This is a genomic window from Rariglobus hedericola (genome assembly GCF_007559335.1).
Lineage (GTDB): Bacteria > Verrucomicrobiota > Verrucomicrobiia > Opitutales > Opitutaceae > Rariglobus > Rariglobus hedericola.
The window spans coordinates 113805-171475 of the sequence record NZ_VMBG01000002.1 but is presented as its reverse complement, the minus strand read 5'-3'; the positions used below and the strand labels follow the sequence as shown (position 1 = coordinate 171475).

General features: G+C 60.8%; 48 protein-coding genes (2 of these 48 cut by a window edge). 37 read left to right on the top strand and 11 right to left on the bottom strand.

From position 1 onward, the window contains the following. The 7 genes in view from FPL22_RS11100 to FPL22_RS11070 are tightly spaced (at most 38 nt apart) and all read left to right on the top strand, a layout consistent with a single transcriptional unit that may run on beyond the window. Nucleotides 1-1909 carry the 3' portion of a glycosyltransferase gene (locus FPL22_RS11100; protein ID WP_162525274.1) on the top strand. The gene continues 1481 nt to the left of window position 1, outside the view, so only the last 1909 of its 3390 coding nucleotides appear in the window; its start codon lies beyond the left edge, outside the window; it ends in the stop codon at nucleotides 1907-1909. 1 nt (nucleotide 1910) lies between these two features. Further along, nucleotides 1911-2813 (top strand): glycosyltransferase, encoded by a 903-nt coding sequence (locus FPL22_RS11095; protein WP_144230422.1) that lies wholly within the window; start codon nucleotides 1911-1913, stop codon nucleotides 2811-2813. Between the two features lie 22 nt (nucleotides 2814-2835). Beyond that, a complete protein-coding gene (locus FPL22_RS11090) occupies nucleotides 2836-3978 on the top strand; it encodes a DUF4915 domain-containing protein (protein ID WP_144230421.1) in 1143 nt (380 codons plus the stop codon). A 2-nt stretch (nucleotides 3979-3980) separates the two neighbouring features. Then, nucleotides 3981-6017, top strand: a complete 2037-nt coding sequence (locus FPL22_RS11085; RefSeq protein ID WP_203235147.1) for a glycosyltransferase family 2 protein — start codon at nucleotides 3981-3983, stop codon at nucleotides 6015-6017. After that, the gene (locus FPL22_RS11080; RefSeq protein ID WP_144230420.1) at nucleotides 6014-7309 is read left to right on the top strand and encodes a glycosyltransferase domain-containing protein; all 1296 of its coding nucleotides are present in this window, start codon (nucleotides 6014-6016) and stop codon (nucleotides 7307-7309) included. The genes FPL22_RS11085 and FPL22_RS11080 overlap by 4 nt, the downstream gene beginning before the upstream one ends. Continuing rightward, a complete protein-coding gene (locus FPL22_RS11075) occupies nucleotides 7306-8421 on the top strand; it encodes a hypothetical protein (protein WP_144230419.1) in 1116 nt (371 codons plus the stop codon). Before FPL22_RS11080 ends, FPL22_RS11075 begins: the two co-directional genes overlap by 4 nt. 38 nt (nucleotides 8422-8459) lie before the next feature. Continuing rightward, complete coding sequence (locus FPL22_RS11070; protein ID WP_144230418.1) at nucleotides 8460-9683, top strand: glycosyltransferase family 4 protein; 1224 nt, start codon at nucleotides 8460-8462, stop codon at nucleotides 9681-9683. Here FPL22_RS11070 and FPL22_RS11065 read toward each other — a convergent pair. After that, nucleotides 9676-10659: a hypothetical protein gene (locus FPL22_RS11065; protein WP_144230417.1), complete on the bottom strand. Its 984-nt coding sequence runs from the start codon at nucleotides 10657-10659 to the stop codon at nucleotides 9676-9678. The two genes, FPL22_RS11070 and FPL22_RS11065, sit on opposite strands and share 8 nt — an antisense overlap. 243 nt (nucleotides 10660-10902) lie before the next feature. Between FPL22_RS11065 and FPL22_RS11060 the strand changes: the two genes are divergently transcribed. The 5 genes from FPL22_RS11060 to FPL22_RS11040 all read left to right on the top strand — a co-directional run bounded on the left by FPL22_RS11060 (nucleotide 10903) and on the right by FPL22_RS11040 (nucleotide 17076). After that, entirely contained in the window at nucleotides 10903-12768 is a 1866-nt protein-coding gene (locus FPL22_RS11060; RefSeq protein WP_144230416.1) for a hypothetical protein, read from the top strand. Between the two features lie 98 nt (nucleotides 12769-12866). Continuing rightward, entirely contained in the window at nucleotides 12867-13928 is a 1062-nt protein-coding gene (locus FPL22_RS11055; protein ID WP_144230415.1) for an NAD-dependent epimerase/dehydratase family protein, read from the top strand. A 41-nt stretch (nucleotides 13929-13969) separates the two neighbouring features. Further along, nucleotides 13970-15049, top strand: a complete 1080-nt coding sequence (locus tag FPL22_RS11050; RefSeq protein ID WP_144230414.1) for an NAD-dependent epimerase/dehydratase family protein — start codon at nucleotides 13970-13972, stop codon at nucleotides 15047-15049. 9 nt (nucleotides 15050-15058) lie between these two features. Next, on the top strand, nucleotides 15059-15835 hold the full coding sequence (locus FPL22_RS11045) for a glycosyltransferase family 2 protein (protein WP_144230413.1): 777 nt from the start codon (nucleotides 15059-15061) through the stop codon (nucleotides 15833-15835). A gap of 41 nt (nucleotides 15836-15876) precedes the next feature. Further along, nucleotides 15877-17076: an aminotransferase class I/II-fold pyridoxal phosphate-dependent enzyme gene (locus FPL22_RS11040; protein WP_144230412.1), complete on the top strand. Its 1200-nt coding sequence runs from the start codon at nucleotides 15877-15879 to the stop codon at nucleotides 17074-17076. On the opposite strand, the gene FPL22_RS11035 is transcribed toward FPL22_RS11040, so the two are convergent. The 4 genes from FPL22_RS11035 to FPL22_RS18000 form a co-directional block, all read right to left on the bottom strand. Beyond that, entirely contained in the window at nucleotides 17073-17954 is an 882-nt protein-coding gene (locus FPL22_RS11035) for a glycosyltransferase family 2 protein (RefSeq protein WP_144230411.1), read from the bottom strand. The two genes, FPL22_RS11040 and FPL22_RS11035, sit on opposite strands and share 4 nt — an antisense overlap. Continuing rightward, nucleotides 17951-19171 (bottom strand): glycosyltransferase family 4 protein, encoded by a 1221-nt coding sequence (locus tag FPL22_RS11030; protein WP_238991395.1) that lies wholly within the window; start codon nucleotides 19169-19171, stop codon nucleotides 17951-17953. The genes FPL22_RS11035 and FPL22_RS11030 overlap by 4 nt, the downstream gene beginning before the upstream one ends. A gap of 106 nt (nucleotides 19172-19277) precedes the next feature. Further along, a complete protein-coding gene (locus tag FPL22_RS11025) occupies nucleotides 19278-20540 on the bottom strand; it encodes a beta-ketoacyl-[acyl-carrier-protein] synthase family protein (RefSeq protein WP_144230409.1) in 1263 nt (420 codons plus the stop codon). A gap of 71 nt (nucleotides 20541-20611) precedes the next feature. Continuing rightward, nucleotides 20612-21514: an ApeI family dehydratase gene (locus tag FPL22_RS18000; protein ID WP_144230408.1), complete on the bottom strand. Its 903-nt coding sequence runs from the start codon at nucleotides 21512-21514 to the stop codon at nucleotides 20612-20614. Nucleotides 21515-21661: 147 nt separating this feature from the next. On the opposite strand from FPL22_RS18000, the gene FPL22_RS11015 reads away from it, so the two are divergent. The 4 genes from FPL22_RS11015 to FPL22_RS11000 are packed head-to-tail and all read left to right on the top strand — an operon-like array spanning nucleotide 21662 to nucleotide 26164. Then, nucleotides 21662-22837: a glycosyltransferase family 4 protein gene (locus FPL22_RS11015; protein WP_144230407.1), complete on the top strand. Its 1176-nt coding sequence runs from the start codon at nucleotides 21662-21664 to the stop codon at nucleotides 22835-22837. Beyond that, the gene (locus FPL22_RS11010; RefSeq protein WP_144230406.1) at nucleotides 22834-23916 is read left to right on the top strand and encodes a glycosyltransferase; all 1083 of its coding nucleotides are present in this window, start codon (nucleotides 22834-22836) and stop codon (nucleotides 23914-23916) included. Before FPL22_RS11015 ends, FPL22_RS11010 begins: the two co-directional genes overlap by 4 nt. 36 nt (nucleotides 23917-23952) lie before the next feature. Next, nucleotides 23953-24891 (top strand): NAD-dependent epimerase/dehydratase family protein, encoded by a 939-nt coding sequence (locus tag FPL22_RS11005; protein ID WP_144230405.1) that lies wholly within the window; start codon nucleotides 23953-23955, stop codon nucleotides 24889-24891. A 25-nt stretch (nucleotides 24892-24916) separates the two neighbouring features. Further along, on the top strand, nucleotides 24917-26164 hold the full coding sequence (locus FPL22_RS11000) for an MFS transporter (protein ID WP_144230404.1): 1248 nt from the start codon (nucleotides 24917-24919) through the stop codon (nucleotides 26162-26164). 40 nt (nucleotides 26165-26204) lie between these two features. Here the strand turns inward: FPL22_RS11000 and FPL22_RS10995 are convergent, their stop codons facing one another. Further along, nucleotides 26205-27968, bottom strand: coding sequence for a cation:proton antiporter domain-containing protein (locus FPL22_RS10995; RefSeq protein WP_144230403.1), 1764 nt, complete (start codon nucleotides 27966-27968; stop codon nucleotides 26205-26207). Between the two features lie 236 nt (nucleotides 27969-28204). On the opposite strand from FPL22_RS10995, the gene FPL22_RS10990 reads away from it, so the two are divergent. The 3 genes from FPL22_RS10990 to FPL22_RS10980 all read left to right on the top strand — a co-directional run bounded on the left by FPL22_RS10990 (nucleotide 28205) and on the right by FPL22_RS10980 (nucleotide 30976). Beyond that, nucleotides 28205-29638: a PQQ-dependent sugar dehydrogenase gene (locus FPL22_RS10990; protein WP_144230402.1), complete on the top strand. Its 1434-nt coding sequence runs from the start codon at nucleotides 28205-28207 to the stop codon at nucleotides 29636-29638. Between the two features lie 83 nt (nucleotides 29639-29721). Beyond that, nucleotides 29722-30507 carry a class I SAM-dependent DNA methyltransferase gene (locus FPL22_RS10985; RefSeq protein ID WP_238991394.1) on the top strand — a complete coding sequence of 262 codons (786 nt, stop codon included), beginning with the start codon at nucleotides 29722-29724 and terminating at the stop codon, nucleotides 30505-30507. 1 nt (nucleotide 30508) lies between these two features. Beyond that, nucleotides 30509-30976: a GNAT family N-acetyltransferase gene (locus FPL22_RS10980; RefSeq protein WP_162525273.1), complete on the top strand. Its 468-nt coding sequence runs from the start codon at nucleotides 30509-30511 to the stop codon at nucleotides 30974-30976. 29 nt (nucleotides 30977-31005) lie between these two features. On the opposite strand, the gene FPL22_RS10975 is transcribed toward FPL22_RS10980, so the two are convergent. The 3 genes from FPL22_RS10975 to FPL22_RS10965 all read right to left on the bottom strand — a co-directional run bounded on the left by FPL22_RS10975 (nucleotide 31006) and on the right by FPL22_RS10965 (nucleotide 34272). Further along, nucleotides 31006-31719, bottom strand: a complete 714-nt coding sequence (locus FPL22_RS10975) for a platelet-activating factor acetylhydrolase IB subunit (RefSeq protein WP_238991393.1) — start codon at nucleotides 31717-31719, stop codon at nucleotides 31006-31008. 64 nt (nucleotides 31720-31783) lie between these two features. Next, the gene (locus FPL22_RS10970) at nucleotides 31784-33538 is read right to left on the bottom strand and encodes a serine/threonine-protein kinase (RefSeq protein ID WP_144230400.1); all 1755 of its coding nucleotides are present in this window, start codon (nucleotides 33536-33538) and stop codon (nucleotides 31784-31786) included. Further along, nucleotides 33535-34272: an RNA polymerase sigma factor gene (locus tag FPL22_RS10965; RefSeq protein ID WP_144230399.1), complete on the bottom strand. Its 738-nt coding sequence runs from the start codon at nucleotides 34270-34272 to the stop codon at nucleotides 33535-33537. Before FPL22_RS10965 ends, FPL22_RS10970 begins: the two co-directional genes overlap by 4 nt. A 125-nt stretch (nucleotides 34273-34397) precedes the next feature. On the opposite strand from FPL22_RS10965, the gene FPL22_RS10960 reads away from it, so the two are divergent. Next, the gene (locus FPL22_RS10960) at nucleotides 34398-35351 is read left to right on the top strand and encodes a Vgb family protein (RefSeq protein WP_162525272.1); all 954 of its coding nucleotides are present in this window, start codon (nucleotides 34398-34400) and stop codon (nucleotides 35349-35351) included. A gap of 14 nt (nucleotides 35352-35365) precedes the next feature. After that, a complete protein-coding gene (locus tag FPL22_RS10955; RefSeq protein WP_144230398.1) occupies nucleotides 35366-36106 on the top strand; it encodes a hypothetical protein in 741 nt (246 codons plus the stop codon). Nucleotides 36107-36174: 68 nt separating this feature from the next. On the opposite strand, the gene gltB is transcribed toward FPL22_RS10955, so the two are convergent. Together gltB and FPL22_RS10945 are read right to left on the bottom strand one after the other, a co-directional pair. After that, nucleotides 36175-40728: a glutamate synthase large subunit gene (gene gltB, locus FPL22_RS10950; protein ID WP_144230397.1), complete on the bottom strand. Its 4554-nt coding sequence runs from the start codon at nucleotides 40726-40728 to the stop codon at nucleotides 36175-36177. Nucleotides 40729-40871: 143 nt separating this feature from the next. Then, nucleotides 40872-41207, bottom strand: a complete 336-nt coding sequence (locus FPL22_RS10945; RefSeq protein ID WP_144230396.1) for a glutaredoxin family protein — start codon at nucleotides 41205-41207, stop codon at nucleotides 40872-40874. A gap of 188 nt (nucleotides 41208-41395) precedes the next feature. On the opposite strand from FPL22_RS10945, the gene FPL22_RS10940 reads away from it, so the two are divergent. The 16 genes from FPL22_RS10940 to atpD form a co-directional block, all read left to right on the top strand. Next, nucleotides 41396-41779, top strand: a complete 384-nt coding sequence (locus FPL22_RS10940; protein WP_144230395.1) for a DMT family protein — start codon at nucleotides 41396-41398, stop codon at nucleotides 41777-41779. Nucleotides 41780-41928: 149 nt separating this feature from the next. Next, nucleotides 41929-43005, top strand: coding sequence for a recombinase RecA (gene recA / locus FPL22_RS10935; protein WP_144230394.1), 1077 nt, complete (start codon nucleotides 41929-41931; stop codon nucleotides 43003-43005). A 153-nt stretch (nucleotides 43006-43158) separates the two neighbouring features. Further along, complete coding sequence (locus FPL22_RS10930) at nucleotides 43159-44916, top strand: hypothetical protein (RefSeq protein WP_144230393.1); 1758 nt, start codon at nucleotides 43159-43161, stop codon at nucleotides 44914-44916. 154 nt (nucleotides 44917-45070) lie between these two features. After that, nucleotides 45071-46018: a hypothetical protein gene (locus FPL22_RS10925; protein ID WP_144230392.1), complete on the top strand. Its 948-nt coding sequence runs from the start codon at nucleotides 45071-45073 to the stop codon at nucleotides 46016-46018. A gap of 99 nt (nucleotides 46019-46117) precedes the next feature. After that, nucleotides 46118-47473 carry a tRNA uridine-5-carboxymethylaminomethyl(34) synthesis GTPase MnmE gene (gene mnmE / locus FPL22_RS10920; protein ID WP_144230391.1) on the top strand — a complete coding sequence of 452 codons (1356 nt, stop codon included), beginning with the start codon at nucleotides 46118-46120 and terminating at the stop codon, nucleotides 47471-47473. Next, the gene (gene mnmG / locus FPL22_RS10915) at nucleotides 47470-49356 is read left to right on the top strand and encodes a tRNA uridine-5-carboxymethylaminomethyl(34) synthesis enzyme MnmG (RefSeq protein WP_144230390.1); all 1887 of its coding nucleotides are present in this window, start codon (nucleotides 47470-47472) and stop codon (nucleotides 49354-49356) included. Before mnmE ends, mnmG begins: the two co-directional genes overlap by 4 nt. A 114-nt stretch (nucleotides 49357-49470) precedes the next feature. After that, nucleotides 49471-50184 (top strand): response regulator, encoded by a 714-nt coding sequence (locus tag FPL22_RS10910; RefSeq protein ID WP_144230389.1) that lies wholly within the window; start codon nucleotides 49471-49473, stop codon nucleotides 50182-50184. A gap of 66 nt (nucleotides 50185-50250) precedes the next feature. Further along, nucleotides 50251-51534 (top strand): sensor histidine kinase, encoded by a 1284-nt coding sequence (locus FPL22_RS10905; protein ID WP_144230388.1) that lies wholly within the window; start codon nucleotides 50251-50253, stop codon nucleotides 51532-51534. 97 nt (nucleotides 51535-51631) lie between these two features. Further along, on the top strand, nucleotides 51632-52237 hold the full coding sequence (gene trmB, locus FPL22_RS10900; RefSeq protein ID WP_144230387.1) for a tRNA (guanine(46)-N(7))-methyltransferase TrmB: 606 nt from the start codon (nucleotides 51632-51634) through the stop codon (nucleotides 52235-52237). A gap of 157 nt (nucleotides 52238-52394) precedes the next feature. Beyond that, complete coding sequence (locus FPL22_RS10895) at nucleotides 52395-53285, top strand: F0F1 ATP synthase subunit A (protein ID WP_144230386.1); 891 nt, start codon at nucleotides 52395-52397, stop codon at nucleotides 53283-53285. Nucleotides 53286-53378: 93 nt separating this feature from the next. Further along, the gene (locus FPL22_RS10890; RefSeq protein WP_144230385.1) at nucleotides 53379-53582 is read left to right on the top strand and encodes an ATP synthase F0 subunit C; all 204 of its coding nucleotides are present in this window, start codon (nucleotides 53379-53381) and stop codon (nucleotides 53580-53582) included. 79 nt (nucleotides 53583-53661) lie between these two features. Then, on the top strand, nucleotides 53662-54252 hold the full coding sequence (atpF, locus tag FPL22_RS10885) for a F0F1 ATP synthase subunit B (RefSeq protein ID WP_144230384.1): 591 nt from the start codon (nucleotides 53662-53664) through the stop codon (nucleotides 54250-54252). A 9-nt stretch (nucleotides 54253-54261) separates the two neighbouring features. Then, nucleotides 54262-54657, top strand: a complete 396-nt coding sequence (locus tag FPL22_RS10880) for a F0F1 ATP synthase subunit delta (RefSeq protein ID WP_144230383.1) — start codon at nucleotides 54262-54264, stop codon at nucleotides 54655-54657. Nucleotides 54658-54693: 36 nt separating this feature from the next. Then, complete coding sequence (atpA, locus tag FPL22_RS10875) at nucleotides 54694-56220, top strand: F0F1 ATP synthase subunit alpha (protein ID WP_144230382.1); 1527 nt, start codon at nucleotides 54694-54696, stop codon at nucleotides 56218-56220. 46 nt (nucleotides 56221-56266) lie between these two features. Continuing rightward, on the top strand, nucleotides 56267-57136 hold the full coding sequence (atpG, locus tag FPL22_RS10870; RefSeq protein WP_144230381.1) for an ATP synthase F1 subunit gamma: 870 nt from the start codon (nucleotides 56267-56269) through the stop codon (nucleotides 57134-57136). Nucleotides 57137-57176: 40 nt separating this feature from the next. Further along, nucleotides 57177-57671 carry the 5' end (the start) of a F0F1 ATP synthase subunit beta gene (gene atpD, locus FPL22_RS10865; RefSeq protein ID WP_144230380.1) on the top strand. Its footprint extends 927 nt past the window's final position, so 495 of the gene's 1422 nt are visible here — the first part of the coding sequence; its start codon is at nucleotides 57177-57179; its stop codon lies beyond the right edge, outside the window.

Genomic DNA, 57671 nt, shown 5'->3' with positions numbered 1-57671 from the left:
CGATGATCACCTCGATATCGAGCGCTGCTTTCACTATGCGCAAACGCTAGCCGAAACCGATCGCCTCGATGTGCTGATTCCTGCGATGAGGCACTTCGGCCGCGAAACCCACGCGTCACTCCCGTTGCCCAAATCCCGGGTCACGGTGCTGTTCGAGTGCTACTTTCACTGCGGATTGATCGCGAGAAAAACCAGCCTGCTGGACGGGCTCGAAGATGCCTGTCGGGCAACCTATAATGTGGCCCATAGCGAAGACTGGATGCTGGGCATATCGCTGCTGTTCACCGGTGCGCGTATCAGTGCGGTGCTGGACTGTGCGTATTTCTATAATCGCACACGCCCCAATACCCGCTCGCTCGAAAACCTGTTCATGGAGTGGCAATCCACCGCCATCCGGCATCGCCACTTCGATCAGGCGATCGCGCGCGCCCTCACCAGCGACAACTTGCCGATCTCCGATCTTAAACTGCTGCGATTGGTCGCCCTCGGCGTGGAACCGCCCTCGGCCACCCCGCCGGTCGAGGTTCGGAACAGCAACTACGTCGCCTGGCACACCCACCTCTATCGCACGGTAAAATCGTTAACCGGCGATCCCAACTACCGGCCTCTTAAAAAATCCTCCGCCAACATTGCTCCGGCCATCCCGGTTTTCCGCTCAAACCTGCCCTCGGGAACCAAGCCACGACTGCTTTTCATCACCCGGGTTTTGCCAAACGCCGAAGGCACCGGCCCTGCCCGCCGCGCCTACTCCGTGATCAGCGCAATGGCGAAGACCCATGATGTTTCCTTGTTGTGGATCACGCCTCCCGCGCACGATCAGACGACGCCCGTAAACCTGCCGGAGGGCTGTGTTGAATGGCGTCGCCTGCCGTCGCATGCAGGCGATGACCGGGAGCTCCGCCGGCGGCGCGAGCTGGCGGGGAAACACCCAAGGGGGTTCAGTTTCTTGTTCCGCCAGCCCGTGGACTGGAGGGACCACACCCGCGGACGTCTGCGTCTCGCCGCAGACCTGCTGGGCGGCGAACGCTTTGATGTCATCCACGCCTTCCGCATGGTCATGGCTCCCTATGCCCTGGCCATCCATCGCGCAAACCCAGCGCGTAGTATTCAATTGGATACAGACGATATCGAATCATCCACCCTTGGCCGCATCGGCGCTCTTTATCAAAAAAACGCCGATCCCGTGCGCGCCGCCGAATCCTATTCCAGCGCCCGCATTAACGCGCGCCTGGAACGGGACCTGTTCCCGCGATTCCACCACGTCTTCGTCTGCTCCCAGTCCGACGCCAGCCGGCTCGCACCGCGGCATAAAAACATCCGGGTGTTGCCCAACATAATGCCGGTGCCCGCCCAGCGGCCGCTCGCACCGGCGGCCACAAAGACCTTTCGTTTTCTCTTCCTGGGAACACTCGATTATTATCCCAACACGGACGCGTTGTTGTGGTTGTGCCGCGAGATTCTTCCTCGTCTGCGCTCCACCTGCGATTGCGAGCTCGTGGTCGCGGGTCTGAATGCACCGGCGAGCTTGATCCAGTTTCTCCAACAGCAGGACGGCGTCCGGTTTATTGGTGCGGTCGCCCACTCGGCCACTGCTTTTGCAGCAGCCGATGCACTGCTGGTTCCCTTGCGCGCCGGCGGCGGCACGCGATTGAAAATAATCGAGGCGTTCACGCAGGGCATCCCCGTTGTCAGCACTACCCTGGGCATTGAAGGAATCGAGGCGCAGCCCGAGGAACATTTCCTGGTCGCCGACACACCTGAAATCTTCGCCCGCGCCGCCTGCCGGCTGACCGGGGACGCCGCACTCCGTGATCGCCTGGCGAAGAACGCGTTTGATTTGGTGTCGCGGGAATATTCGCCCGCCGCCCTCGCCCGCGCGCTGGAAAAAACCTCCGTCGATCTTTCCTGAAATGTCACGTATCCCCCGTCACTTTCACTTCATCTTCGGGCTGCGGAAACAAACCGAACCGTTTCACATCGCGCATTACCTTTGTCTCGAATCATGCCTGCGCGTGAATCGTCCGGACCGGCTCACACTTTACTACCATTACGAGCCCTACGGGCCCTATTGGAAACTGATCAAAAACAAAATCGAGCTCGTGCGGGTGCCGCTCAACGATCAGGTGGCAGGGAAAAACTATGACTGCGCGTTGATCGGCCAACAGCTGCGTTATGCGCATCACGCCGATTTCATACGCTTGGAAAAACTTCTGCAGCACGGCGGGGTTTATGCTGACATGGACACGCTGTTCCTCCGTCCCATGCCCGATGCCTTCTTCGAAAAACCGTTCGTGCTGGGTCGTGAAAACCCCGTCATTAACCAGCAAACCGGCGCGATGGAAACCTCGCTATGCAACGCACTGATGCTTGCCGAACCGGGCTCCGCGTTCGCCCGCATCTGGCTTGAGCAAATGCCGGCGGCGTTTGATGGCAGTTGGAGCAACCACTCCTGCCAGCTGGCGGATCGACTCCACGCACAACACCCATCCCTAGCCCATGTGGAGCCCTCGCAGTCTTTTTATCCGTTCATGTGGACGGTCGAAGATCTCAAAGGTCTTCTTGAAGAGTGCCGCCCAGATTGGCGCGGCGCCTACAGCGTGCATCTCTGGGCCCATCTGTGGTGGTCCGCCGAGCGCACGGATTTCAGCCCGTTCAGCGGCGCCCTGCTCACCGAAGACTTTATCCGGAAAACGGATACCACCTATACCCTCGCCGCCCGTCCGTTTCTGCCTCCAGCCGGCCGCCTGAAAAAGCGTCTTCTGATCTGGCGGATTTTTTTCACGCACCGGCTCTTCAAAGCAAAAGTCGCCTGAGCCTTCCGGCTAAATTCATACCATGAAATTTAATCGCCCTTTGGAAACGTCCGCCACCGGCATCGCGCACACCCTGCTCTTATCGTGCCCGAACGAAGGCGGCTTGATCGCACTGCACAACGGCCGGGCCATGATCATCGATCATGTGGACACCACGGGAATTCATGCTTCGCCAGAAATGGTTATTCGCGGACACCAAACCGCCGACCACGCATTCATCGATATTTTCACCAAAGACACAGTCCGCTCCATGGTGCTAAAGGAGGTCAACGACCTGCATGACATCCTCGTGATTGGTGAGCGGATGCATGTTGTTTCCACCGGAACGAACGAGGTTTTGGTTTACGATTTGTCGGGACGGCTGCTTGAGCGGATTCCTTATCCCGGACAAAGCGACTCATGGCATCTCAACTGCCTGGCTCGGAGTCCCGATGGACGTCTGGCCATAACCGCATTCGGTAAATTCTCCGAGTTCAGGGAATGGAAAGGGCGCTCGGCCGGGCAAGGGTTCATCGGCTTTTTGGGCGACACCACCGGCAGTCAAAATATCCTGGAAGGCCTGAACAAGCCGCACACTCCCCGCTTTCATCAAGGGGACATCTATTGTTGCGACTCCGACAACAACTCCCTTGTCCGCATCCGGAACGGCCGCAAGGAATCCCTGCCCATCGATCACCGGTTCACGCGTGGCCTCGCGCTTTGCGGCGATATTGCCTACGTGGGCCTCAGCGGCTGGCGCAGCCTCGCCAAAGGCCCCAGCACGGGAGGTATCGCCGTGGTGAATCTCAAACAATTCCGCGTAGAAACTATCTTCGATATTCCGCTCAACGAGGTTTACGACGTGATGGCGATTTCGGAGGCCCAGCTCGAGTCGATCAGCCTGCATTATCTTAACTCGAAAATCTCGCGACACTCACACGAGTTGTATGCGTTAAAGCTGCCCTCGAAGATTTCCGCTCCTGAAATATCCGCCTCCGCCAACGAGGAATCCGTTTTGCTCGCCAAGCAATTGGGCCAACTCCAACAACGCTACAACGCGACCCTCCTTCAATTGGACATCCTTCATGACCGCCTCACCCGTCAGACGCGGTCATTCAGTTGGAAAGCCACCGCACCACTTCGCTGGGCGCGACGTCACATGAACTCATTTTTGTTACGGAAGTGATTATGAAAGATTTCCCGAAAAAGCTCCTGAGCAAGCTGCAGTTTACGCGAAGCCCCGTCGTCGTAACCAGTCAGTTTTCGAATGATCAGGGCAACCGTCCTCGCAATGTGCGCATACGGCTTGGGTCACGGCTCATCCATTGCCTGCTCAAAAATGAAGCGGGCGCGTTCCATTTTGTTTTCAGAACCAAACCGGGTCTAAAACATCTGGTCATCGAGGCAGAGTTTGCCGAAGGCACTTGGGTGAAAACCGACCAACAACTCGTTGTAGTTTATGGCCGCGAATGCGCGTCACGTGATTACAAGTTATGGTTGCAGGCCGAACCGGTGGTAAATTTACCCGGTCCGATTTCACCTGATGGCCCGCTCATTTCAGTGCTGATGCCGGTGTATAATACACCCGCCCGCTGGCTCACGCGTGCCATCGACAGTGTGCGCGCGCAGACCTATCCGTATTGGGAACTTTGCATCGCCGACGACGCCTCCACCCAGCCGCACGTTGCCAAGCTGCTGGCCGATTATGCGGCTCAAGATCCGCGCATCAAAATCGTCCGCCGCTTGTCCAACGGACATATTTCCGCGGCATCCAATTCGGCGCTCGAACTCGTCACCGGAAAATTCACCGCGCTTCTCGATCACGATGACGAACTCTCTCCCCGCGCCCTCGCCGCGATAGCCGCTGCGATCAGCAGCCATCCCACCGCACGCATTCTTTATAGTGACGAAGATAAAATAGACCGCCACGGCCGGCGCTTTTCAGCCAACTTCAAGCCGGACTGGAATCCAGACCTGCTGCTCGCGCAAAACTACCTCTGTCACCTGGCCGTATACCGGACCGATTTGCTTCGGGAACTAGGCGGCTTCCGCATAGGCTACGAAGGAGCGCAAGACTGGGATCTGGCGCTCCGGGCCAGCGAACGTGTTGCCGCCGGTGACATCGTCCACGTGCCACACGTGCTCTATCACTGGCGCGCGATCCCCGGCTCCACCGCACTCAAGCAGAGCGAAAAATCCTACGCGGGCACGGCTGCGCATCGCGCCCTCGCCGATTACCTTGGGCGCAACCACATCGATGGCGAAATCCTACCGGTGCGCGGAGGCCACTGGCGCGTGCGTCGCCGGTTGCCTGCATCACCCCCGAAGGTTTCCCTCATCATCCCCACGCGGAACCGCGTCGGGCTTTTAAGGACCTGCGTAGAATCAATTCTCGCCGCAACCCGGTATCCTAATTTTGAAATCCTGATCATCGACAATGCTTCGGATGATCCCGCCACGCTGGATTATTTTAAAGATCTCGCCGGGCGCGGCGTGAAAATCCTCCGCGACGAAGGCCCGTTCAACTATTCGGCGCTCAACAACCGCGCTGTCGCCCACGCCACCGGAGACGTGCTGGGGTTCCTCAACAACGACCTGGAATTAATCACGCCCGACTGGCTCGACGAAATGGTCTCCCAGGCCATCAGGCCCGAAGTCGGCGCGGTCGGAGCGATGCTGTATTTTCCCGATGATCGCGTGCAACACGCCGGCGTCGTGCTGGGACTCGCCGGCCCCCGCCAAAACGGCGGAGTCGCCGGCCACGCCTTCAAATATTTCCCCCGCGGACACAAGGGCGCCGCCAACCGCATGCGCGTGCTCCAGAACTACAGTGCCGTAACCGCGGCCTGTTTGCTCGTGCGCCGGGAAGTCTTCCTCCAAGCCGGCGGCTTCGACGAAAAGAACCTTGCGGTAGCCTACAACGACGTGGACTTCTGCCTGCGCCTCGGCGCCGCCGGCTATCTCAACGTCTGGACGCCCTTCGCTGAATTTTATCATTACGAATCCGCTTCACGCGGAGCCGACGATACGCCCGAGAAGAAGGCGATTTACGAACGCGAATTCGCCTACATGCGCCAGACGTGGGGTGCGCTGCTGGACCGTGATCCGGCCTATAACCCCAACCTTACGCTCATCTTCGAGGACTTCTCGCCCGCTTGGCCGCCACGCATCTCCTCCGTAGAGATCGAAAGTATCCACCCTCGCGTTAAACCGATTCTACCATGAGCGCGCCGAAAATTTTCCGGCGATTTCTCACGCGTAATTCCGAGCGCTCGCGAAAGAATTTTTCTGCGACCGAAACCCTGATCAACCCTGATGAACTTCTTTTAAAGGAGGCTTTTCATTCCGCGTATTATCTCAAACAGCTCCCGTTACTCGAACGATTCTCCGCCCGTCGCGCACCGTTGAATCACTATCTCACAATCGGTCGATTCAAAGGCGTTAACCCACATCCTTTTTTTGATGTCCGGTGGTATCTGTCGAAGAATCCCGATGTCGCCGCCGAACCAATCGACCCCTTGCGCCATTATTTGACCCATGGCTGGAAAGAAGGTCGTCGGCCACATCCCACCATTAACTTTGAAGCCTACTTCGCCCTGCACCCAGAGCTGCTTCTTGAGCAAGTTTGCCCCCTGATTCTGCTGACGAGTCGTTGCGAACCCGTCGCGTTCGCGGAAGCCAACGCAATCCGTAAGGCTGTCCGCGACTGGCCCTCTGATTACACTGCCGGCCAACTTTATCCTTACCTCGACACTAAGATCTTGTCGGAGCGTGTAGTCGCTTATCGAAAGGCTAAAGGTCGCTCTAATAAAATCGCATTCTTCACCTGTATCACGGGCGGCTACGACACACTCCGGTTGCCCGAATTCCTTTCGCCGGATATCGATTATATTCTCTTCACGGATCGACCAACCGACGGCTACGGCGTCTTCAAAGTGCGGCTCATGGACGTGGAAGAAAACGATCCGACCCGGGCCGCGCGCCACGTCAAACTTCATCCCCATCACCACCTGAAGGACTACGACCTCGTGGTGTGGTTCGATGCCAACCTTGTGCTGCGCGAGGATCTTCACAAACAACTTAGCCGCTTTGTCGGCTCCGGCCTGTCTCTGGCCTTCCTGCCACATCCGATTAACAACTGCCTTTACAAGGAGGCCGTCGTGTGTGCGCAGACTGGTAAAGACCGGCCCGAAAATATCGTCCCTCAAATGCTCGCTTACCAGCGTGAAGGCTACCCGGCGAATCACGGCCTGATCGAATCCAACCTCTTTGCCGTCCGGCCTCAGGGACCCGAAGTCCACGCCTTTTTCGACGCGTGGTGGACCGAGTTGTCCCGCGGAAGCCGCCGCGATCAACTCAGTGCCAACTACGTCCTCTGGAAACAGGGCCTTACGTATTTTCCGTTTTTGGGTGAAGGTCAAAATACCCGGACCCACCCAGCCGTCGCCTTGTTACCGCACGGCAACTACGATGCCGCTCACTTTTCCGCCCTTGGACATTCTGTATCGCGCGAATGAATACTCAATTCCATATCGATGCGCCGGTGCGTAACCCACGAAAAACCGTTTACGCACCCGCGATTGTCGCCGGCTGGTTTGTCGACGAGGAACTGCGCGGTGCGGTGCAGGTGCGTGCCCGGGTGGATTCACGCATCTTCATCTGCGAGCGTGTGGACCGGCCTGATCTCGCCGCCAAGTTTGCGGCTACTTCCCTGCCGCGCACCGACGTCGGCTTTCTCGTCCGACTACCCGACGACCTCCCGCCTGGCCGCCTGACGATCGAAGCCGAAACGGTTTCCAGCAAAATCGTCGTCCTACGGAACCGGTCTTTGACTATCAAGCAATGGCCGCCCCGTCCGTCCGGCCTGCGCGGCTGGCTGGCCAACCCACGCCAAACCAAAGCATGGGCCCGCCCGGCCGGCAGCGACGATTCCGTGCTCGTGCTTATCCCCGTCAAACCCGGCACCGATCCCGCCATCATCGCCCAAGCCCGCACGCTGGCGGAACGTGCGCTGGCTGTTCTCCCCGCTGGGACAGCCTCGCGAATCGTTTTTGATGATCGCGGACGCGCGCCGGATCGACAGGACCACGCCTGGCGCATTGCCGCGCTGGCCGCCATTCGCCAAGGCATGATCGAGACGCATCTGCGCGACGAACGCTGGGTGTTCTGGCCCGACATCGATCTGGTTGATTACCTACCCGACCTGATCGCCAACCTCATCCGGCGATCCGAAGGTGGCATCGCTGCCCCCATGATCTTCATGGACAAAGCCACGTCTTCCGTGGGCGGCCCCTTATTTTATGATGTGGCCGGCTTCGTCGAACAAGGCCACTGGGCCACGTCGCAGCCTCCTTATTTCAAACAACGAGGGCCTGTTTACGACTTGGAATCCGTGGGCTCGTGCTACCTCGTTCCGGCCGATCTCTATCGCCGTGGTGCGCGCCACGAGGAAGACCCGGGCTCCCGGCGTTGGATCGAAACCCGCGGTTCGTCCTCGAGCGATACGCAGCTCCGCGATTGGACAAACCAATCCTACACCGAACACTATTCCGTGTGTTCTTTTGCACGCCAAAACGGCCTGCCCGTGAGGGCTTTTGCCGACCTGATCGCAGTGCATGAGCACGTCTGATTACGACCAGCCAACGTGCGCCGACTCCCGTAATTCCCGTGAACATTCTCTTCATCAACTACGGGGACCGCTTATCAAACAGTCTCAATCATATCGCCGCGTTTGTGACCGAGCTCAACCGGCTCGGTCACGCCTGTATCATCGCACTGCCCTCCCGCGAACCCGGCCCGGCCGAGGGCACGCTGACCTACGATGAAGTGGTCGCACGCCCCGCATGTTTTCCCAACGGGCGCACCGCCGATATCATTCACGCCTGGACACCACGCGAACCCGTCCGCCGCTGCCTGCTCGCCTATCAACGCACAGTTTTCCGTCCCGCCCGCGTGATCATTCATCTGGAGGATAACGAGCGTCACATTCTTTCAACTTTTACCGGGCTCACGTTCGACGAACTTGTCTCCATGCCGGATGAAACCCTCGGAGGCCTGTCCATCGAGGTGCTCTCCCACCCGCGGCGCCACCAACGCCTGCTCCAGGCCGCTGATGCCGTGACCTGCATCACGCCGCGACTCATCGAGTTCGTGCCGTCTGGCATCCCTGCGACTATTCTTCCCCCGGGACTCGATGCGTGGGTCCGCGATCCGCTACCACCCGATGCCGCCCTGCGCGCGCAGCTCGGCCTGCTCCCTCATGAACAGGTCATCGTTTACCCCGGCAGTGCGAACCACGCGAATGTGGAAGAAATCCTCACGCTTTACGCCGCCGTCGCCCTGCTAAATCACGAGGGCATACCCACCCGCCTCATCCGCACCGGCCCCAATCCTCCCTGGTTCAATGAACGCCTCTCGCCCGAAGAACGCCGTCATGTGATCGAACTCGGCTTCGTAGATCGCGCGCGACTCCCCGCGCTTTTCGCCTTGGCGAGCGTGCTCGTCCAACCCGGCGTGCCCGGTGCTTTCAACGACTACCGGCTGCCTTCGAAACTACCCGAGTTTCTCGCCAGCGGCCGGCCGGTTATCCTGCCCGACACCAACATCGCGGCAGACATGCAGGACGGGCGTGAAGCCGTTTTTTTGCGCACGGGTTCAGCCGCTGAAATCGCCGCCCGTTGTCGTGAAATTTTCTCCAACCCCGATCACGCCGCGCGCTTGGGGAACGCCGGCCGCGCCTTCGCCCTGCAGCACTTTGATCTGGCAACGAATACACGCACCCTCGTGGGCGTTTACGAAGCCGCTCTTCGCGCCAAACCCGCCGTCAACTGGCGTCGCCTCTGGATTCCGTGGTGGGATGAAAACAACCTTACCCGACGGCCGATCAAGTAAGTGGGCAGTTAATTGCAGCGAGTCGGGCTTGGAGTAAGCCGACGTCAAATCGTCCGCTTCCATCCGCCACGATCCAGTGACTCTGCGGTTTATGATAGGCGTCTTCGTAAATGACGATCCCCCGGGATAAAAGCCCGGCGAGACAGCTCAGCGAACTTTTAGCCGTTATCAAAAGATCCGCCGTCACCATCGCTTCAAAATCCTTGAACACACTCCGTCCCAGATGGACGTGATAACCCCGCTCACTCAACACCGTGAAATCTTCGAGCACGCCTTCCGAATAAATATCCACCACAAACGGAATCGCTTTCTTGGAAAGCTCCGCCGCGACCGCATCGAGTTTCCTTAAAATCACCTCGTTGGACGTGTAGCGATCCGACCAGCTGTTGTCCGAGCTGACATCGCCCCGACGGATATGCACCGCGACCCTGAATTGCTTGGATCGACCGACGACGGCCAACCACCGTCGCAATGAAGCCCAACGCATCCGCCGCTCAAAGCGGTGGCGCAGCGGCGCAACGATTTCCTCGTAAGCATCGGGCTGTTGATTCGCGAAAAAGTGGAATGCCTGCGCGTGTAAAACCACCGGCCCCGGGTGCGCATCGGGTGCGTCCACGAAATCCGAAACCGCCACAAAATTGGCCCCGTGCACAAGCCGTTCAAAGCCTTTGCCGAGATCCAAAAACCGCTCCCAACGTCGTGTCCAACGCAAGTGCTCGCATTCGCGATGATCGACCAAAACAAACGGTTGGTGCAGATAGGCCACTCCATGCTGATGGCTGAAAAAAAGGGCAGATAATACCGCGTGGCATTGAGCGCCACCGCCGTCGGTTTTACCAAAACAAGTGATCGAGACCCGGGCACGCAGTTGAGGAGATCCCGTGAGCAAAACACTCAATTCATCGGAGCGGTCTCTGGCGCGTTCATCCGGTGTGATAGGCAGTTCCCATTGCTGCATGATCTTGGCCACGTTCATGGCGCGATCATCAGGCAAGCCTTTGTGTGGGGCTAGGAATTAAACCCGCAGCCACCCACGATCTTGGAGCCATGGCGAAATCCCCATCCCGTGGGTGTAATCATCGTCGCCGGACAAGAGTCACCGGGCGGAGCACCCTTGCTTGTTTTTCCACCCTTATTGCAGCGCATGAGCATGTTTCTTGATAATAGCCCTTAACTGCACCAATCACCGTAATCCATTTAGGCCAACGTCCTTCCTTTGATGATCGATAACTCTCCAATAACCACCCGCCCGCGCATCACCTGGCTTTATCTTGTCGGACTTGGCCTGCTGGTTCTCGCCGCCAAATTCGCGCTAATCGATCAATTTGGCAATTCCACCCCTTTCTGGGATCAGTGGGACGGCGAGGCGAAGGGCATGCTCGCACCCGCGCAAGAAAACCGGCTGTCCTGGTCCCAAATGTTCGCGGCTCACTGCGAGCACCGCATCTTTCTTACCCGTGTGCTCTTGATCGGTTTGGTCGACTTGAATGGCATCTGGGATCCGAAGGTCGAGATGGTGACGCAGGCCTTCATCCACGTTGGCGGCATCATGGTGTTAATCGCGTTGTGCGGGCGGTTTCTCACGAGCTACGCGGCTCGCTTGTTGTTCGGCTTTTTCGTGGCGGCCATTTTCGCGCTGCCGTTCGGGTGGGAAAACACCCTGTGGGGTTTTCAATCGCAGTTCTACCTCGTGGTTCTTTGGGGACTGATCGGCATCGGCTGCTGCTGGCGCAATCCCACGCTTTCGCGGGGTTGGTGGGTGGGCGTGATCGTTTTTTGCCTCGGGCCAATCTCCATGGCGGGAGGCGTTTTCGCGCCGGCGGTGACCTGTGGTTTGATCGCGATGCGGTTGTTTCAAAACCGGTCCGAGTGGGTCCGGCAGGGAATCGGGTTGCTGGTGCTGGGCGCCGTGACCGCGGCTGGTCTGCTGATGATCCATCACGTGAGCGCCCACAGTGTGCTCAAGGCACAAAACATCGGCCACTTCTTCAGTGCCCTGCTAAAAGTTACCAGCTGGCCGTCAAAGGTTCCCGTCGTCGCTTTTATCGCGCAGGCCCCCTTGGTTGCGCTGCTGGTCTGGGCTTTGTGGAAACGCATCAGCACGAAGGACCCGGCCTGGCTTCTGATCACGCTCGGCATGTGGTGCTCCGGCCAGGCGGTCGCGATCGCGTATGGTCGCGCCGTCGGCTCCCTCGCCTCACGCTACGCGGACAATTTTTCGCTGAGCCTCTGCGTCGGGTTTGCCTGCTTGTTGTATCTTTTCATCGCCAACAAAGATCGTTTTCGCAAAGCCGCCGTCTTCCTGGCCGCGGCATGGGTTGTCACGATCGGCGGCTGCTTGATTTTCTCGGCGGTCTTCAGGCTTCCGAAACAGATCACGAAGAAGGCAGAGGAAAGCCTCATTCAGGAGCGGCATGTGAAAGCGTTCGTGCTCAACAACGACATCGCCGAGTTCACCGACAAGCCCTTCATGCATGTCCCCTACCCCAACTCCGAACGTCTCGCCGATACGATTAACCACCCGAGCATTCGCGCAATTTTGCCCACCAACGTCCGCGCCCCGCTCAGCCCGCTCAAGACAACCAACACCGTTGGCAACGCCTTCAGGCCCGACGGCTTTGGGCCCACCTTCACCAACCGTGACTCCGAGACCTCATGGGGTTCCTTTGACGCCAGCGGCGGCGCCACCGGCTCGGTCGAGCTGCAGTTCCCCGCCGAAGCCCGCACCGCTTGGTTGAAGATCTCGGTGACCGGTTATTCCAACAACAAGGACTTCGCCCTCACCCTGATCGATCAAAAGGGCACCGAGCACAAAATCACCCTGACCGCCTCGGCGGTTTCCCGCTGGAGATCCGTTTTCTTTCACCGGCCGGCCGGCCCGTTTACCCTGCGCATGACCGACAACAGCCCGAACTCCTGGCTGGCTTTCACACTTCCCCGTGAAGTGGGCGCACTCAGCCTGGTCGCCGGTTTCCTGCAGGACCAAGCTGGGATAATCGCGTTCCTCGGCGTGGCGCTCATCGGTATCGCCCTTTGGAAAGACCCCGAGACCGAGGCCTTTGCTCGTCATCACCGGTTGTTCTAATAAAGCTCACCGCCTCTCGCTCAAAATAATTTCACCTTTCACCCGCAGACATCCCACCATCGTTGCGCACATTCGCATGAATAAGCTCTGCCGTCATCATGTCTAAAACCCTCCTTGTCACCGGCTCGTCCGGCCTCATCGGTTCCGAGGTCTGCATCTATTTCGCACGCGAACTGGGCTACACCATCCACGGCGTGGACAACAATCAACGCGCCGTGTTTTTCGGTCCGCAAGGTGACACACGCTGGAATCAACGCCGCCTTTCAGACGAGCTTCCCGGCTTTAACCACCACGAGCTCGATATCCGTGATCGGGCCGGCGTCCTCGATCTCGTTAAGAAAATCCGTCCGTCCGCCATCGTTCACACCGCCGCGCAACCTTCCCACGATCGCGCCGCGGCGATCCCGTTCGACGACTTCGACACGAACGCGGTCGGCACGTTAAACCTGCTCGAGGCCGCCCGTCAGGCCTGCCCCGAATCGCCGTTCGTCCACATGAGCACAAACAAGGTTTACGGCGACGCCCCCAACCGCATCGCGTTGCAGGAACTCGAAACGCGTTGGGATTACGCCGACCCGGCCTACGACGAGGGCATCGCCGAGACGTTCACGATCGACCAGTCAAAGCATTCGCTTTTCGGGGCATCCAAGGTTGCAGCCGACGTCATGGTGCAGGAATACGGACGCTATTTTAACCTTCCCACATGTGCCCTGCGCGGCGGCTGCCTGACCGGACCGAACCACTCCGGCGTCGAGCTCCACGGCTTCCTCTCCTATCTCGTGAAATGTAACCTTGAGGGCCGCGAGTATAAGGTTTTCGGATACAAAGGAAAACAGGTGCGCGACAACATCCATTCGCTCGACGTCGCCCGCTTCATGGCTTCGTTCGTCGCCGCCCCCCGCGCCGGCGAAGTCTACAATCTCGGTGGCGGCAAGGCCAACAGCACCTCGATCCTTGAAGCCTTCAGGATCGCCGAACGCTTCACCGGCAAGCAGCAGGTTTTCACTTACCTCGACCAAAACCGTGCGGGCGACCACATCTGCTACTACTCCGACCTGCGCAAGATGCGCGCCCACTACCCGGAGTGGGACATCACGCAATCGCTGGAAGAAACCATCCGCCAGATCGTAGAGGCCTGGCGCACGCGGAATACGGCCTGAAACCTAAGCCGCCTACCTTTGCCGACGTCCACTCTCGATCAATGAAACTCCTTATCACCGGCATCTGTGGCTTTGTGGGCAGCACACTCGCACGCTCGCTCGTGAAGGATCATCCCGGGGTCGAACTGCTCGGGCTTGATAACTTCATCCGCCCCGGCAGCGAAACCAATCGCGCCGAACTGAAAGCTCTCGGCGTGCACCTCTTTCACGGAGATTTGCGCAACCCGAGCGATCTCGAGGTGATCCCGCCGGCTGATTTCGTGATCGATGCCGCCGCCAATCCCAGCGTGCTCGCCGGTGTGGATGGACGCACCAGCTCCCGTCAACTCGTCGAACACAATCTCCTCGGGACGATCAACCTGCTTGAATACTGCAAGCGGCATCGCGCCGGTTTTATTCTTCTCAGCACCAGCCGCGTTTACTCCATCCCTCCACTCGCCAACCTCGCGATCGAGACTCACGCGCACGCCTTCCGCCCTTCATCCGACGCCTCGCTGCTTCCCGCCGGTCTCACGTCCGACGGCGTATCCGAAACCTTCGCGACCACCGCGCCCGTTTCTCTTTACGGTTCCACCAAGCTCGCTTCCGAGGCTCTCGCCGTCGAATACGGCGAGACCTTTCAGTTTCCCGTGTTCATCAATCGCTGCGGCGTGCTCGCGGGCGCGGGCCAATTCGGACGCGCCGACCAGGGAATCTTCGCGTATTGGATCAATCGTTACCTGCGCGGCCTTCCACTCAACTACATTGGTTTCGATGGACAGGGGCACCAAGTTCGCGACTGCCTGCATCCCCGGGATCTCGTCCCCTTGTTAAGGCAACAAATTGACTCCACCCGGCCGCTCAACGCCACCGACCGCATCATCAACGTCTCCGGAGGAGCACGATCAGCGCATTCTCTGTGTCAGTTGAGCGCGTGGTGCTCCGACCGTTTTGGCCCTCGCGAAGTAACTTCCGATCCAAAGCCCCGCCCCTTTGATATTCCATGGATGGTGCTTGATTCCGCCAAGGCGGCTCGACTCTGGAACTGGCAACCCGCCACTCCGGCGCAAGTCGTGCTGGAGGAGATCGCCGTCCACGCCGAAGCCCACCCGGAGTGGCTTGAGTTATCGGCTTCCTTTTAATTTTCCAAGATGCGCACGCTCCATCCGCCCGGCACCCTGACCCTTTATTCGGTCATCATTCCCGCACGGGACGAAGAAGGCTCCCTGCCGGAAACCTTGCGCGATATTTACGCCGCATTCACCGCCGCCGGCATCGCCCATCAAATCGTCGTTGTCGATGACGGTTCGACCGATCGCACCTGGCAAGTTCTGCAGGATCTCAAGCAAGTCGAAATCCCCACGCTCAATCCCATCCAGAATCCAGGGCCTCACGGCTTCGGTCGCGCCATTACTTACGGCATCAACCACAGCCAGGGTGATGCCCTTGTCATCATGATGGCCGATGCTTCGGATTCCCCTCGCGACGCCGTCCGCTATTGGCGCCTGCTCAACGACGAAGGCTACGAATGCGTTTTCGGAAGCCGCTTCGTCAAAGGCGGGCGCGTGGAAGACTACCCGCGCATCAAGCTTCTCGTTAATCGCCTCGCCAACATGTTCATCCGGTTTCTCTTCGCGATCCCGCTGAACGACACCACGAATGCCTTCAAAGCTTACCGCCGCACCGTGATCGATGGGTGCCGGCCGTTAATGGCGCCCCACTTCAATCTCACGGTGGAGATTCCGCTCAAGGCAATCGTCCGCGGCTTTTCGTGGACCGTCACCCCCATCTCCTGGAAAAACCGCAAGCACGGCATCGCCAAGCTCAAGATTAAGGAAATGGGCAGCCGCTACTTTTTTATCTGCGCCTACGTCTGGCTCGAAAAATATTTCAGCCGGGGCGATTACAGACGGGACCCGTTGCCCTGATAAGGCTTGGCCTGCGGCACGCAAATCATCCTCTTCTCAACATGGCGTTCTCCCTGTTCTCTTCCAAAAACCGCAACAGCATCGCGTCTCGTTGCCAGGATGACTCGGCCACGAAGCTCCGCCTGCGTTACGCGCCTTACTACCATGCCATGCAGTCGCAGCAGGGCACGTCCGTTCGTCTCGATGGGCGCGACCTGATCATGCTCGCGAGCAACGATTACCTCGGGCTCTCCTTTCATCCCAAGGTTATCGAGGCCTCCCGTGCCGCCCTCCTCAAATGGGGCACCAGCCCCACCGGCGCCCGTGTGTCCAACGGCTCGCGCGCCTACCATGTCGAGCTTGAGGAAAAACTCGCCGCGTTCCTCGGCAAGGAGGCCTGCCATATCCACGCCGCCGGTTATCTTTCCTGCCTCTCCGGCGTCGCCGCCTTTGCGCAAAAGGGAGACGCCATTCTTGCGGATAAAAACATCCACTCGTGCCTCTGGGACGGCATTCGTCTCTCCACCGCGTCCGTTGAGCGTTTTTCCCACAACAGCCCTGACGACCTCCGCACCGTCGTCTCCAGTCTTCCCGCCAACACCCCTAAGATGATGGTGGTCGAGGGCGTTTACTCCATGGAAGGCCACATCGCGCACCTGCCCGGCCTGCTCGCCATCGCCAACGAATACGAATGCTTCAACGTGCTCGATGATGCGCACGGCTTCGGTGTGCTCGGTCGTCAGGGTCGCGGCACCGCCGATCACTTCGGCCTCACCGACAAGGTCGACATTATCTGCGGCAGCATGTCCAAAGCCCTTGCCAGCACCGGCGGTTTTGTCGCCGGTGATCGCTCGCTCATCGAATACATGCGCACCCACGGCAAGCACACCATCTTCAGTGCTTCGCTCAGTCCGTCGCAGGCCGCCGCCGCTTCGGCCGCGCTCGATGTCCTCCAGTCCGAACCCGAACATCTCGAGCGTCTCTGGAAAAACCAGAAGCGCTACATCGCCATGCTTCAGTCGCTCGGCCTCGACACTTGGGGCAGCGAAACCCCCGCCGTGCCCGTGGTCATCGGTGACAAAATGCGCGCCTATTCCTTCTGGCAGTCCCTCATGGAAAAGGGCGTGTTCACGGTCATCTCCGTCGCGCCCGCCGTTCCCATTGGCAAAGACCTCATTCGCACCGCGATCTCCGCCGGTCACACCGACGAACAACTCGACCGTATCGGCGAAGCCTTCGCCTACGCCAAGAAGCGCAGTTAACCGCGGCGCCCCGGCCGGCTCAGGCCGGCCAGAATCAGCACGCAGGCCCACGCCTTCCCGAGATTCGATTTCCACGGGTAAACCAACGTCTTTCGCAGATACGTCTTCGCGAAAAGCCGTGCATCCTTCGCCACGAATTCCCTGCGGATGTAATCCGCCCAGGTAGCCTTCAGCCGCGCGAGATTCACATCGTTGAATGTCTTCCGCCCCGGCGAGGCGCCTTTGTGATGAATGAGCTCGCTCTCGTTGGCCACGTAATGGCGCCGCCCCTGCTGGTGCATGCGCAGGCACAAGTCGATGTCCTCGCAGCCGTTGACATAGGCTTCGTCAAAGCCTCCCGCCGCCCAAAACGTGTCGCGATACGTCAGACAGCAGGCCGCCGTCACCGCGCTCCATGAGGTGTATCCGTTTTTCAACCACGCCGGAACTCGCGCGTAATGCTGGCCGTAATGCGCCGGGGTGAGCCACGGCGCGAACACCACGCCCATGTGATCGTAGCGCCCCGTCGACGGATTGGTCTGGAGATTGCCCATGAACCCCGCATCGGGAAACCGGGCGAGTCCTTCGCGCATAGGCTCATACCAGCCGGGCGCGAGCTCCGTATCGTTGTTCAAAAACAAAAGCCGTTCCGCCCGCGCCTCGCGCGCCGCGAGGTTGTTGTTGATCGCAAAATTCCCCTTCTTTTCATTCAGAAAAACCCGATAGGGGGCGCCCAGGGTTTTCAGGAAATCACGCGTCCCGTCGGTGCTCACGTCATCAACAATCAGCACTTCGTAAACGATTCCTTCCATCGATCTCTCCAGCGTCTCAAGACAGCGCTTCGTCAGATCGAGCCGGTTGTAAACCGCCATAAGAATACTGACCTCCGGACTGCTCATGGGGATTTCGTCGCCTCCTTATACAACGCCGCGATCCGCCCTGCGTTTTTCTGCGCATCGAAATTCGCCTCCACCCACGCCCGTGCCGCCATCTGCATCCGCTCACTCCCCGCGTCGTCATCGCGCAAGGCCACCAGGGCCTTCACCCAGCCCTCGCTGTCGGTGACATCCACCACGCGACCCGTCACGCCGTCGGTGATGGCCTCAGTGGTGGCCGCGGCCGGCGATGTCACCACCAGCACGCCCGCACTCATCGCCTCGGGAATCACATTCGGCAAACCATCCCGATCGCCATCGGCGGCGATCACGCCCGTGTGCAGCAACACATCAGCCCAAGACCGCTGCGCCGCCACATCCGCCTGCGAGAGATGGCCGAGAAACGTGACGTCACTCACGATGCCGAGTTCACGAGCGTGCGTTTGCAACGACGCCAGCAAGGGACCTTCGCCGGCAATGCGCGCTTCAAATGGCACGCCCGCCGCCTTCAATGCCGCATACACACGGAACTGGTGGTCGAATCCTTTTTTAGGAACGAGGCGCGCCACGCACAGCAACCGCAGCGGCGTGCGTTTTCGTTCTTCGCGAAGCGGCTTGAGCGCGGGCAGCGTGTTGAGTCCGCGCCGGATGACATGGATTTTTTCGTCGGCGAGACCGCGTTCAAGCAATGTGCGACGTCCCATGTCGGTGGACGTATGAATAAACATCGAGGGCTCGAGCTTCTCCCGCAGCCACCAGTCGCCACCGCGCTGATACAAATCGTAGGCATGGCCCGCACCGCTGTAAGGATGCCCGTCGAGCCGCCATAACAACCAAGCCGCCGTCGCCGGGCCCCCGCCCCACACTGCGTGGATGTGAGCCGGGCGTTCGCGGCGGAAATGCGCCGCGAACACCAGCCCGAAGCCCAGCCCGAGCAGGTTTTCAAAAAAGTTGAGCCCCGAAGGCGGACGCCGCGTGCAGACGCCGCGTATCAATTGAACGAATACACCCGTGCGGCACACGACCAGCCACGGCAGCCATACGACCAGCGACAGCAACCGCCACTTCGGAAATCGCGTGACCTTCAGGCCGTTGAATTCGCCACCACCGCCCCACATGGAATAGAGCCGCAGGTTGACCCCGAGCGCCTGCAGGCCGGTGACTTCGCGTTGAAGAAACGTCTCCGTCGATTTCGGAAACGTGGTGAAGATATACGCGATCACCGGATCCTTCGGACTCAAACCACTTTGTAACTTATTAAGTGACAAATCGTCCGATTTAATTTCAGCGGAATGAGTTATGTTTATTTTTGAGCCGATTACCCGCGAATGTGCAGTCATGCGAGGGTCAGGTCACGGCTTTCAGCACGACGCATACGTTGGCGCCGCCAAAACCGCTGCTGTTATTCAGCACAATGCGTGGCGCGGTGTTTTCGGTCGCGCGCAGGATGTTTAATCCAGCGCAGACCGGATCGAGCTGCTTGATGTGTGCGGAGCCCGGCATGAAGCCGCCGCGCAGAGCGAGGGCGCAAAAGCCCGTCTCCATCGCGCCGGCCAGAGAGAGGCCGTGGCCCGTGAGCGCCTTGGTGCTGCTCACGGCAACGCGCGCCGCCTGTTCGCCAAAAACGGTGCGCAACGCCTTGCACTCGGACGCATCGCCAATGGGCGTCGAAGTGGCGTGGGCATTGATGTAGTCGATCTCGGCGGGCGTGACTTTCGCAGCGGCGAGCGCGCGGCGCATGGCGTTGGCGAGGCCCAGTCCGTCGGGATGGGAAATCGCGACGTTGTGCCCGTCGGACGCCTGGCCCCAACCCAACACTTCCGCGTAAGGCGTGACTCCGCGGCGCAAAACTTCGTCCTCGGTTTCCAAGACGATCACCGTCGCCCCGCCGGTGCCGACAAAACCATCGCGGCCGGTATCAAACGGACGCGACGCAGTCTCCGGATCGGGGTTAGGCGAGAGCGCGCGCATCGAGGCAAAGGGCAGGATCGTCTCGGTGTTTCCGTCTTCGGCGCCTACCACAAACATCCGCTTCTGCCGGCCGAGTGCGAGCTCATCAAAAGCAAAGCCGAGCGCGTGGGTCGATGAGGCGCAGGCCGACGAAAAGCCCGTCGATGCACCTTTGATTTTGAAATGCGCGACGAGGTTGAACTGAACCGTGCCGGCGATGCTCGCCACGATCGAAAGCGGCGGACACTTGGCGACACCGACATCGCGGATGCGATTGATGTGAGCGGCCAGTATGCGGGGCGAACCGGCGGAGGCGGCGTAAAGGCCGGTGTCGTCGTTAGAGACGTCAGCGGGAGTCAGCTTCGCATCCGCAATGGCCTGCTGAAATGCGCAGGTCGCGTAGAGCGCATTGGGGCTGAGACTGCGGAGCTGTTCGCGCTTCACCGAATAAGGCGCGGGGATGACCCAATCCTCGGGATCCTCCGCCTCGGTTTGAAACTGCTTCACCGGCGCGGCGACCTTGATCGGAATGTTATCCGCCTGAAACGGTGGATACACCACCATGCCGTGACGCATCTCGCGCAGACTGGTTTCAACCGTCGCGGAGTCGTTGCCGATGCTCGTGATGAAACCCAAACCGGTGATAAAAACTCGGGGCATGGCGCTGTGTAAAATTAAGCTGCCATGGTCGGGAAACAAAGCGGGCGATAAAGCCCAAAAATCAACCCAACTCAGGAAGCGACTGCGGGCGTGACCGGCGCAGGCGCATCTACGAACCCAAACGTCAGGGTGATTTCCTCGGCCGTGACTGCCTTTTCCTGGCCCACGCGGATGTTGCCCGTAAAGGTCGCCAGTGGCGCCTTGATGCGTTTCGGCTTGAGGGTGAGCGTGAGAACGTCGCCGGGCTTGCACACGCGATGGCAGCGCACGCCGTCGGTCGAAGCGAAAAAGATGGTGCCCGTGCCGACCACTTTGCCCTCTTCAGCCGGCAGACCGGCGAGCAGGTGCAATACACCGAGTTGCCCCAATGCCTCCAACATGATCGAGGCGGGCATCACGGGGTTATCCTTAAAATGGCCGGTCAGGAAAAACTCCTGTCCCGTGATCCGGTAGGTCGCCGTCGCCTGCGTGGCGCTCACTCGCGCCTCGTCGATAAACAAGAAAGGTGGCTGGATTGGCATGATCGCCAGCACGGCCTCATGCGAAAGAGTCTGGGCGGCGGCCGGCGGCTGCACTCCACGGGCGCGGCAATCGACGAAGGTCTTGATGTCGCCGATCGTGGCGAGGCCGCGAAGCTCCTCGTTGGCGATCTTGGTCTGCGTGACGTCTTCGACCAGCATCACGACTTCCATCATCGTGAGGGAATCAAGCCCCAGATCTTCGATGACGCGGAGATCATCGCTGTCGGCGGCAAGACGCGGACGCAGCTCGGGCTCCACAAAACGGTCAAAAATCCCGATGATGATCGTCGGAAGCTGTTTGGTATCTCCCGTTTTTCGATAAATCAGGGCAGCCTCAATCGTCTCGGAGGAGCACCGGCGCAGGCTCTCGCGAAGAGCTGCTTCATCCTCGGCGGAAAACAAAGGAGCGGACGAGGGGGCAGCTGTGACGGTCAAAGGTGCGGTATCAGGCATGTGGTCTGTTGCAGAACGTGCGAAAGGGGCTTGCGAGAGTAAAAGCTTTTTTGCGGGTCGCCCAAAGGCGGGGACAGGCGAAAAATCGTCCGCCCGAGCCCTAGGCTTGCATCCCAAGGCAGTTTTCGGGCCATCTTCGCGTCGCCCATGAGTTTCAACGCCACGCCAAGACCCGTGATCATCCTGACCCACGAGTTTTACCCAAAGCGCGGAGGCATCGCCACCTTCACCGAGGAAATCGCCCGCGCCGCGGTCGAAATCGGGCACCCCGTGGAGGTCTGGACCCATCGACTCAGCCCCGGATCCACCGAGAAGCCCTGGCCGTTTGCGGTGAAACGACTGCCTCTGGACGGCTCCCATGATCTTTCCTGCCGGCTCCGGCTCATTCGTGAACTTTTCCGTGAACGCCGGCGCCTGCGCCACGCCACGGTCTATCTCGCCGAACCTGGCCCCATGCTCGCCTGGATGCTGCTGCTGCCTTTCGGCGCCGTGCGCGCCCGCCGGCTCGTGCTGACCTTCCACGGCTCGGAAATCCTGCGCTTTCACTCCGATCCCGCGACGCGCTTCCTTACCCGCCGGCTTTTGCGTCGCGCGTTTCGCGTCAGCACGCTGACCCGTTACACGCAGCAATTACTCTGCGAACGGTTTCCCGAGGCCATCACCAAAACCTTCCGCACTCCCGGGGCCTTGCGCGCGGATTTTGCCAACACTCCGTCCTCGGTTTCACCGCTGGCCCCAGCCGCCGGCAAGGTCATCATCCTGACCGTGGGACGACTGCATCCACGCAAGGGCCAGCTCGTCTCCCTTGAGGCGTTGCAGTCGCTTTCCCCGGAGCTGCTTGAGCGGATCGAATACTGGATCGTCGGCAGCTCCACCAAACCGCACTACGAACAAACCTTGCACGCGGCCGCCGCACGGCCCGGCCTCACCGTGCGTTTTCTCGGCAATCTTTCAGACGAGACGCTGGAGGAGGTTTATGCGCAGGCCGATATTTTTGCCCTCACGAGCATAGATCACGGACACAGCGTGGAGGGCTTCGGGCTCGTCTACCTTGAAGCCTCCGCCCACGGCCTTCCGGTGATCGCGCATCACGTAGGCGGTGTCTCCGAAGCCGTCGCCGAGGGTGAAACCGGGCTGCTCGTTACCCCTCATCAACCAGCCGCACTGACCGAGGCGTTTCGCACGCTCATCGAAGACGCACCCCTCCGCCGCCGCATGGGCGAAGCCGGCCGTCTCTGGGCCCGGCGCAACACCTGGACCCGCGCCGCCGAACTCCTGTTTTCCCCCGGTGATGAAGTGCCGGACGACTCCGCCTCCACATGAAGATCTGGCTGCTACAAGACCACCTGCGCAGCGGCGGCACCGAACGCCAGACGATCCTGCTCGCCCGCGCCTTCAACACCGCCGGACACGCCGTGGAGGTCGTCACCTTTCGCCCCGGCGGAACTCTCGCCCCCACGCTCGCGCCAATTCCCCACCGTTGTCTCCAGTTTTTTGATACAACGCTCAACTGGTTCGCGCCCGGCCTGCTGCGAGCCGCCCGCAGCGCTTCGCCCGATGTGATCCTGTGCATGGGTCGCATGGCCAATTGCCACGCCGGCCGGCTTGCCCGCGCCCTGCCCGCCACGACGGTCGTCGGCACCATGCGCACGGGAAAACCCTTGCCGTGGCTTTTCAGGAGTTCCTTGCATCGCGTCGCCCACGTCGTGGCCAACAGCGCCGAATCCGCCGGCATCCTCACGCACACCTACGGTTTGCCGGCCGACCGCGTTTCGGTAATTCACAACGCCTTGGTTTTCCCGCCTGCGACAGAGATCGCTCGCGACGACGCCCTACGTGCACAACACGGAGCCGGTCCCGACACCCGCGTGCTGCTGTGCGTCGGCATGCTGCGTCCCGAGAAAAATCAACGCGCTCTCGTCGAGATCGCCGCCGCGCTCGGTCGTGACGCAGATTGGCAGCTCTGGATCGCAGGAGACGGCCCCGCCCGCGCTGATTGCGAAGCGCTGGCCGCACAACTCAACGTAAGCGACCGCGTTAAATTTCTCGGTTTCCAGTCCAACCCCACGCCGCTCTACGCCGCGGCCGACATCGCCGTGCTGGCCTCGCAAGCGGAGTCGTTGTCCAACTTCCTCATCGAGGCACAAGCCCACGGTTTGCCCGCCGTCGCCTATGCAGCCGCGGGCGTCACGGAATGCATGCGCCCCAGCGTTTCCGGCTGGGTGATCCCGCACGGCGAGCGCACGGCGTTTTTGAATGCACTGCATCCCTTGATGACCGATGTCGTGCTGCGTGAACAAGCGGGCCGCGCCGCCCGCGAGTTTGCCCGCACGGCCTTCGATCCCGAGCGGCAGGCCGGCGCCTATCTCACTCTTTTCAATCGCTTGCGTTCGAAGGTTTGACGCATTCCCCGCGGCGCGCCCTGCTCGTTTTTCCTCATGAAAGTCCTCGTCACCGGCGGAGCCGGCTTCATCGGTTCGCACACCCTTGACGCATTGCGCGCGCGGGGGGACGAGACCGCGTTGCTCGACGATTTTAACGACTTCTACGATCCCGCGATCAAACGCCGCCACGCAGCCGCCACCGGCGCGCGCATCTTCGAGGCCGACCTGCGTGACCGCTCCACCGTGCGCGCCGCGCTACGAGCATTCCAGCCCGATGCGATCATTCATCTGGCGGCCCGCGCGGGTGTGCGTCCGTCGATCGAAAACCCGCAGCTCTACATCGACGTCAATCTCACCGGCACGCTGAACCTCCTCGATGAAGCCGTCGCCGCCGGTATTCACCGCATCGTGTTTTCCTCATCGAGCTCCGTTTACGGCAACAACCCCAAGGTTCCGTTTGCCGAGAGTGATCCGCTCGAATCCATCATCTCGCCTTACGCCGTCACCAAGCTCGCCGGTGAACAGCTCTGCCGCATCCACGCACAACTCTACGCGCTCTCCATCACCGCGCTGCGTTTCTTCACGGTTTACGGTCCGCGCCAGCGCCCCGATCTCGCGATCTCCAAATTCGTGCGCCACGTCGCCGCCGGCCTGCCCATCGATCTTTATGGCGACGGCAGCAGCAGCCGCGATTACACCTACGTCGACGACATCACCACCGGCGTGCTGGCCGCGCTTGACCGCCTACAACCTGGATTTCGCGTTTACAATATCGGCGGCAAACACCCCGTGACGCTCGCGGAACTGGTCACCGCGGTGGAACGCGTGGTCGGCAAGACGGCGGTGATCAACCGCCTGCCGCCGCAGCCCGGCGACGTTGACCGCACGTGGGCCGACACCCGCCGCGCCCGCATCGAGCTGGACTACGCGCCGCGCATATCGCTCGAAGAAGGCATCCGTCGCTACTGGCAGTGGCATCAATCGCCGGCCTGATTTTTTAAAACACCCCGCCCCGTCCATGCCCCCGTCACCGTCGTCGCGCTCCACGCTCAGTGAAATTCTTCAGCCCGCCGTCATCGTTGGCGCGCTCGGCTACTTCGTCGATATCTACGATCTCACGCTCGTCGCCATCCTGCGTAAACCGAGCCTGCTGGATCTCGGGGTGCCCGCGGCCGACTTGGTGAACAGCGGCGTGAGCCTGCTGAACTGGCAGATGATCGGTATGCTGCTCGGCGGCATTTTCTTCGGCGTAATCGGCGATCGCGTCGGCCGGCTCACGGTGTTGTTCGGCTCCATTCTACTCTACTCGCTGGCCAACATCGCCAACGGCTTCGTCACTTCCTTCGAAGCCTATCTCGTGCTGCGCTTCATCGCCGGCTTCGGTCTCGCGGGCGAGCTCGGCGGCAGCATCACGCTTGTCTCCGAGGTCTTGTCCAAGGAGCGCCGCGCCTACGGCACCGCAGTCGTCGCCACCATCGGCGTCATGGGTGCGGTCGTGGGCGGGCTCGTCGCCGAACTCGTGCACTGGCGCACGTCCTACTTCATCGGCGGCGGACTCGGCCTGGCGCTGTTGTTCCTGCGTGTGAGCGTGGCCGAGTCCGGCATGTTCAAGCAGATGAAATCCGCCGCGCCGCACGTAAAACGCGGCGACTTCCTTTCGCTTTTCACGAAGTGGTCACGGTTTTCCAAATACGCGCGCTGTATCCTGATCGGCCTGCCGAGCTGGTTTGTGGTCGGTGTGCTCGTCACGTTTTCCCCCGAGTTCGCCAAGGCGCTGAACATCTCGGGCGAGGTGAAAGCGACGTTTGCCGTTTCGATTCTCTACATCGGCCTCACGGTCGGCGATCTCGCGAGCGGCCTGCTCACCCAATGGATGGGTTCGCGGCGCAAAGTCGTGCTCGGCTTCATTCTGCTCACGGTCGCCTGGACCGCCGCGTATTTCCTCTCCGCGGATGCGGGGTCACGCTGGTTCTACACGGTCATCTTCGGACTCGGCGTGGGCATCGGTTATTGGGCAGTGTTCGTGACGATCGGCGCCGAGCAATTCGGCACCAACCTGCGCTCCACGGTGGCGACCACGGTTCCCAATTTCGTGCGCGGCGCCGTCGTGCCGATCACGCTCAGTTTCAAATACTGCAAGGATCACTTCGGCCTCCTGCCCGGCGCGATGATCGTCGGCGGCGTCTGCATCGCCCTCGCGTTGTGGGCGCTCCACGGCTTGGAGGAAACCCACGGCAAGGACCTCGATTACTTCGAGCCGGTTTAATTAAACCGGCTTCGCGCTCATCGACTCTCCGTCACGGGCGTCAATCGGCCGGCTCATCGTTCGCACTGGCTTCAAACCACTGCTCGTTCATCTGGCCACGCTGCGCCGCCAAGGCCGCCACCTGCGAACGAATGCTTGGATATTTCCTCACAAATTGCCGGAAGTCCCCGCGGCTGAGCGTCAGGAATTCACTGTAGTCGATCGCCGTCACATCCGCCGAACGCGGTTGTCCGCTCAACAGCGCCATCTCACCAAAAACCGCGCCCGCGCGCAGTTTGATGCGTCGTCCCGAGACGGAAACCTCCACTTCGCCCGACGAGATAAAGTAAGCCTCATCGGCCACATCACCGGCACGGATCACACGCTCGCCGGGTTGCGCGGACTTCGGATGAAAATGTAACACGAGCGCCTCGCGCTGCTCCTCCGACAATCCCTCGAACAAAGGAAACTTCTGCACCAATTCCTCCGGACTGAACGTCTTGTGCGCAGCCGCCTTGACCGCCATCCGCGCCCGCACCGCGTCGAGTTCGCCCTGCAATCGATCCAGTGGACCGGACCGCTTCTCCTCGAAACGCCGGCGCCATCCTTCGTTCGCCTTGATCTTGGTCGTGATAAAATCCGTCGCCACAAACACCAGCGGGTTGACCGTGATCGACAGCAACGCGCCCGCCAGAATCAGGCTCAAGCCTTCCGCGGGCAGCAAGCCGTGCGCGACACCAATTCCCGCGAGAATAAACGAGAACTCGCCCACCTGCGCCAGCGCCGACGAGACCGAGAGCGCCGTGCTCAGCGGATAGCCCAGCACCATCACAATCACGAGGGAGATAATCGATTTTCCAATCAGGATAACGGCCAGCACCGCCAGCACCATTAGCGGTTCACGCAGCAAGATCGACGGATCAAACAGCATGCCCACCGACACAAAAAACAGCACCGCAAACGCATCCTGCAAAGGAAGCGATTTCTCCGCCGCGCGATGGCTCAGCTCCGATTCGCTCAACACCACGCCCGCAAAAAATGCGCCCAATGCGAACGACACGCCGAACAGTTTCGCCGATCCAAACGCCACGCCCAACGCCACCGCCAGCACCGATAACGTAAACAACTCACGCGACCCCGTGCGCGCCACCTGCCGCAAAATCCACGGCACGAGTCGCGGCCCGAAAATCATCACCAGGCCCACGAAGCAGCCCACTTTGGCCAGAGTGATTCCCAGCGTGAGCAACAGTCCGTGTTCCGCCGCTTCACTCGCGTGTCCCCCGACCGTCGCGGTGCCGCCCAGCACCTCTGCAAACGCCGGCAACAACACCAAGACCAGCACCATCGCAAGGTCTTCGACGATGAGCCAGCCCACCGCGATGCGACCGTTCGGCGTGGCGATCGCATTCCGTTCCTCGAGCGCTTTGAGCAATACCACCGTGCTCGCGACCGACAGACTCAAACCGAGCACCAGCCCCGCGCCCAGACTCCAGCCCCAGAACATCGCCAGCGCCGCGCCAATCACCGTGGCCAGCACGATCTGCAACACCGCGCCCGGTATCGCGATCCGCCGCACCGCCATCAAATCCGCCACCGAGAAATGCAGGCCCACACCAAACATGAGCAACATCACGCCTACCTCGGCGAGTTGCGCGGCCAGCTCCGCATCCGCCACAAAGCCCGGGGTAAACGGACCGATCGCCACGCCAGCCAGCAAGTAACCCACCAGCGGCGGCAGACGCAGACGCTGCGCCGCAAACCCGAATATAAACGCCAGCACGAACCCGACCGCCAGTGTGGCGATCAGGGGTGCATCATGCGGCACGATTGCCTCCGGAGAAAGTCTTGTTGCGTTGCTTTTGCATAGAACTCCACCGTGTCCCTCCCGATCTCTCTGGCAAGATTTTCTCCCGGGGCTCTCGGCGGATTTTCGTTTTCTTTACCAAGCCCGATAAACCCCGTCTCCTCTTTGCGAATACAGAGTCTTCGCAATTTTTTTAGCGACGCGGAACGCCGCCTGCATACACCGGTCCGAGTCCGGGCTCCGCGATTTTTTGCGACATGCGTTTTCACTCCTCTCTTTTTATTTTCATCGCGTGCTTCGCGGGCACGCTGCACGCCGCAGACTTGCCCGCTCCCGCGCGTGACGCCGCGACGCTCTACGCCCAATTTTGCGCGAATTGCCACGGCGCCGACCTGCGAGGAGGCAAAGCCCAGAGCCTGCTCGACGCGACCTGGCAACACGCGAAAAACGACGAGGACATCGCACGCGTGATCCGCAAAGGCATCCTACGCTCCGGCATGCCGTCGTTTTCCGTCGCGCTGAGTGACGCCGAAATCCGTGCACTGGTCGTGTTGATCCGCGAAACCGGAACCCGCGACGTCGATCCCGCCGTTCACCGCGCCGCGCCGCTTCCCTCCGGTGTGCAAACCAGTGAACTCCATTCCTACCGCATCGAAAAAATAATCGATGGTCTCGATGTTCCCTGGTCCCTCGCCTTCCTGCCCGACGGTCGACTGCTGATCACCGAACGCACCGGAGCCATCTTCATCGCCACACAAAAAAATGGCGTATGGACGACCTCCTCCGTCGCCAATCCACCCAAGGTCTGGGTGCGCGACGAAGGCGGCCTCATGGCGTTCGCCGTGCCGCCTGATTATGACAAAACCGGCTGGCTGTATCTCACTCTCAGCGACCCCGGCGAAAATGACACCGGCAATACCAAGCTCATCCGCGGACGCTTGCGCGACGACCGCTGGAGCGATGAAGAAACCCTCTTTGAGGCGCCTCGCTCCACCTACACCAGCAACGGCATCAATTTCGGCGGACGCGTCGTCTTCTCCGGCGATTATCTTTTTCTCTCGTTCGGCGAACGCGGCGAAGTGGGCCAGGCGCAGGATCTCTCACTCCCCAACGGAAAAGTTCACCGGCTCTTCCGCGACGGCCGCATCCCGCCCGACAACCCCTTCGTCAAAACTCCCGGCGCCCTTCCGTCCATCTGGAGTTACGGCCATCGCAACCCGCAGGGTCTCGCGGTCCATCCCGTCACCGGAGAACTCTGGGAAACCGAACACGGCCCGCGCGGAGGCGATGAACTCAACTACATCCGCCCCGGCCACAACTACGGCTGGCCCGTGATCACCCACGGCATGAACTACAACGGCACTCCCGTTTCGCCGATCACCGCCAAAGCCGGCATGGATCAACCCGTGCTCCACTGGACACCGTCGATCGCCGTGAGTCCGCTCCGTTTCTACACGGGCGACGCCTTCCCGAAATGGAAAAACAATCTCTTCCTCGGTGCGCTCGCCCAACAGGAACTCCGCCGTCTCGTCGTCGAGGGTGATCGTGTCGTGCGCCAGGAAATCATTCTTAAAAACCGCGGCCGTGTGCGCGACATGATCACCGGCCCCGACGGATGCCTCTACGTTTCACTCGAAGTGCCCGGCCCCGAGAACCCGGCTGTGATCGTCCGCCTGGCGCCCGCTGAATAACACACATGTATTCAAAATAATATTACGTTTTTGAAGCAAGATTAGCCCCTTGCACCTTCGGCCTGGTGGATTTTAATGCACCCATGGATGCAGCGAAAACCAGCCCCGGAAAAACCATGGATCGCGCCTATTGGGATGCCATGGCGGCCGATTACGACGGAGAGATTTTCAGTGTGTGCGAGAACGACACCGCCGGCCTGATCACCGGCCACATCACGCATTTTGGCAGCCCCGAGCACACCGCCGCGGATCTCGGCTGCGGTGTGGGTAAATTCACGCCGTTGCTCGCGCAGTCGTTCGGTCGCGTGCATGCATGCGATCTTTCGCCCAAGCTTCTCGCGCAGGCCCGCAGCGCGTGTCGCAAATTTAAAAACGTCGATTTCCTGCAGACCGATCTCGGACGGGTCGCGCACCCGTTCGACCCCGTTGATTTTGTTCTCTGCGTAAACGTGCTCATCATGTCCGGCCTCGACGCCCGCATGGCCGCTCTCCGCGCCGTGACCGCACAGGTAAAACACGGCGGACACCTCCTGCTGGTCACACCCTCGACGGAATCGATGCTCTACACCCAGTTCCGCCGCATCGATTGGTGTCTGCGCGAAGGCATGGATTGCGACGCGGCGATTCGCGACAGCGTGCCCGCCCGCGGCTCCGTGCGCGATCTGCATCAAGGCATCCGCCCCATCGCCGGCATGCCCACGAAACATCATTTGCGCGAAGAACTCATGGTGCTGTTGCGCAACCACGAGATGGACGTGCTCTCGGTTGAAAAGCTCACTTATCCGTGGACCACAGAATTCGATGATCCGCCCGCATGGATGGAAAGCCCGCTGCCTTGGGACTGGCTGGTCGTCGCCCGCCGAAAATAAAATGAACGGCGTTCTGCGTCTTTATCGCAGCGAAGACCTGGCCGCCGTGCTCGAAATCTACAGCGAGGCCGTGCGCGAGATCGCACCCGCGCTTTACACGCCTGCGCAAGTGGACGCCTGGGCGGCCTTCGCCGAAGGTAACGCCGAACTCGTGCCCATGCTCGCCCAAGGCCACCGCGTCGTCATCGAAAGCGAAGCCGGCATCGAGGCCTTCGCGGTGCTCGATCCGGCGGATTATGTGTCGCTGCTTTACTGCCGCGCGCGGGCCTCACGCCAAGGCTACGCGACCCAACTGCTCGCCGAGCTGGAGACCGAAGCCCGCCGCCTCGGCGTCACTCGCGTGCACACCGCGGCGAGCCTGATCAGCCATCCGCTCTTTCTCCGCCAAGGCTACACCGTTGATCACCCCGAACGAGTGGAACGCAACGGCGTGGCCTTCGACCGCTACCGCATGAGCAAGCGGCTGTGACGCCGCGGACGTGACGCGGTTGACGCGGCTTACTTTAGCAGCTCGGTGAGTTTGTCCTGAATCGCATCGGCCCAGATCTTATAACCAGCGGGGCTCAGGTGCAGGAGGTCAGGCATGATGTCACGGGTAAGCGTGCCGTCTGGCTGCAAAAATTTGGGTCCGATATCCAGGAAGAAGACTTTCTGACCGTCATCGAGCTTCGCGATGATTTCGTTGATCTGACCGATCTTCACGCGGGCGGGATTGTCGGATTTTTCGGCACGCGGAAAAACCGCCAGCAGTAGAATCTTTGTCTTCGGCGTAAGGGTTTGAATTTCCTTCACGATGGCTTCGACGCCCTCCGCGATCTGCGGAGCCGTATCGGAGCCGGTGTTATTGGTGCCGATCATGAGCACGACGGCCTTCGGCGTAATGCCGGCAAAATTACCATTCTGCACGCGCCAGAGCACATGCTGCGTGCGGTCGCCACCGATGCCGAAATTGGCCGCCTTGAGCGGCGTGTAACGCTCGGCCCAGATCGTCTTACCGGCTCCGCCCCAGCCTGCGGTAATGGAGTCACCGAGAAAGACCACGTCTACATCGCCCTTTTTGGCGCGCGCATTAAAGCCCTCGTGCTGGACCATCCAATCATTGCGCGGCACTGGGTTGGTCGCGGGATTGGCGGCAGGCTGGGCGCTCAGCGCCACACAGCCTAACAGACTCAGGAGAACACAAGGAACCAGACGGGTGAGGGGTTTCATCATCGTCGATTCAATGCACGCCCGACGATGGCCTCAAATTCAATTTAACGACCCTTCATTTATAAAATCACTCGGCCGGCATCGCCCGATAAGCCACGCGATGGAATACCGTGGGGCTCTTCCACGCACACAAACCCAGTCCGATGCCTGCGCCCGTTTCCCACAAAACCGTGCTGTCGAAGCGCCGGCCCGTCAGGTCCCACGTCATGCGCGGCTCGCCATTCCACGTCGCCGACACACGTGAACCGCGCACCTGCAGAATGACTTGTTGTTTTTCTCCATTCTTGAGCTTCGCCGGAAAAAACTGTCCGTGACCACGCATATCCTGGCCGTTGATACGCTGCACTCCGCCGATACCGAGGTCCCAAGCATCGAGTTCAAACACGCCTTCACCGGCAAGCGTCGGCAAAAACACTCCGATCGAATTTCTGCCTGATGTGCGCGTGAACTCCACGGCGACATCGTAGTTTTCCGCCACCTGCACCGGCAGGCGCAGCACGCAGATATCATTGCCCGCGACCAATTCTTTGCCGCGCATGCTCCATGTGCCGCGCAAGGCGTCCCGCGCCGGTCGCACCTCGCCGAGCAACCACGTCCACGGAACCGGCGTCTCCGTTTTTGCATCCGTCTTTTTCGCGGCCATGGGCACCATCGCCACAGGATTTGATTCAACCACCTCTGGCCCGGTCATCGATGCTTCTGGCATTACCGGAACCTCCGGCGCTGGAGCAGCTGGCGCAGATTTTCCCTCGGCCACGACCACCGGTTCAACCACCGCCGGAAGCAACGATGGTGTTTCCAGCTTGGGTATTTGATTTTCGACTACGCTAGCAGGCTCAACGGGTTGATCCACCTGCACCCATGCCCACGCAGCGGCACTCGCCGCCACCACAAGCAGGATTCCACTCAACCATAGTCGTTTTGACTTTGGTTTCACACCGGCAATCACCGAAAGTTTTCGCGCAAATTCCCCGGCTTTCGCCGGACGCATTCCCACCTCATTGGACATCGCCGCATCGATCAATGCGTCCACCGCCACCGGTGTATCCGTGAACCGCGAAGGTCGCGGGTAAGCGCCCTTGGGCACGCGGCCCGTGAGCATTTGATACGTCATCACTCCGAGCGCATATACATCGGTCGCCGCGGTCACCGGCTCGCCCGGCGTCATCTGCTCAGGCGACATATAATCCAACGTGCCGAAAATCATTCCGGTCATCGTAAGCGATGTCGTGAAGCCCTGTCCTTGCGCTTGCGCCAGTCCAAAATCCGCCAGCGCCAGCCGGCCATCGGCCCTCACCAACACATTGGCCGGCTTTAGGTCACGGTGCACGATCCCCCGCGCGTGAGCCGCATCCAGTGCCGAGGCGATCTGCGCAACCCAGTCTTGCACAACCGCCACCGGGTGCGGTTTCCCTGACAACAATTGTGCGAGATCTCCGCCCTCCGCCCACTCCGTTACCAGGTAAAGCGTGCCATCGGCTAATGCTCCAAAATCAAAAATCTGCAGCACATGCGGATGATTGAGACCCGATAAAACCCTCGCCTCCCGCTCGAAACGCTCCCGGGCCATAGGGTCCGGCGTCGCCTCGGGTGGCATTATTTTCACAGCCACCGTGCGCCCGAGACGGATCTGCTCCGCGCGATAAACGGCCCCCATTCCACCGCGCCCCGCGAGCGAGATCACCCGCAGGCCCGGAAATAAATCCGCCAGCAACGCCGCATCCGGAGTCTGCCACGCCGGCGGTCGCGCCCCGGTCAAACCCAGTCCGCGTGCCAGTAAATCCGCCGTCGGATCAGACGGCGGGGTTTTCTCGTCGCTCATCGCCCGCCCTCCTTGAGCGCCACCGCGAGCTCCCGCAACTCCGCCTCCACATCCCCGCCTTCGGGCAGCGTATCCGCCACCACTTCACGCAACGCTTCGGAGAAGCGTTTGCGCAACCGGTGCACGGCCACCCGGCGAGCACCCGATGACAGGCCTGCCTCAGTTGTAGTTGAAATTTCACTACTTTCCGGTTCTTCCAAAGCTTCGCTTTTCAGCGCGACGAACACATCCCGCTTTCCTTCGGCGGCGTAACGCGCATCGAGCCGCGCCATGGCCTGCGCGATGAGCGCCTTCGCCCATTGCCGTTCGTAGGCCGCATCCGGCGCCGCCCCCGATTCTTCCACGCGTAGCCACTCAGCCTCGGCCTGTGAGAAATCGATCTCCGCCCAACCTCCCTCCGGCCGGCGACGAGCCGCGCCTTCACGGGCCGCACGATCAATCAAATGATGTTTCATCGCTGTGAGCAGAAAGCTCCTGAGCTTCCCTTCCTCCGCAGACGCACGCTGAAATAATTCCCGGCGCAGTGCGGTCGCGAAAAATTCCTGCACGGCATCTTCCGCATCAGCCCGCGTGAGCCGCCGCCCCCGGACGTAGGCATACAGCGGACGCCAGTAAACCCGGCACAATTGATCCAGAGCCACACCCACCGCGCGTTCGTCAGCTCCGCGACATTTACGGACGAGGGACCAGCTTGTTGGCGGAAACCCCCATACGGTTTGCGGATCAAGCGTCATATTGTCGGAATAAGATCGTTTCAATCGAGCGGACTAAGGCAACACCGGGCCGCTCGTCCCTGATCACAGAAAAGATTTCGCGCACCGGTAACATCCGCCGGCCGTTCCCGTAGCAGGAGATGCATATGAGCCGTTTTTTTATCGCCCTCCTCGTCGGTCTCCTCCTGATGGCCGCCCTTTCGACTTACGCCCGTGCGCAGGTCTTGGTAAGTGACTACAACCTCGCCCGTATTCTCCGTTATGATGCCGACGGATCCAATCCGACTGTCCTCATCTCTCCGGCCAGCGGCGGACTCGACCAGCCCCACCGCGCCCGCATCGGCCCTGATGGATTGCTCTACGTTGCGAGCGCCGGTTCTGATCAAATCCTGCGATACAATGCGGACAGCGGTGCCTTCATCGATGTCTTTGCCGGCTCCGAAACCGGTCTGGATTACCCCGTCGATTTTCTTTTCCGCCCTGACGGCTATCTCTACGTTTCAAGCCAGTCCAGCAACGCCATCATCCGCTACAACGCCACCACGGGCGCGCTCGACACCGGTTGGATCGCACAGGACGCAAGTATCTCCGCCCCGTCTGGAATCGCGTTCGACAACGCCGGCAATCTCTACGTCTCCGGCCGTTTCAGCTACAACCTCGCGCGCTTCGACGCCGCCACCGGCACGCACCAACTGACGTTTGGCGACGTGCCTTTTGCACTCGGCCTCGCGCTTCTGCCCGACGGACGCCTCCTCGTCGCCTCGGGTTACGGCAATACCGTCGAAACCTTCGCCAACCCTGATTCCGCAGCGCCCGTTCAATCCACACTCGTCACCGGTCTTGATTTTCCGGTCGGCATCGAGATCGACCCGCTCACCGGCGAACTGCTGGTGGCCAACTACGGCGACGGCTCGATCTCACGTCACGCCCTCGCCGATGGATCATCGCTCGCCGACTTCGCCGACGGCGGCCTGCTCAGCGGTCCCAACTATTTCACGATCCTCACTACCGCCGCTGTCCCCGAGCCGTCCACGACCGCCGCCCTGTTCGGCGGCGTTACGCTCCTCGCCACCTTCCTTCTGCGCCGCCGTTCCACCTGAACAACACCATCCTCATGAACACACGCCTCCTCGTCACTTCGCTCGTAGTTGCCATCGCGCTTCCCGCCGCCCACTCCGAACAGCTCACCGTCCAAAACGCCGGTTTCGAAACACTCTTCCTCGCCAACAATACGTTCAACGTCTCCTCGCCCGGTCCCGCCGGCTGGAGCGCGTATGGCTCGATCAACCACAATAACCGCTCCATCGGCGCGCTAAATCCCACGGGATCGACGCTATACTCGGGCGGCGCACCCGAAGGCCGCAACGTCGGCGTCGTGTTCCTCATGGACAACGCCAACAACCAATCCCAATTCGCTAGCATCGAGTCCGGCTTGGTGCAGACGCTCTCCGCGACGTTGCTGACCAACACGCGCTACACACTCACGGTCGAAGTGGGCAACATGGCCCCCGACGCCACACCCAATAACAATGCCTTCGCCTTCACCGGATTCCCTGGCTACCGCATCGATCTGCTCGCCGGCGGCCAAGTCATCGCGTCCGACAACAACAGCCTGCTCCCTGCTGAAGGAACGTTCCTCACGTCGCAGTTTTCCCTCTCCATCGGCGCGAGCCACGTCCTCGCCGGCCAAGCCCTCGGCATCCGCCTGGTGAACCTCAACGCCGGCCCCGGCATCGAAGTGAACTTCGACAACGTCCGCCTCGACGCCACCGCCATCCCCGAACCCGCCACGGTCACGAGTTTGCTCGGCGCCGCGACCTTGATGATGGCTTTTTTTCGCCGGCGCGGACGGTGACGTTCGCAAAAAACCGCGCCCCTTTCGAGGCGCGGTTTTTCAAGACCTGGTTACGACTGAAACAATCTTCAGGCCGTCACCGGAATCTTCGTGGCGTCGAAGCTATAGACGGCCTTCGGCGTGTCGGCGGTCGGAGGGAACGGCACCACTTTCCAGAACTTCGAAACCGTCTTGTCCCAGTTTTCCACGAGCGACTGTGCGTGCGGGCTCGCGGTGATTTTGAAGTGCGCCTGGATGAGCTTCTTCAGGCTGTCGATTTCCTCCTGGGCGCTCAAACGCTCGAGGCCGATCATCGCGGGATTGATGTTGGATTCGAACGAATCCTTCGCGTCGTAAACGAACGCGAGTCCGCCTGACATACCGGCGCCGAAGTTGGTGCCGGTCGGTCCGAGGACCACCACGAGGCCGCCCGTCATGTATTCGCAGCCGTGGTCACCCACGCCTTCGACCACCGCGGTCGCACCGGAATTACGAACGCCGAAGCGTTCGCCCGCGCGGCCCGCCGCGAACAGCGCGCCACCGGTCGCACCATACAAGCAGGTGTTACCAAGGATCGACTGGGCCTGCCACTGGAAGGTTTCCGACGGCTTCGGACGGATGATGATTTCGCCGCCGTTGATGCCCTTGCCGACGTAGTCGTTGGCTTCGCCGATGAGGGTGAGGCGCAGACCGTTGACGAGGAATGCACCGAACGACTGACCGGCCGAACCGGTGAAGGTAAGGTCGATCGTGCCGGGAGGCAGACCTTCGTTGCCGTGCTGGTAGGCAATCTGGCCGGAGAGCTGGGTTCCGACGTCACGGTTGACGTTGGTGACCTTGTAGCGGGCCACGAGACGGGCGGATTCGCCGAGGATGACGTCACGTGCTTCCTGAAGGATGGCTTCGTCGAGCGAGCCTTCGCCACCGAAGCGTTCGTTGCGCTCGCGGGTGTGGTAACGATCCAGTTCGCCGGACGGATCCGGATTGTGGAGGAGACCGGCGAGGGTCACGAACTTGGTCTTCGGGTTCGCGGGATCGTCGATCTGCTCGAGGAGATCCACGCGGCCGATGATGTCGTTCAAGTTGCGCGCACCGAGCTTGGCAAGGTAGTGGCGGACGTCTTCAGCAACGGCGTTGAAGAAGTTGATGATGTTTTCGGGCTTGCCGCGGAACTTGGCGCGGAGGTCTTCGCGCTGGGTGGCGACGCCGACCGGGCACGTATTCAGATGGCAAACACGGAACATCGCGCAACCGCCGGCGATGAGGGCCGCGGTGCCGAAGTTGAATTCTTCGGCGCCGAGGAGGGCGGCGATGACGATGTCACGGCCGGTCTTCATACCGCCGTCGGTGCGAAGGACGACGCGGCCGCGGAGGCCGTTCATCATCAGAACCTGGTGGGCTTCGGCGACGCCGATTTCCCAGACGGAACCGGCGTTCTTGATGGAGGCGAGCGGCGAAGCGCCGGTGCCGCCGTCGTGGCCGGACACGAGGATGACGTCGGCGTATGCCTTGGCCACGCCGGCGGCGACGGTGCCGACGCCGGAGGAGGACACGAGCTTCACACAGACCTTCGCGCGCGGGTTCACTTCCTTCAAATCGAAGATCAGCTGGGCCAAGTCTTCGATCGAGTAGATGTCGTGGTGCGGAGGCGGCGAAATCAGGGTGACGCCGGGGACGCTGTAGCGGAGACGCGCGATGAGCGGCGTGACCTTGGCGCCGGGCAGCTGTCCGCCTTCGCCGGGCTTCGCGCCCTGGGCCATCTTGATTTCGATTTCCTTGGCGGAGGACAGATACGCGGCGGTGACACCGAAGCGGCCGGAGGCGACCTGCTTGATCGCGGAGTTGGCGTTGTCGCCGTTCTCGCGGACGTTGAAACGATCGGGATCTTCGCCGCCTTCGCCGGAGTTCGACTTGCCGCCGATGCGGTTCATCGCAATCGCGAGAGCTTCGTGCATCTCGGGCGAGAGCGCTCCGAGGGACATGCCGGCCGTGGTGAAACGCTTGCGGATATCCTCGATGCCCTCGACCTCGTCGATCGCGACGGGCTTGGCTCCGTCAAAGCGGATCTTAAGTAGGTCTTTGATGGATACAGGCTGGTGGTCGTCGGACTGGGTCTTCCAGTCCTGGTAGGATTCGGCGGTGCCGGTGCCGGCGCGAACGAACTTGTTCATCGCGGACACGACCTTGGGATTCCAACCGTGGAACTCGCCCTCGCCCTTCTTGTTGACGCGGTAGTAACCCTCGTTGCCGAGGGTCGGGTCGCCGGCCGGTGCATCCGCAGCGGGAGCGGCGTAGGCCTTGGCGTGGCGGCGGAGCGCCTCTTCGGCGATCTGCGCGTAACCAATGCCGCCGATGGGCGACGGGGTGCCGGTGAAGTTTTCCTCGATGACCTTGTGCGAAATACCGAGGGCTTCGAACATCTGCGCACCGCGATAGCTGAGCAGCGTGGAGATGCCCATCTTGGCCATGATCTTGAGCAGGCCGGCGTCGATCGCGGTCTTGTAGTTGATGCGGGCTTGCTCGGCGGTGACCGGTTTGGCGGTCTTGCCGGAGGCAGCGAGCGTGGCGACGACGTCGAGCGCGAGGTAGGGGTTGACGGCGTTGACGCCGAAACCGAGCAACGTGGCGATGTGGTGAACGTCACGGGCTTCGCCGGTCTCGGCAACGAGGTCGCACTTGAGGCGGAGGCCGGCGCGCACGAGCTGTTGGTTGACCGCACCGACGGCGAGAAGCATCGGGATGGCGACCTGGTCAGCAGTGGCTCCCTTGTCGGAAATGATCAGGACCTTGGCGTTATCCTTCTCAACCGCGGCCTGGGCGCGCGAGGCGAGATCTTTAAGCGCGGCTTCGAGGCCGTCAGGACCCTTGACTGCATCGAAAAATCCGCTGACGCGCACGACGCGATTCTGGAGGAACGCGACGTCGAAGAGCGCGGCGACTTCGTAATCGAAAAGGACGGGCGAATCGAGTTCGACGAAGCCGGTGGTCTTCGGGAATTCCTCGAAAAGACCAAGGCGACCCCCGAGGTAACCCGTGAGCGACATAACTGCTTTTTCGCGGATGGAGTCGATCGGAGGATTGGTGACCTGCGCGAAGAGCTGCTTGAAGTAGGTGTAGAGCAGACGCGGGCGGCGCGAGAGAACGGCGAGCGGCGTGTCGTCGCCCATCGAACCGGTCGGCTCAAGGCCTTCGGCGAGAGGAGCGAGCACGAGTTCGGTTTCGTCGTTGTCGCAGCCGAACGCGATCTGGGTCGCGATCGAAGGTGCCACCGGCTCGGCCGCGGCGGGGACCTGCGCGGTCTTGTGCAGATTGATGAGATGCTCTTCGCACCACTGGTTGAAGTGGGGATCCGCGGTGAACTGAGCCTTCACCTCTTCGTCGCGGTGGAACTTATGCGTGACGAGGTCGAGCGCGAGCATGCGGCCGGGTCCGAGACGACCGGCTTCAACCACCTTGCCCGGGAAGTCGTGCACGAGGCCGGCTTCGGAGGCCAAGATGAAGTAACCGTCGTCGAAAATCTTGTAACGGGCGGGGCGGAGGCCATTGCGGTCGAGGGCGGCTCCGATGGTGCGGCCGTCCGTGAAGACGACGGCGGCGGGACCATCCCACGGCTCCATCATACAGGCGTGGTAGCGGAAGAAGGCCTTGGTCTCGGGGGAGAGCTTTTTGTCTTTTTCCCAAGCCGGCGGCATCATGATCATCGCGGCGTTGAGCGGATTGCGTCCGCCGAGCGTGATGAGCTGGAGGGCGTTGTCGAAAGTCGCGGAGTCGGACATGCCGGGCTGCACGAGCGGCTTGAGATCCTGGAAACGCTCGCCCCAGACGCCGTAGGCGGTGGAGTTTTCGCGGGCGCGCATGAGGTTGCGGTTACCGCGGATGGTGTTGATTTCACCGTTGTGCGCCATCATGCGGAACGGATGAGCCAAGTGCCACGTGGGGAACGTGTTGGTCGAATAACGCTGGTGGAAGATCGCGAACGCGGTGGTGAACTTCGGCGACTTGAGATCGACGAAGTATTTGCGGATCTGGCTGGGGGTGAGCAGGCCCTTGTAAACGATGGTGCGCGAGGAGAACGAGCAGATGTAGAAGCCAGGGATGTTGGCCTCGATGACCTGTTTCTCGGCGGAGTTCTGCGCGAGGAAGAGCTTGCGCTCGAATTCGTCGTCAGTCGTCTCATCTTTACGGGCAACAAGGGCTTGCACGATGAGCGGCTGGGTATCGAGGGCCTTGCGACCGAGGCAGGAGGAATCCGTGGGGACATCGCGCCAGCCGAGCCAGGCGAGACCTTCTTTTTTGACGGCGGCCTCGACGATCTTCTTGGCGTGGGCCTGGGCGTAATCATCGCCCTTGGGCAGGAAAATCATACCGACGCCGAGGTCGGAGTCCTTGAAGAGAGGCTTCTTTTTCTCGGCGAGGTAGTCCTTGAAGAGCTCGACGGGGAGCTGCGTGAGGATGCCGGCGCCGTCACCCGTGACCGCATCGGCGTCGATGGCGCCGCGGTGGGCCAAGGCCTTCAACGCGGCGATCGCGCGGTTGAGGACGTCATAGGAACGTTCGCCCGTGAGTTTGGCAATGAACCCGACGCCGCAGGCATCGTGTTCTTGTTCAGGGGAGTAGAGCGGTGACGGAATGATCTTGGCCATGTGAAAAGGAGAGGTCGGAAGGTCGGGAGGACTGCGAGTCAGGAGGTCGGCGGGCGAAAGGTCGAAGGCGGATTTGGAGCAAAAGAAAGGCCGGTCACGCGTTGGCGAGAGCCGGCCCAAGAAGTTGCTTTGGCGCCCTCGAATCAGAAGAAACGAATCGTTTTAGTGGCCATTTTGGCGTGCTCTTCATCAGAGCAGCCGGCGTTGGTGGCCGCATCCACCGGACGGTCGGTGGGTTTAACCAAATCGTTGGAGAGAAGATAGTTTTCAACTTCTTCGCCGGAGATATCGGCCAGCATGACGCCGTCGATTTCGACGCAGGGAGAAAGCGGCTGGCCGGACTTCTGAACCATCTCCGCGTAGTTGTTACGGTTGTTGATGATATCGATGTCTTCGAACGGCAGGCTATACTTGCGCATGATCGTGCGAACTCCGTTGGACCAGCCGCAGGACGGCTTGAGATAGGCTTTGATTTTCATGCGTTGAACAAATGTGAGACGAAAAACGTAGCAACTTATAGAAAGCGATTATGGACGATCAAGCGAAAGGTTGCCCTTTTTAAGCATTTTGCGGGCCGAAGCGCCCTACCTGCCCTCTCCGTGCCCTGCGCGATTGCAACTTCACCCCGCTCCGCTCCACTGGCTGGCGCACGATTCGCCACCTCCCGATGAAAACCATCCTCCTGCTCGTCGCCTCCAATATCTTCATGACCCTGGCCTGGTATGGTCACCTGAAGTTTAAGTTTTTGGAGGGCAAATCCCTGCTGTGGGTCATCTTGTTTTCCTGGGGTGTGGCGTTCTTTGAGTATTGCCTGATGGTCCCCGCCAACCGCGCCGGCTATATGAGCGGCACCTTCACGGGCTACCAACTCAAGATCATCCAAGAGGCCATCACTCTCAGCGTCTTCGTCGTCTTCGCCTGGTTGGTTCTTAAAGAGAAGCTCACGTGGAACTACGCCGTGAGTTTCGCGCTGATTGTCGGTGCCATCTACTTTGCCACCGCCTTCAAGCCGGCCGCCGCTGCAGCCGCCACCGTGACCGGCGGACACTGAGGTCTTTCCCTAGGTCGCGTAAAAATCGCGATGCTCACCACGCTTGGCTTGCTTCCGCAACCGCCCGCGCTTCACGTTGGCAGCTTCTGCAGCGGGGCGGTTGCCTCGCTTCCTAAACCATAAAATACACCCGTCAGCTTCTTCGCATCATGTCTAAAGCCGCTCCCGCCAAGACCGCCTCCACCGCCGTCGTCGCCCCCGACGCCTCCGCCCGCAAAAACGTCGAACTCGCGCTCAGCGCCATCACCAAACAGTTCGGCGAAGGCTCGATCATGCGCCTGGGTGATAACAACAAACTCACCGTCGAGACCGTCTCCACCGGCTCGCTCGCCATCGATCTCACCCTCGGCGGCAAAGGCCTCCCCCGCGGCCGTATCATCGAGATCTACGGACCGGAATCCTCCGGTAAAACCACCTTCTGTTTGAGCGTCATCGCCGAGGCCCAGCGCCGCGGCGGTCTCGCCGCCTTCATCGACGTCGAACACGCGCTCGACCCGAAATACGCCCGCGTCGTCGGCGTGAAGATTGACGACCTCCTCGTCTCCCAGCCCGACTCCGGCGAAGACGCGCTCAACATCACCGAGACGCTCATCCGCTCCAACGCGATCGACGTCATCGTCATCGACTCCGTGGCCGCCTTGATCACCAAGGCCGAACTCGACGGCCAGATGGGCGATATGACCATGGGCAGCCAGGCCCGCCTGATGTCGCAAGCCATGCGCCGCCTCACCGCCGTCGTCAGCAAGACGAAGTGCATTTGTATTTTCACGAATCAGATTCGTGAAAAGATCGGCGTCATGTTCGGCAGCCCTGAAACCACCTCCGGTGGTCGCGCACTGAAGTTCTTCTCCTCGATCCGCATCGACATCCGCCGCAAGGACCAGATCAAGACCCCGGACGGCAAGGTCATCGGCAATCGCACCAAGCTGAAGGTCGTCAAAAACAAGATCGCACCTCCCTTCACCGAGTGTGAATTCGACATCATGTATGACGAAGGCATCTCCGCCTCCGGCTCCATCATCGACCTCGGCATTGAGCACAAGATCCTGGAGAAAAAAGGCGCCTGGATTTCCTACGAGGGCAACCTCATCGGCCAGGGTCGCGATGCCGCCAAGCAGGCCGTGCGCGACAAGCCCGAGCTGGCTGCCAAGCTCACCAAGGCGATCATGGAAAAGGTCACCGTGACCGGCGGCACCGCCGTCACCGGTTCCGAACCCGCCGAATAATCCCGCCTCACGTTTCACCGGCGTAGTGTAATTTCAACTACACCCGTCTTTCAGTCTCCGGCCTCCCAAAGAGGCCGGACCGGGAGCCAAAACTCCCGGTTTTTTTTGGCCTTTTACCTCCGCTTCACACATTCAAATCAGTTTCCTTATCTTATGAAATCAGTCCGTCGTTTCTCACTCATCAGCCTGGGCGCGCTCATGCTCGTCACCGCGCTTTGCTTCAACACCGCGTGCAGTCCCAAGGCCAAAACCCAGCCCGAGCCGTTCACCGCGAAGCTCACTGAAATCGAAGGCGTGCAGGCTGTATATACCCTTCGCCACCCGAAGCTCATCAGCAACGAACTCGACAAGCTCATGGTCGAAGTCCCCGAGGCCGCCCTCCTGCGCATGGGCCTCATGCAGCTCACCGCGTTCGGCTATCCCGAGTTTTCCGAAATCGAGGCCGGCTCCAACATCGGCGTCGTCATGCTCGACGTGAACGCCGACGAACTGAAAACCGCGCAGCCCACGCTCGTCGCTTTTGCCAAACTCAAGGAGGGCGGTAAAATCTGGTCTCTCCTTTCGCAAAGCGGCCTCGCTCTGCAGAAACACGGCGAGTGGATCTGGATCGCGAAGGACGCTTCGTCCTTTGACAAAATCAAATCCGCCGAGGCGATCACCACCTTCATCGCTCAGCCGCAAACCGAGGAAATTCGCGTGTGGGGCCGCGTCTCCCCAGCCCTGCTTGCCGCCGCCAAAAACGCGATCTTCCCGCAGCTGGAAACCAAGCTCGCGAGCCGCACGCCTGCCGAACAAAAAGCCGCGCTCGATTACGCCAACGTGCTCTGGGGCTATCTCGCCCAACTTCACTCGGGCGGTGGCTCCTTTGATCTCAACGACCAGGGCCTCTCTTTAAGTTATTACGGTCAATTTCTCCCCGACAGCGCGACCGGCCGATTCCTCCGCTACGCCCAAAGCCCCTCGCCCAAGATCGCTGAATCCATTCCCGCTGACGGCCTGTTCAGTGTTGTCGTGCGCCAAAACATGCATGGCCAGATCGAATTCGTAACCGGTCTTCTCGATACGTTGAGCGCCGTGCCCTACCCCTCCGGTTCGGAAGCACTCAAGTCCGCCAAAGCCGCCTACCTTTCCCTTTCAGAACACAACGACGGCGGCGCGGTCATCTCGATGAACATGTCTCTGCCAAAAGGAACTCAAGCGCCTGAACTCGACATGCTCGGCGTCAACACCGGCAAATTCACCGAGGCCGAAATCAACGCTGCCTATAAAAACATGATGGGCCTCTCCAAGGAATTCACCAACACGATGCTGCTCGCTGCCTCATCTCTCAATCCCGCCACGCCCGCCCCCGGGATTCAGCAAGAACTGACCGAAAATGCGCTGACCATCGATGGCACCAAATTCGGCTCCATTGTCACCACGACCACGATGTCGGTCGGCGGAAAAGACCAGGTCACCAAGACCACTCAATACTACGGCGTCGTGGGCGGTAACCTCGTTTATGCATCCAGCGAAGCGAGCCTCCGTGCCAAACTTCCCGCCATCGCCGCCAAGCGTCCGGTGGATCATCCCATCAAGCTCACGCTCCAAAACGATGAAGTGGCCGTGATGGCCATTCACGGCGAAAAGATCGTCGATACCGTCGTTGCAGGCGCATCATTTGATGCCGCCGACACCGATATTCAGGCCCAGATCAAAACGCTCAAAGACGGTTATGCCGCCGGCGAGCCCGTCAAAGCCACGGTCACCGCCAGCCAAGCCAAGGCCGCCGTGACGATTTCGATTCCCTATAAATTCGTCTCCCAAAGCGTGCGACTTTTCCAATTCGCCAGCGCCTACAAGCCCACCCCGACGCAAACAAACGGTATGCCGCAACCCGCTCCCGCAGCCGCCTCCGATCAATCCGAGTAACCCTTAACCTTCGCGATAAAAATCCCGCCGCGCACACGCCGGCGGGATTTTTTATGTTCGCAGAAGCACAGCAGACATCCTGCAACTCGATGCAATTATTGCTTGGCGAAACACGGGCTGCACGCACACGCTTTTTAACACACCCCTTCCCGGCATGATCCCCTTCGCTCGATTTTTTCGCCCTCGTTTTCTTCTCGTCGCCACGCTCTTTGCCACGCCCTCACTGGTGCTCGCCCAGAATACCTGGAAGGGCCGCGACGGCGATTGGGACGAAGCCAAAAATTGGTCCAAGAACGCGCTGCCTCCGCTGAAGATCGTTCCGCCCGTCAAAAAAGCCCCTGCGAATGCCAAGCCGCCGTCCTCGGTAAAACCGTCCGCACCCACGCCCACACCAACCAAAGCCGCCGCAGCGGACATCGCGGTAAAGGCGCCCGCCTTGCCGGCCCCGACCACCCTCGCCACGCCCAACGCCGTGATCATCGGCGCAGGCACCTCAACCTGGCACGCGGATCGACAAGGCGATTTCTCGGTCGAGATTCCCGTGCTCATGACCAAGAAAGGCGGCTGGAAACAAACCGGCGGCCCTTCGTGGATCTTTGTTCGCAACGGCGGAAGCCTGACCATTACGGATGCCACCTTTGATGGCGGCACGAGTGCGAATTTTATCGTTGGCAGCGATACGCCCGGCCACGTGCTCATGAACGGCGCCGACTCCGTGCTCACGCTTCCCGCCGGCGAACTCAAACTTCGCCGCAACGCCACTTTCACACTTCAGGCCGGCAACGTATTCGCCGAACTCGTCTCGTTCGACGACGCAGCCGAAGGCACTCATGGCGTTCTCACGCTCGCCGGCGGCACGCTCACCCTCTCAGGCAATGCCTATGGTGGCGTCTATGGCGGCGGCGAACACCACTACATTAACTTCCCCCCCGGCTCGAAAGCCGTGATCCTGCTGACGGCCATCGAAAGCGACGCGGCTTACGAACAACTCGAAAAAGGCGGCATCCGGTTCAACAACCGCATCGATCTAAACGCCTTCAAAATAGAACCCCGTGAAGGCAGCGGCACCAAGATCACTCTCGATCCCGCCGCCAAACCCTGAGTTTTTCCGAGCCCAGCTCGCGGCTGACGAATATCCCGTCGGGACCCGGGCACCCGTGTTTATTTGCGCTTTGGTGCGCCGCCGTTTTCCGTGAACGGCATGTCCCGACCGACCGACACCATCGCCGCCTTGGCTACACCCGTGGGCACGTCCGCCATCGCGGTCGTGCGCGTGAGCGGTCCCGACTGCGCTTCACTCGCCCAAGGTCTCTTCGGTCCCGTCCCCCTGCCCCCGCGCGTCGCCCGCCACACCGACTACCGCAATCTTCAGGGCGCCGTTTTGGACGATGTGCTCGCTACGTTTTATCAAGCCCCACGGTCGTATACAGGCGAAGATTCGCTGGAAATCGCCCTTCATGGAAATCCATTTATCGCGCAATCTATTCTAAATGACCTGCTTGCGAGAGGAATTCGCCTCGCCGAAGCGGGCGAGTTTACGCAACGCGCTTTTCTATGCGGAAAAATGGATCTATCTCAGGCCGAGGCTGTTATGGATTTAATTCACGCGCGCAGCGAACGCGCCCTCGCCGCGGCCAACCAACAGCTCCGGGGAAGCCTCGGACGCCACCTCAGCGAGCTCACCGAAGGCCTCCTGCTCGTCCTCGCGCGCATCGAAGCCTACATCGATTTCCCCGACGAAGATCTCCCCGCTGAAGATCGCCGAATCGTCGTGAAAGAATTGGACACCGTTCTACATGGAACAGCCCGCCTTCTGGCCACCCATCACTACGGCGAACTCCTGCGCGATGGCATCAAAACCGTAATTATCGGCGAGCCCAACGCAGGCAAGAGCAGCCTCCTCAACCGGCTCATTGGCCGCGATCGCGCGCTTGTCAGCCCCGAACCGGGCACTACGCGCGACTTCATTGAGGAGCGCATTATCCTCGGACCCCATTGCCTGCGCCTGATCGACACCGCCGGCCTTAACCCCTCCCCCGCCGCGTTGGAAAAGCTTGGCATGGACAAGACCCTCGAGCGCGCCGCCGAAGCAGATCTTTTCCTCTGGGTCCTTGATGCCACCCGCCCTATTCCCGCCCTGCCCGACTCGGTTTCTTCACGCCTCACCCCCGCGAACACCCTCGTGCTCCTCAACAAAGCCGACCTGCTCGCCGAGTCTACCCCCCTGCCCTTCACGGCACTTCCCAGCCTCTCAATTTCAGCTCTCACCGGCGACGGAATCACCTCCCTCGGTGATCATATCACCCGCCTGGCCGATGCGTTCCGCTTCGACCAAGGCGACGAGATCATCGCCATCAATGCCCGCCACGCCGACGCCCTGCGGCGCGCCACCGAATGCTTAAATACCGCCCGCGACAAAGTCGCGAACAGCGGCCCGACCGAGCTCCTCGCCAGCGACCTCCGCGGCGCCCTCGACGCGTTTGGTGAGATCGCCGGTAAAATCGACAACGAGCGCATGCTCGACCACCTCTTTAAGACCTTCTGCATCGGCAAATGATCTATAACCAAGCTCCTTTCGACGTTATCATCTGTGGTGCCGGCCATGCCGGTTGCGAAGCAGCGCTCGCCGCCGCCCGCATGGGAGCCTCCACCCTGCTCCTCACCGGCAACATCGATACGATTGCCCAGATGAGCTGCAATCCGGCCATCGGCGGCCAAGCCAAGGGTCAAATGGTCCGTGAAATCGACGCCTTGGGCGGCGAAATGGGCCTCAATACTGACGTTACCGCGATCCAGTTCCGCCTGCTCAACGAATCCAAAGGCCCCGCCGTCCAGTCTCCGCGTGCCCAGTGCGACAAGAAGGCCTATCAATTCCGCCTCAAACACACCCTGGAGCTTCAACCCAACCTCCAAGTCTTTCAGGCCACCGTCACCGGACTGGTCTTTACGGGCCAGAAAGTCACCGGCGTCCGCACCAATCTCGACATCGAGTTTCATGGCCTGACCGTCGTCGTGACCACCGGCACTTTCCTGCGTGGCCTCATGCACATTGGCCAGAACAAGAACGAAGGTGGCCGACTCGGCGATTTTAGTGCGAAAACCCTGTCCGCCAGCTTCCTCGAAGCTGGTATCGAGCTTCGCCGCCTCAAAACCGGCACCCCGCCCCGCCTCCTCGGCCGCACCATTGACTTCTCCAAGATGGAAGAACAACGCGGCGACACCTCGCCGACTCGATTCGCGTTCTACGACAGCCGCGACCCCGAAGATCTGTTCCACGTGGAACAGACGGGCGAAACCCGCATCGGCTGGTCCGCCACCACTAACCAAGTTTCGTGCTGGATGACCCACACAACTGCCGAAACCGGCCAGCTCGTGCGCGACAATCTCCACAAGTCGGCCATGTATTCCGGCGAGATCGAGGGCGTCGGCCCGCGTTACTGTCCGTCGATCGAGGACAAATTTGTCCGTTTCGCAGACAAACCCCGCCATTTACTCTTTCTCGAACCCGAGGGCCGCTCGACCAACGAATACTACGTCAACGGACTCTCCACATCGCTGCCGTTCGATATTCAGCTCCAAATGGTCCATAGCGTGCCCGGCTTGGAGAAGGCCCAGCTCCTGCGCCCAGCTTACGCCGTCGAATACGACTTCGCGCCGCCGACCCAGCTTTACCCGTCGCTCGAATCCAAGAAGGTCGAAAACCTGTTTTTCGCCGGCCAGATCAACGGAACCTCCGGCTACGAAGAAGCCGCCTCCCAAGGCTTGCTCGCCGGCGTCAACGCCGTGAACAAAGTCCGCGGGCAATCACCGCTCATCATCGGCCGTCACGAGGGTTACATCGGCGTCCTGATCGACGATCTCGTGACCAAGGGCACCAACGAGCCTTACCGCATGTTCACCAGCCGCGCCGAATACCGGCTGCTGTTCACGCATGGCAGCGCCGAGCTGCGGCTTCAGCATCACGCGAAAGCCCACGGACTCGTTTCATCGACACGGCTGGCCCGCATGGAGGACTCCAAGCGTCAGACCGAGCACTGGATCAATTTCCTCGAAACCTCCAAAGCACCGGCAGGGCAGGGGACCTTCGGCGATTCCATCCGTCGCGCGGTGACCGGACCCTTGCAATCCATGCCAGCATTGCCTGCCGATTTCCTAGCCCAGCCTGAAGGCCTGCGCCAGGAAGTCCTCTATCGCGTCAGCCACCAAGGTTACCTGTCCCGTGAAGAGCGTCAGATCGCCAAGCTTAGCGAGATCGAAAAAATCAAAATCCCCCCGCATATCGACTTCCTACAAGTCCGCGGCCTGCGCAAGGAAAGCGCCCAGAAACTCGCCGAAATCCGGCCCTACACCTTGGGCCAAGCGAGCCGCATCAGTGGTGTTAACCCCGCCGACATTAGCATCTTAATGATTCTTATCGAAGCGGGCAGGGGAGGGCGATAGACCTTAAGCTGACGACAACAGGCAGATTCCGTCATTCCGGTGTCGCTGTAACATTTGTGAAACGGAACCTAAATCCACTAGGAGCCAACGCCTACATCGGCTATTGTTACGATTATGGCAGACGTTAAACCGAAAAAAATCCTCGTGGTGGACGACGAATCCGACGTGTCCGCGCTCGTCGCGTATAGCCTCAAGGCCAAGGGCTTTGAGGTCGCCGTCGTCAATGATCCCAACGCCAGCATCGGCACCGCCCGCACCTTTCTGCCCGACCTCGTCATCCTCGATGTCATGATGCCCGACCTCAATGGCATCCAGATCTGTCGGATGCTCCGTGCGGACCCCAAACTTAAAAAAGTCCCCGTCATCTTCCTCACCGCCAAAGCCGAGGAAAATGACCGCGTCCAAGGCCTGGAAACCGGCGCCGATGATTACATCTGCAAGCCATTTAGCACCAAGGAATTAGTTCTTCGTGTGCAGACCATTCTACGCCGCCTTTCAGAAGGCGCACCCGAGGAGCCCAAGCGCCTCCAAGTCGGCGAAATCGTCGTCGATACCGAGCGGCACGAAGTTCAGATCCACGGCCAGCCCGTCGAACTCACCGCCACCGAGTTCAACCTTCTCAAGCTTCTCATGGAACGCCGCGGACGCGTGCAAACCCGCGAACATCTCTTGCTCAACGTCTGGAATTACGAGACCGAGATCGAGACGCGCACCGTCGATACGCACGTCCGCCGCCTGCGCGAGAAGCTCGGCACCGAGGCCGACTGGATCGAGACCATCCGCGGCGTCGGTTACCGCATGGCGGAAAAACGCGCCCAAGAAGCCTGAACTCACCAGAGTTGACCCTCCGGTCGCCCGCAGCCAAATCCCTCTGGCTGCCGCACGCATCCGCGCATGTTTATCTTCCTTACGATCGCCCTGACCATCGCGCTGGGTATCACCTTGTTAAAAGCCCTGTCGCATCGGCGGGCCGTGAGCGCCCTACAACAGGCGATCTTCCGTAAACAGCTGTTGCTCAGCGAAGATCTGCCCGGCGCCGCCGGCCCCGCGTGGGAACGCCTGCGCCTCGCGAGCAACGAACTGATCACCGAGGTCGGCCAGTTGCAGCAACAACGCACCGGCCAGCTCGCCCAACTTGAAGCCACGCTGGGCAGTTTGCAGGAGGCCGTTCTCATAGTCGATGCGAGCAACTACATCCTGCTCGCCAACAAAGCCCTCCAGGCGATCTCCCCGCGCGCTTCGAACCAGATCATTGGCCACCGCCTCGAGCTGGTTCTGCACAGTGTCGCCTTCCTCACCTACGTGGAATCCGTCCGGCTCGGCAAAGCCCAGCCCCAGCAAGAAGTCGAATTCTCCGAAGACGGCCACACGACATGGCTGGAAGTCACCGGCACAACCATTCAAAGCCAGGGCAACTCGCGCGGGCCCTGGACGCTCTTCGTGCTCCACGACATCACCAAGCAGAAGAAACTCGAATCCATCCGCAAGGATTTCGTGGCCAACGTCTCCCACGAGTTACGCACCCCGCTCAGCGTGATCAAAGGTTACGTCGAAACCCTCGTGGACGGCCACCACGACATCCCCGTCGACGACCGCGAGCGCTTCTTAAAAACCATCCAGCGCCACACCGAGCGCCTCAACTCCCTGCTCGAAGATCTGCTGGTGCTCTCACGCTTGGAGTCGATCAACCCCGGCCTGCATCGCGAATCCGTCAACCTGCAGACGCTGCTCACCGATATCATCGATGATTACCACGGTCGCCCCTCCGCTTCTGGCCACACCCTCGATCTCTCGGTGGACCCCGCGATCGGGCTTTTGCTGATTGATCCGCTTAAGGTCACCCAAGTCGTCGAAAACCTCCTCGACAACGCCCTCAAATACACCGGCAAAGGCTCGCGCATCGAACTCTCGGCCCGTCTGCAAGGTCTGGGCGAAATCATCGTAAGCCTGCGCGACAACGGACCCGGCATCCCCGCCGAAGATCTGCCCCACCTGTTCGAACGCTTTTACCGCGTGGATAAAGGCCGTTCGCGCGACAAGGGCGGCACCGGCCTGGGCCTCTCCATCGTTAAGCACATCGTGCAGCTCCACGGCGGACGCGTCTGGGTCGAGAGCAAGCAAGGGCAGGGGACCACGTTCCACTTCAGCCTCCCGCTACGCACCAACGGCCACGTCTGACCGGCCTTCACTGCACAGGCCGCCACTCCGCCGATTTCGCGACGGTGCTGATTCGTGATTGAGGAAGCGCAACTCCCCGCATAATTCGCTTCCCTCCATGCCGCTGGAAACCGCCCAAGCCATCACCGCCACCCGACTCGCCGAACTGCGCGCACTCCTAGCACCGCTGCTCGAAACCAAGCTGCCGCTGACTCTGGAAATCGGCAGCGGCCACGGCCATTATCTCACCGCCTACGCCCAAGCGTATCCGGAACGCTATTGTATCGGCATCGATTTGATCGGCGACCGGCTGGATCGCTCCGCCCGCAAATCCGATCGCGCAAAACTGAAGAACATCTCCTGGCTGCGCGCCGACGTCGGGGTTTTTCTGGAGGCACTCCCCGCCGAAACCCGGCTGGCGGAGATCTTTCTTTTGTTCTCAGACCCTTGGCCCAAGCGCCGGCACTGGAAAAACCGCGTGCTCCAACCGGAGTTCCTTTCACTGCTCGCGTCCAAGGCAGGGGAGGGCGCCCGCTTCTGTTTCCGCACCGATCATGCGCCTTATTTCGCTCAAGCGCAGCAATTTGTCACCGAACATGCCGACTGGAACCTCTGCCCGCAGGAGCCATGGCCTTTCGAATTGGCAACCGTCTTCCAGCAACGCGCCGAAGCCCACCAGTCGTTCATCGCCCGCCGGGCGGCGATTACACATCCGCAAGGGTGAGGTTACGATTAGCAGAATTAGCAATGCCGCGCCCGCCGTTGGCATAGCTTATTCCTCACACAACCATAAGGCCGCTTAATTTCAGGGGTTGACGACCACAAAACCGTCAGCCTACGTCTTGTCTTTTTCCATTCACGCCTTGCCCTTCCGCGCCCCCATGTCCGCAGTCAAAACCCTCGCACTTTCGACGTTGTTGCTCGCATCAGGCGCGACCGCGTTCGCCGCTGAAGGCGGACACGAGGCCGCCTCCTCCCTTAAGGAAGTCCTCGGCGTGCCCGTGACCAACAGTATCCTCACGAGCTGGGTGATCACCATCGCGATCATCCTCGTTATTCGCTGGATGGTCGGCAAACCGAAGCTGGTCCCCTCGCGCGGCCAAGCCATCGTTGAAGACGCCATCACCGGTCTTCGTGATCTCTACGAACCCATCGTCGGCAAGAAAGCCATGCCGATGGCGTTCCCTGTTCTCCTCACGCTTTTCGTGTTCATCGTTCTGCACAACTGGTCGGGCCTGCTGCCGTTTGTCGGCACGGTCGGCTGGGGCCAGACCGATGCGGCCGGACACTTCCACGTAATTACTCCGCTGATACGCCCTCACACTTCCGAGCTGAACGGCACCATCGCCCTCGCACTGGTTTCCTTCGGCGCTTGGTTCATCATCGTGATGCGTTACGCCGGTCCCGGCCTGCTCATCAAAGACCTCTTCGGCAACAAGGCCGACAAGAAGGAACTCGCCCCCGCCATGTATTGGGGCCTCTCGCTGGTCTTCATCGTCGTCGGTTTGATCGAAGTCGTTTCGATCTTCATCCGTCCGGTGACTCTTTCGATGCGTCTTTTCGGCAACGTGTTCGGCGGTGAGAACCTCCTTCACGCGATGCACTTCCTGCCGCCTTTCTATTTCCTCGAGTTGCTCGTCGGCTTCGTCCAAGGCCTCGTCTTCACCCTGCTGACCGCCGTTTACATCGGCCTCATCTGCAACCACGGCGACGACCACCACGACGAAGAACACGGTTCCGATCACGGTCACGCCAAGGAGGCGGCCCACTAAGTTTCCCACTTTGTCTGAGGGTGACCACGGGCCCACGCGCCACACCAAACGTGCACCACCGGACGCAATCCAAACCAACCAAAACCTACACACATGTTCCTCGCTGAAATCACTGGTAATATCGCTTCCGCTGCCGGCCTCATCGCCGCCGCCATCGCTGTCGGTCTCATCGGCACCAAGGCCGCTGAAGCCGTCGGTCGCAACCCCGGCGCGTCCGGCAAGATCCTCGTTCAGTCCATTCTCGGTATGGCGCTCGCTGAAGGTCTCGGCCTCCTCGCGCTGTTCCTTGCCAAGTAAGTCTTAGTATAGTGTCCCGGCTCCGCGGTGCTTACCCGCCACGGAGCCAACCCCTTTTCCCTCCTTCGTCTTTTAAGCCATGCTCTCCCTTCTTCTGGCCGCCGCCAATCCCGCCGTTGAAACCGCGCACGACGCCCATGCCCACGCTGGCACCGAGGGCGGCCTTGTTCACGACCTTGTGACCAAGTTCGGCATCGACGGCGTTAACGTCGGGATGCAGCTCCTGAGCTTCACCATCCTCGCCGTCGTCCTCTACCAGTTCGCGATCAAGCCGATCATCGCCACGATGGACGAGCGCAACGCCAAGATCGACGCCGGCCTCAAGAACGCCGAAGCCACCGCCGCCCAGCTCGCCGCCGCGCAAGCCCAGGCCGCCACCCAGCTCAAGGACGCCCAGCTCGCCGCCAACAAGATCATCGACGAGGCCCGCAAGACCGCCAAGGAACTCTCCGAGCGCGAAGCCGCCGCCTCCACCGAGCGCGCCGCCGCCCAGCTCGCCAAGGCCCAGCAGGCCATCGGTCTTGAGCACAAGAAGATGCTCGACGACGCCCGCACCGAGATCGCCCGCCTCGTCGTTGCCACGACCGAGCGCGTCCTCGCCAAGAAACTTTCCGATGCCGACCGCGCCGGATACAACGAAGCCGCCGCCCGCGAGCTCACCACCGTTTAATCACCCGTCATGGCCACCGGCAAACTCCAGATTCAGCAGCTCGCCCGCCAGCTCTTCAAACTGAGCCTCGTGGACGGCCGTCTCTCCGAAGAGCGCGTCGCCGGTGTGCTCGGCTACGTTGAGAAGAACCAGGCCGCCAACGGCCTGCCCCTCCTCAAAGCCTACCAACGGTTGGTGGCTGCCGAGATCGCCAAGGGCGTCGCCGTCGTCGAACACGCCGGCCCGGTCAGCGAGAGCACCTTCGCCGCCATCGCCGGCGCTCTTTCCCAACGTTACCACCGCCCCGTCACCACGACCGCCAAGGCCAATCCGGATCTTTTCGCCGGCCTGCGCGTGCGCATCGGTGACGATGTCTACGAGTCGTCCATCGCCAGCCAGCTGGCGACCCTTTCCCAGAGCGTCTGATTTTCTCCCTCCGAACCCTTTCTAAAAACAAAACCCATGAGCACGGTCATCGAACAAATCGAACAGCAGATCGCGAAGCTTTCCTCCAAAGCCGTCCGTAAGAACACCGGTATCATCCGCACCGTCGCCGACGGCGTTGCCAAGATCGACGGTCTCTCCGACGTCGCCTACAACGAGATGGTGCAGTTCCCCAACGGCGTGATCGGTATCGCGCTCAACCTCGGTGCCGACGAAGTCGGTGCCGTCGTCCTCGGTGACGTCTCCCAGCTCAAGGAAGGCGACGAAGTCTCCACCACCGGCAAGCTCCTCTCCGTTCCCGTCGGCATGGCCCTCCTCGGCCGCGTCGTTGACGCGCTCGGCAATCCCGTGGACGGCAAGGGCCCCCTCGGCGCCACCGAGACCTACCCCGTCGAGCGCATCGCTCCCGGCGTCATGTCCCGCAAATCGGTCAACCAGCCGCTCTTCACCGGCATTCAGGCCATCGACTCCATGATCCCGATCGGTCGCGGCCAGCGCGAACTCATCATCGGCGACCGCGGCACCGGCAAGACCACCATCGCGATCGATACCATCATCAACCAGGCCAAGATCAACAAGGTCGGCCTCGCTTCCGGCGATCCCAAGTTCCGCCCCGTTTACTCCATCTACGTCGCCGTCGGCCAGAAGAACTCCAACATCGTCCGCACCATCAACGCCCTCGAGGCGGCCGGCGCGTTTGAGTTCACCTGCATCGTCGGCGCTCCCGCCGCCGACAACGCCGCCAACCAATACATCGCCCCTTTCTCCGGTGCCGCCATCGGCGAATGGTTCATGGAAAACGGCATGGATGCCCTCATCGTTTATGATGACCTTTCCAAGCACGCCGTCGCCTACCGCCAGATCTCGCTCATCCTGAAGCGTCCCTCCGGCCGCGAAGCCTATCCCGGTGACGTGTTCTACCTGCACTCCCGCCTCCTCGAGCGCTCCGCCCGTCTTGACGGCAAGGGCTCGCTCACCGCGCTCCCCATCATCGAAACCCAGGCCGGCGACGTGTCCGCCTACATCCCGACCAACGTGATCTCGATCACCGACGGTCAGGTGTTCCTCGAGACCGACCTCTTCAACCAAGGCATCCGTCCCGCCGTGTCCGTCGGTCTCTCCGTCTCGCGCGTCGGTTCGTCCGCCCAGATCAAGGTCACCAAGCAAGTCGGTGGTAAGCTCAAGGGTGAGCTCGCCCAGTTCCGCGAACTCGCCGCCTTCGCCCAGTTCGGTTCCGACCTCGACGCCAAGACCAAGGCCCAGCTCGACCGCGGTGGTCGTATCGTTGAGCTCTTCAAGCAGCCCGCCTTCAGCCCGATCTCCATCGAGCTCCAGGCCGTCACCATCTACGCCCTCCAAAAGGGTTTCTACGACGGCCTCGACATCAAGAAGGTCACCGCCGCTTCCGTCTCGATCCGCGACTTCTTCGCTTCCCGCAAAGACGCGCTGCTCACCGAAATCCGCACCAAGGCCGCCTTGGACAAGGACCTCGAAGCCAAGATCGTCGCCGCCCTCGAAGAGTGGAAGAGCACCTACACCGCCTAATCGGCGCCTAGGTTTTTCGCTCTAACCCTTCGCACCCACCGTATCCATGGCCTCAACACGCGACATCCGCCGGCGCATCAAGTCGGTCAAAAACACCCGCCAGATCACCAAGGCGATGGAGCTCGTCGCCGCGTCGAAGATGAAGAAGGCGCAGCAGGCGGCCCTCGCCGGACGCGCCTACACGCAGCTCATGTCCGACATGCTGGCGGCTCTCGCCCCCCGCGTTGCCGAGCTTGAGAATGTCTTCCTCGCCAAGCGCGACATCAAGACCCGCGGCATCCTCCTTGTCACCACCGACAAGGGTCTCTGCGGTCCCCTCAACGCCAACCTCTTCAAGCTCGTCACCGAGATCAAGACGCCGGCCAAGTTCTTCGCCATCGGCCGCAAAGGCGCCCAGTTCCTTGCCCGCACCCACCGCGAACTCGTCGCCGATTTCGCCGTGCAGGACCGCGTGCCGTTCGGTGAGATCAAGGTCGCCGTCGAACTCATGGTGAAGCAGTATCTCGACGGCGAGATCGACACCGTCGAGGTCATCTACTCCCGCTTCCGCAACACCCTCGTGCAGGAGCCGACCGTGCGCCCCGTGCTCCCGCTGACGAGCCTCGCCTCGTTCATCGAGAACGTTCACGCCGAGGCGGGCACCACGCCGAAGCGCGACGACCGTGACATGCTTTTCGAGCCCAGCCCCCGCAAGGTTCTCGAAGCGTTGATCCCGTTCTACCTCAACCGCCATGTCTACCAGCTCGTGCTTTCCTCGAAGGCCTCCGAGCACTCGGCCCGCATGGTCGCGATGAAGACCGCCAAGGACAACGCCACCAAGCTGGTCGGCGAATTGAGCCTCGAATACAACAAGGCCCGTCAGGCTGCCATCACCCAGGAAATCCTGGAGATCGCCGCCTCGTCGTTCGCTGCGTAATTAGATTTTAAATACAAACCCAACCCACCCTTTATCGTCCATGAGCAACATCGGCAAAATCGTCTCGGTCATCGGCCCCGTCGTTGACGTCCAGTTCACCGAAAACAACGTCCCGCCCATCTACCAGGCGCTGACCGTCGACTTCACTGTCTCCGGAAAACCGGAACGTCTCACCCTCGAGATCCAGCAGCATCTCGGCGAAGGCGTCGTCCGCACGATCGCGATGTCCTCCTCCGAGGGCCTCGTGCGTGGCGCCGATGTCGTCGACACCGGCAACCCGATCACCGTCCCCGTCGGTGACGGCATCCTCGGCCGCATCTTCAACGTCACCGGCGATCCCGTGGACGGCAAAGGTCCGGTTGTTCACACCAAGCGTTACCCGATCCACCGCGCCGCTCCCGCGCTCGCGGACCAGGACACCAAGGCCGAGATCCTCGAGACCGGCATCAAGGTCATCGACTTGATCTGCCCCTTCATCAAGGGCGGTAAAGCCGGTGCGTTCGGCGGTGCCGGCGTCGGCAAGACGGTCGTCATT

Coding starts and splice junctions, on each gene's coding strand:
- FPL22_RS11055 (WP_144230415.1), top strand. CDS start 12,867: ATGTCTAAAACCCTCCTTGTCACCGGCTCGTCCGGCCTCATCGGTTCC.
- FPL22_RS10965 (WP_144230399.1), bottom strand. CDS start 34,272: ATGACGCTTGATCCGCAAACCGTATGGGGGTTTCCGCCAACAAGCTGG.
- FPL22_RS11060 (WP_144230416.1), top strand. CDS start 10,903: ATGATCGATAACTCTCCAATAACCACCCGCCCGCGCATCACCTGGCTT.
- FPL22_RS11075 (WP_144230419.1), top strand. CDS start 7,306: ATGAATACTCAATTCCATATCGATGCGCCGGTGCGTAACCCACGAAAA.
- FPL22_RS10975 (WP_238991393.1), bottom strand. CDS start 31,719: ATGATGAAACCCCTCACCCGTCTGGTTCCTTGTGTTCTCCTGAGTCTG.
- FPL22_RS10905 (WP_144230388.1), top strand. CDS start 50,251: ATGTTTATCTTCCTTACGATCGCCCTGACCATCGCGCTGGGTATCACC.
- FPL22_RS11080 (WP_144230420.1), top strand. CDS start 6,014: ATGAGCGCGCCGAAAATTTTCCGGCGATTTCTCACGCGTAATTCCGAG.
- FPL22_RS10985 (WP_238991394.1), top strand. CDS start 29,722: ATGGATGCAGCGAAAACCAGCCCCGGAAAAACCATGGATCGCGCCTAT.
- FPL22_RS10930 (WP_144230393.1), top strand. CDS start 43,159: ATGAAATCAGTCCGTCGTTTCTCACTCATCAGCCTGGGCGCGCTCATG.
- gltB (WP_144230397.1), bottom strand. CDS start 40,728: ATGGCCAAGATCATTCCGTCACCGCTCTACTCCCCTGAACAAGAACAC.
- FPL22_RS11085 (WP_203235147.1), top strand. CDS start 3,981: ATGAAAGATTTCCCGAAAAAGCTCCTGAGCAAGCTGCAGTTTACGCGA.
- FPL22_RS11015 (WP_144230407.1), top strand. CDS start 21,662: ATGAGTTTCAACGCCACGCCAAGACCCGTGATCATCCTGACCCACGAG.
- recA (WP_144230394.1), top strand. CDS start 41,929: ATGTCTAAAGCCGCTCCCGCCAAGACCGCCTCCACCGCCGTCGTCGCC.
- FPL22_RS11025 (WP_144230409.1), bottom strand. CDS start 20,540: ATGCCCCGAGTTTTTATCACCGGTTTGGGTTTCATCACGAGCATCGGC.
- FPL22_RS10945 (WP_144230396.1), bottom strand. CDS start 41,207: ATGAAAATCAAAGCCTATCTCAAGCCGTCCTGCGGCTGGTCCAACGGA.
- FPL22_RS10960 (WP_162525272.1), top strand. CDS start 34,398: ATGAGCCGTTTTTTTATCGCCCTCCTCGTCGGTCTCCTCCTGATGGCC.
- FPL22_RS10890 (WP_144230385.1), top strand. CDS start 53,379: ATGTTCCTCGCTGAAATCACTGGTAATATCGCTTCCGCTGCCGGCCTC.
- FPL22_RS11095 (WP_144230422.1), top strand. CDS start 1,911: ATGTCACGTATCCCCCGTCACTTTCACTTCATCTTCGGGCTGCGGAAA.
- FPL22_RS11040 (WP_144230412.1), top strand. CDS start 15,877: ATGGCGTTCTCCCTGTTCTCTTCCAAAAACCGCAACAGCATCGCGTCT.
- FPL22_RS11000 (WP_144230404.1), top strand. CDS start 24,917: ATGCCCCCGTCACCGTCGTCGCGCTCCACGCTCAGTGAAATTCTTCAG.
- FPL22_RS11090 (WP_144230421.1), top strand. CDS start 2,836: ATGAAATTTAATCGCCCTTTGGAAACGTCCGCCACCGGCATCGCGCAC.
- atpA (WP_144230382.1), top strand. CDS start 54,694: ATGAGCACGGTCATCGAACAAATCGAACAGCAGATCGCGAAGCTTTCC.
- FPL22_RS10940 (WP_144230395.1), top strand. CDS start 41,396: ATGAAAACCATCCTCCTGCTCGTCGCCTCCAATATCTTCATGACCCTG.
- FPL22_RS11065 (WP_144230417.1), bottom strand. CDS start 10,659: ATGAACGTGGCCAAGATCATGCAGCAATGGGAACTGCCTATCACACCG.
- mnmE (WP_144230391.1), top strand. CDS start 46,118: ATGTCCCGACCGACCGACACCATCGCCGCCTTGGCTACACCCGTGGGC.
- FPL22_RS10990 (WP_144230402.1), top strand. CDS start 28,205: ATGCGTTTTCACTCCTCTCTTTTTATTTTCATCGCGTGCTTCGCGGGC.
- FPL22_RS11045 (WP_144230413.1), top strand. CDS start 15,059: ATGCGCACGCTCCATCCGCCCGGCACCCTGACCCTTTATTCGGTCATC.
- trmB (WP_144230387.1), top strand. CDS start 51,632: ATGCCGCTGGAAACCGCCCAAGCCATCACCGCCACCCGACTCGCCGAA.
- atpG (WP_144230381.1), top strand. CDS start 56,267: ATGGCCTCAACACGCGACATCCGCCGGCGCATCAAGTCGGTCAAAAAC.
- mnmG (WP_144230390.1), top strand. CDS start 47,470: ATGATCTATAACCAAGCTCCTTTCGACGTTATCATCTGTGGTGCCGGC.
- FPL22_RS10970 (WP_144230400.1), bottom strand. CDS start 33,538: ATGAGCGACGAGAAAACCCCGCCGTCTGATCCGACGGCGGATTTACTG.
- FPL22_RS11035 (WP_144230411.1), bottom strand. CDS start 17,954: ATGAGCAGTCCGGAGGTCAGTATTCTTATGGCGGTTTACAACCGGCTC.
- atpF (WP_144230384.1), top strand. CDS start 53,662: ATGCTCTCCCTTCTTCTGGCCGCCGCCAATCCCGCCGTTGAAACCGCG.
- FPL22_RS10980 (WP_162525273.1), top strand. CDS start 30,509: ATGAACGGCGTTCTGCGTCTTTATCGCAGCGAAGACCTGGCCGCCGTG.
- FPL22_RS10880 (WP_144230383.1), top strand. CDS start 54,262: ATGGCCACCGGCAAACTCCAGATTCAGCAGCTCGCCCGCCAGCTCTTC.
- FPL22_RS10955 (WP_144230398.1), top strand. CDS start 35,366: ATGAACACACGCCTCCTCGTCACTTCGCTCGTAGTTGCCATCGCGCTT.
- FPL22_RS11005 (WP_144230405.1), top strand. CDS start 23,953: ATGAAAGTCCTCGTCACCGGCGGAGCCGGCTTCATCGGTTCGCACACC.
- FPL22_RS18000 (WP_144230408.1), bottom strand. CDS start 21,514: ATGCCTGATACCGCACCTTTGACCGTCACAGCTGCCCCCTCGTCCGCT.
- FPL22_RS10910 (WP_144230389.1), top strand. CDS start 49,471: ATGGCAGACGTTAAACCGAAAAAAATCCTCGTGGTGGACGACGAATCC.
- FPL22_RS11010 (WP_144230406.1), top strand. CDS start 22,834: ATGAAGATCTGGCTGCTACAAGACCACCTGCGCAGCGGCGGCACCGAA.
- FPL22_RS11050 (WP_144230414.1), top strand. CDS start 13,970: ATGAAACTCCTTATCACCGGCATCTGTGGCTTTGTGGGCAGCACACTC.
- FPL22_RS10925 (WP_144230392.1), top strand. CDS start 45,071: ATGATCCCCTTCGCTCGATTTTTTCGCCCTCGTTTTCTTCTCGTCGCC.
- FPL22_RS10895 (WP_144230386.1), top strand. CDS start 52,395: ATGTCCGCAGTCAAAACCCTCGCACTTTCGACGTTGTTGCTCGCATCA.